The organism is Amycolatopsis acidiphila (genome assembly GCF_021391495.1).
GTDB classification, from domain to species: Bacteria; Actinomycetota; Actinomycetes; order Mycobacteriales; family Pseudonocardiaceae; genus Amycolatopsis_E; species Amycolatopsis_E acidiphila.
Map to the genome: position 1 here is coordinate 278,992 of NZ_CP090063.1, position 57,671 is coordinate 336,662.

Consider the following 57,671-nt stretch of genomic DNA (forward strand, 5'->3'; position numbering starts at 1 on the left):
GCGCGAACTGCTGGACATCGAAGGGGGCAGCGCATGAACGAGATCCAGGCGCCGGAGGGCGCCCATCCAGGGGACGAAGCGTTGCTGGCCGATCTCGACCGCCTGCTGGCGGTCTGTGATCCGCCGCCCGCCGGGCTGGTCGAACGGGTTCAGTTCGCACTGGAGCTGGAGGACCTCGACGTGGAGGTCGCGCGCTGGGAGCGGGCCGACCAGCTGGCCGGCGTCCGCAGCAGCGTCGACCAGGGCACGATCACCTTCACGGTGAGCGATCTGACCGTGATGATCAACCTGACGAAGGTCGGCCGCTGCCACCGCATCGACGGCTGGCTGGTGCCCGCCGGTGAGCACGGGGTCGAGGTGCGGGTCGCCGGGCACGGTTCGTCGGCCACGGTCTCCGACGAGGGCGGGCGGTTCGTGCTGGACAGCGTGCCGCGCGGGACCACGCAGATCGTCATCTCGGTCGGGGGTGCGGCCAGCCGGCGCACCGTGGTGACTCCCGCCGTCGTGCTCTGACCTCACCAGCTGTATGCGTTCGGACACAGGTGTGCTCAGATAGTTCGCGTGGCCGGACCTCGCGAACTGAAACGAGTTCTCGCGCGCAGCGGCCAGCTGCACGCGAAGGCCGCCGACGCGTCGGGGAACCTGCACAACGTCGACGCCGTCCGCCTGCTCAACCGCGCTTTGAAGCTCCTGGACTCCTTCGGTCCGTGCGGTGAACCGGACTGGGTGCAGCTGCGGGCGCGCGTGCTCATCAGCCTTGCCATCGCCGAAGCCGAGGTCGGCTCGACGGCCACCGGCCTCGCCCGCCTCGATGACGCCGCAACGCTTCCCCGGCTGCTTCCCGAAAGTTCCGCGCCACACCTGCTCAGTGCGGTCATCGACGCCCAGCGAGCGCTCGTGCTCTGTCGCGTAGGCCGGTTCACCGAAGCACTCGACCTGTTCGACGCGATCATCCCGGTGCTCGGTCGCGACGCCGAGGACAACGCGCTTCCCCTGTCGCGCAACCTGATGAACCGCGCGCTGGTCCACATGAGCCTCAACAAGCCGGACGCCGCGCTTTCCGATCTGCGCCGCTGCATAGATCTGGCCGAGCGACACGGTCTGGTCCGGATCGAGGGAAAGGCGCGGCACAACTTCGGCGACCAGTCCCAGCTCGTCGGCGACATCCCCGAGGCACTGCGGTACTACGAGCAGGCCGCCCGGATCTACGAGGCGGAGATCCCCGGCTGGTTGCCGCGGCTGCGGCTGGACCAGGGGCGCGCGCTGCTGACCGCCGGTCTCGGCGAGGAGGCGGCCCGGCATCTCGACGAAGCCTTGCCGGAGCTGCGGCGCAACCGCGCGATTCAGGACGTCGCCGAGGCGGAGGTCGCCCGCGCCGCCGCCGCGATCCTCGACGGCGACTTCGCGCTTGCCCGGCGGCTGGCCGCCGACGCACGACGCCGGTTTCTCCGGCGCGGCAACGAAAGATGGGCCGAAGTCGCGGCGCTCGCACGGCTGCGCGCGAACGCGAACGAGGCGCTCGAAAATGAGCGACGGCCGCCCGTCCGGCTGTCCGCCGAGCTCGCGGAGCACGCGACCCGGCTGGCGGAGCTGGGCCTGCGCGACGAGGCGGCGGTGGCCCGGCTGCTCGCGGTCCGCCTGCACCTGCGCCGCGGCGCGGTCGACGCGGCCGAGGAGCTGCTCGCCCAGATCCCCAAGCCGCGTCAGACCACCCCTGTCGACCACGTGATGCTGCTGCGCCTGTGCCGCGCGGAGCTGGCGGTGGCGCGGGGAAGTTCGCGTGCGGCGCTCGCCCAGGCACGCGCCGGGTTCGTCGAGCTGAGCCGGGTCCGCGACCGGATGGGCGGGCTGGACCTGGTGTGCGGCACGGCCGTGCACGGGCAGGCGCTCGGGCGGCTGGCGGTCGGGCTTGTCCTCGGCCGCGCACGCGGGAATGCCGGTGCCCGAAGGGTTTTCGCCTGGCAGGAGCGCACCAGGGCGCAGGTGTACCGCTACGAGCCGCTGCCCGAGATCGCCGATCCCGTGCTGGCGCGGCTGATCACCCAGATGCGGCACGTGCAGCGCATCGCGCAGCAGAACCGGCTCGATGGCAAGCCGGTCGGCGGGCTGGAGCAGCGGTACGTGCGGCTGCAGCGCGAGGCGAGCCGGCTCGGCTGGTACACGAGCCAGTGGGGGAAGCCGCGACCGGTGTGTACCCCGGAGCAGGTCGCGGCAGACCTCGGCGAGCGGGCGCTGGTGAGCATCACCGGCCACGGCGACCGGCTCTCGGCCGTGGTCGTGCGCGACGGGCGGTTCCGGCTGGTGGGGCTCGGCGCGTTGGCGGAGACCGTCGAGATCACCAAGCAGCTGCACGCCGACCTGAACGTGCTCGCGCCCGATCACCTGCCCGCGCCGCTGGTCGAAGCGGTGACCCACTCGGCGCAGAAGCGGGCCCGGCTGCTCGACCGGCTGCTGGCGGAGCCGCTGGCCGACGCGATCGGCGACCGCGAGCTGGTGATCGTCCCGTTCGGCCCGCTGTACGCGTTGCCGTGGGCCGCTTTGCCTTCGCTGCGTGGACGTCCGCTGTCGATCGCCCCGTCCGCGACGGCGTGGCGCACCGCGGCCGTGCACGCCGAGCCGGAGCCGGTGGTGCTCGTCGGCGGGCCCGGTGTGCCCGGCGCGATCGGCGAGGTACGGGAGCTACGTTCGGTGTACCCGGGGGCCACGCTGGTCGACGGACCGAACGCGACGAGCCAGGCGGTGCTCGCCGCGCTGGACGGCTCGGGTCTGGCGCACCTGGTCGCACACGGCGCACACGAGCCGGCGAACGCGTTGTTCTCGCGCCTGGATCTGGTCGACGGCCCGCTGTTCGCACACGAGACCGCGCGGCTGCGGCATCCCCCGGAGCGCGTCGTGCTGGCGGCGTGCGAGCTGGCGATGAGCCACATCCGGCCGGGCGAGGAGGCGCTGGGTTTCGCGGGGGCGCTGCTGGCCGGTGGTTCACGTACGGTCGTCGGAGCGGTCGCGCGGGTCGGCGACACCGCGGCCGCCGAGGCGATGACCGATCTGCACCGCCTGCTGGCGAAGGGCACGTCGCCCGCATTGGCCCTGGCGGAAGCCACGGCGGCCGACCCGCTGCGGCGGCCGTTCCTGTGCCTGGGGGCGGGTTAGCCGAGGAAGTCGGGCAACGGCACGGGAGTCAGACCATCCCTTGTGGACTGGTCGACGAACGCGGCGAAGTCCTCCGTGAAGGTCTTGCGGAAGTGCATCAACACGATGTCGCCTGGTTGTAAGCGCTTTCCCTCCTGGAAGTCGACGCGCCCGTCGTTCACGGACGCCGTCCACAGCACGCTCGCGCGCATCCCGCAGTTCGCCGCGGCCTTGAGCGTGTTGTCGTCCCAGTTGCCGAACGGCGGCCGGAACAGCACGGGCCGGACGCCGAGCGCGCGCTGCAGGTCGTCGGCGTCCTCGCAGATCTCCTCCTGCTGGTACGCCAGGGACTTGCCCTTCAGGTCAGGGTGGTTCACGGTGTGGTCGCCGAGCGTCGCGCCCGCCGCGAGCACCTGTTTGAAGTAGTCCTCGTGCCCGCGGACGTAGATTTCGTTGAGGAACAGCACCGGATGCGTGCCCGACTCGCGGATCAGCCGCGGTGCGTCCGGGTCCGGCACCGCGCCGTCGTCGATGGTGAGGAACACGAGCGGCCTGTCGACGGCTATCCGGCGCACCTGCGGGACCTTCCCGTCGACGATCGGCCCGGCCTGCTGCTGGACCTCGCCGGCGGGGTAGGGCGCGTTCAGGTGCAGCGACGGTGGTGTGTAGCTCGGTACGGCGGCCTCGGTCCGCGTGCAGGCGGTCGTCAACGCCACCAGCGCGAGCGCTGCCGCGAAGGCGCGTTTCATCCGGCGTTCCCCTTTCTCGAACCACAAATAAGTCGTGGTGGGGAACGTTGTTGTTGCACTTCCCGGACGTGATCTCAGTCGCGTTCGGCCGCGCGCACCAGTTGTGCGGAGACGAACGTGATCACTCCACGCAGCAGCTGTCGCACGACCGGGCCGCTTCCCGGGATCTTCTCGGTGAACGAACCCCGCCAGCGCAGGTCGGTGCCACCCGCGGCGTTGGGGGTGAAGGTCACCTCGGCGCGGTAGTCGTTCACCGGTGCCGAGCGGGCGAGGGTGTAGACGTGGCGCCGGTCCTGTTCGTACTCGAGGGTCTCCTCGTACACGAGCACGGGGAACAGCCCGACGCGGCGGATCGCGCCGATGCCGCCGACGGGATCGGCCCACCGCTCCCAGCTGGACTGCACGATCAGCGGCTTGGCCCAGTCGGACCAGTGCGCCCCGTCGGTCTCGAGCCGGAAGAGCGTGGCGGGCGAGGCGCTGCTCGTGCGGTTGACCTCGAAGGAGAACGTCTTCGGTGGCATGGCGTGGGTCCTTCCGGTCGGCGATGCTGGGATGGATCTTGCCGCATCATCGACCAGGTGACATCGCGGTGCGCGGGAGGCCGGATCGGTGTTCGATGGCTTCATGGGCATCAACTTCGATGAGATCAAGAAGAAGGCTCAGGACGCGCTGGGCCAGAACGCCGAGAAGATCGAGCAGGGCATCGACAAGGCGAGCGGTTTCGCCAAGTCGAGGCTCGGGCAGCATGCGGACAAGATCGACAACGTGAGCAGCAAGGCGAAGGACTTCCTGCACAAGAACCAGGGCGGCGCGGGTCCCGACACGCCCGGCCCCGGTCCGGCGCAGCAGTAGGTCCCGCGGAACGTCCCCCGCCCCCGGCGGTTTCGGTCGAGGGCGGGGTTTGGTGTGTCCTTTTGCGGTGGCTTTGGGGGCCGGCAGGTCGGCTTCGCGGCTGCCGCTGGCAGGTGCTTTGCGGCTGAGCTGCTGTCGTTCAGGCCACCTCGCGCCGGGCCGTGCTGCCGCCACCGGCCGCGCTGCTTGCGCCGCTCGGCCGCCTCCGCCGCTCGGCCGCGTCTTACCCGAGACGCCGTCCGGCCCCTCGCGCCGCACCGCGCGCTACCGCCGCCCGCCGCACCGCGCGCTACCGCCGCGCCGCGCCGCCGGCCGCGCTGCTCGGCCACCGCCGCCACCCGCCACAACGGCCGCGTCTCGCCCGAGCCGCCGCCCGCCAGCCTCCGCCCGGCTGCCTCGCGCCACACCCCCACCAGCCACACCGCGCGGCCGCCACCACACCCGGCGCCACCGCCGACCACCGCCGCCGCTTGGCCACCTCGCGCTACCGCCGCCCGCCAGCCGCGGCCCGGCCACCTCGCGCCAACACCGCTCGCCGTCACGGCCGCGCCGTGTGCCGCCGCCGTGCCCGTGCGCTGCCGCCGCCCGGCCGCGTCCCGCCCGAGCCGTCGCCCGGCCGCCTCGCGCGCTAACGCCGCCCGCCACTCGGCCACCCAGCCGCACCGGGCGCCGCCGCACCGGGCGCCGCTACCGGCCGCGCCACCTCGCGGCCGCCGCTGGCCGCGCCGTCACACCGCGCGCCGCCGCCGGTCGCCGCCGTCACACCGCGCGCCGCCACCGTCACAGCCGCGCCACACCGCGCGCCACTGGCCGCCGCCACCGCCCGCCGCGCGCCGCCACCGACCGCGCCGCACGTCCGCCGCCGCCACCGACGGCCGTGCGCCGCGACCGCCCCCAGCCGAACCGCCGCTCAGGCCACCTCGCCGATGGCCGTCTCGTCCGTGATGGCGGTGACCCGCCCGCCACGCTCGCCGAGCGCGCGCAACCCGGCGCGCGCTTCCGGCGCCGCCAGGTTCACCCGCACCCCCGCCGGCGTCGCTTCGCGGGCTTGCGCAAACGCTTGCGCCCCCTCGTAACCCGCCTTGATCGTCGCCGCCAGGCCGCCTGTCGACGCCAGCGAGCCGCGCATCGCACCGAGCCGGCCCAGGGCCTCGTCCAGCACCGGCAGCAGCGCCTCCCGGTTGCCCTCGGTCATCGCCCGCACCAGCTCCGGGCGCGTGCCCGCCACCCGCGTCCCGTCCGTGTAAGACCCCGCTGCCAGCGCCATCGGCACCGGGCCGCCCTGCGCGCCGACCGTCGCGAGCACCGCCGCCAGCAGGTGCGGCAGGTGGGAGATCCGCGCGGCCGCTTCGTCGTGCGCGGCCGCGGTCAGCGGGACCACGTGCGCCCCGACGTCGAGCGCCAGCCGCGCCACCTCGGCCCATGCGGCCAGATCGGTGTCGTCCTCGACGCACGCGACCCACGCCGCACCGCCGAACAGTGCCGAGTTGCCCGCACGCCAGCCCGACTCGGCCGTCCCCGCCATCGGGTGCCCGCCGACGAACCTGGTCTCCGGCGCGAACGAGCGTGCGGCCCGCAGCACGGGCGACTTCACGCTCGCCACGTCCGTCAGCAGGCAGCGCGGCGCGCACGCCCCCACCGTGCGCAGCACCTCGTCGACCACCGTCAACGGCACGGCGAGCACGACGAGGGCGTCCTGGTCAGCGGCCCGGCGCAGCGCCGCGTCGACGTCCGTCGAGACGTCGAAACCGTCCGCCGCGGCCGCCTGGGCGTCGGCTTCCGAGGCCGTCGCGCCCCACGCCTCACGCCCGACCGCGGAGGCCGCGCGCAGCAGCGAGCCGCCGATCAACCCCAGTCCGATCACGCATACGTCTCGCACGGGGCGTCATCCTGCCAGTGATTGCTGTGGCGCACGCAACGCGTCCAGCGCGACCGCCGCATACATCGCGACGCCGGACGGGAAAGCGCTTTCGTCATGCAGCACGCGGTTGGAGTGGTTGGCCGCGGCCTCACTCGGGTCGGTGCCCGGCGGGCAGGTGCCGAGGAACGCGAACGCGCCCGGAACCCGCTGCAGCACGTAGGAGAAGTCCTCGCCGCCCATCATCGGCGCGGGCATCGGGACCGACTGCTCCGCACCCAGCACCTCGCGGCCCAGCGCGAGCACCCGGCCGGCCTCCACCGGGTCGTTCGCGGTCACCGGGTAGCCGGGCTCGACGTCGACCTGGACCCGGCAGCCGTGCGCCGCGCCGACCGCCTCGCACACCTTCGGCAGCTCCTCGCGCACCAGCGCCCGGCTGCTCTCCGACAGCGTCCGGAAGGTGCCTTCGAGTTCGGCGGTCTCCGGGATGATGTTCGTCGTCGTGCCGCTCGCGATCCGGGTCACCGACAGCACGGCCGGGTCGAACACGCTGACCCGCCGGGTGATCATCGTCTGCAGCGCGCCGACCATCGCCGCCGCGGCCGGCACCGGGTCGATCGCGTGGTGCGGGGCTGAGCCGTGCCCGCCCTTGCCGATCACGCGCACGAAGAAGTTGTCCGTCGAGGCCATCATCGGCCCGGGCCGGGTCTGCAGCTGGCCGGAGACGATGTTCGCCGACACGTGCAGCCCGAACGCGCGCTCGACCCGCTCGCCCGCCGCGTCCAGCACCCCTTCGTGGATCATGTGCCGCGCCCCGTGGAAGCCCTCCTCACCGGGCTGGAACATGAACACGACCGAGCCGGCGAGCTCCTCCACGTGCGCCGCGAGCAGCCGCGCGGCCGACGCGAGCATCGCCACGTGCGTGTCGTGCCCGCAGGCGTGCATCGTCCCCGGTTCGAGTGAAGCGAACTCGAGGCCGGCGTCCTCCTGCAACGGCAGCGCGTCCATGTCGCCGCGCAGCAGCACCGACGGCCCGGGCCGCGCGCCGCGCAGCACGGCGGTGAGCGCGGTGGTGGACCTGCCGGGCCGCACCTCCAGCGGCAGATCGTCGAGGGCCCGCTGGATCGCCGCCTGGGTGCGCGGCAGGTCGAGGCCGCGTTCGGGATGCCGGTGGATCTCGCGCCGCAGCTCGACGGTGGTCGCCTGCAACGTGCGCGCCTCGGCCAGCAGCCCGGCGAACCGGGCGTCGGGCAACGAGGGCAGCTCGGTGGGTCCGCTCATGTATCGATAGTGGCCCATGGTCCTCCACCGCAGGTATACGGTGTGCGCATGTCGGTGAAGGAGCCGGTCGCGGGGTTCGCCGTGGCTGTCGTCCGGGAGGACGGCAAGTGGCGATGCAGCGCGTTGGACGTGGACGCGCTGACCAACCTGGACGCGGCGATCACGGCACTGGGGAAGCTGCGCTCGACGGGGGCGGTCTTCGCGCTGCTCGCCGTCGACGACGAGTTCTTCGTGATCGTCCGGCCGAGCCCGCGTGGCCCGTCGCTGCTGTTGTCGGACGCGGCGGCGGCGCTGGACTACGACATCGCCGCGGACGTGCTCGACGTACTGCGGGTCGAGGCGCCGGACGAGGACGACGACTCGATCTGGCCCGAGGGCGACCTGGAGATCCTCGCGGACGTCGGCCTGCCCGCGCCCGAGCTCGAGGTCATCGCTGGCGAGGTCGACCTGTACCCGGACGAGCAGCTCCAGATGATCGCGCAGCGTTGCGGGTTCGGCGACGAGTTCGCCGCGCTGCTCGACGAGATCTGATGGACCACGCGGCTCTGGTGCGGGCCGCGCTCGCCGCCGCCCGCGAGTCCGGGCCGGACGTGCCCATCGGTGCGGCGGTCTTCGGCCCCGACGGGGTTTTGCTGGCGTCCGCCCACAACGCCCGCGAGGAGCTCGGCGACCCCACGGCCCACGCAGAAGTGCTCGCGCTGCGCGAAGCGGCCCGCGTGCACGGCGACGGGTGGCGGCTCGAAGGCTGCACGCTCGCGGTGACCGTCGAGCCGTGCACGATGTGCGCCGGCGCGCTCGTCCTCGCGCGGGTGGCACGGGTGGTGTTCGGGGCGTGGGAGCCGCGGACGGGTGCGGTCGGCTCGCTGTGGGACGTGGTGCGGGACCGGCGGCTCAACCACCGGCCCGAGGTCATCGGTGGAGTGCTCGAGGACGAGTGCGCCGCCCTGCTCGAAGCCTTCTTCACGGATCACCGGGAAGTGTGACGACGCAGTCCCCGGGGTAACCGACAGCAGGTCGGAAGGAGGACTCATGAGTGTGTTCAAACGTGCGCAGAGTAGGTCGCAGCAGCTGGTCGGCACGGCGAAGGAGCGAATCGGTCTGAACACCGGCAACCGCAGGCTCGCCGCGTCGGGGCGGCGGGACCGGATGGTCGGCAGTGTCCGGGAGACCACGAACGAGGTCCGCGACTGGCCCGGCGCCGGTTCGGCACCCGCTCGACGCGCCCTCGGTGAAGCTCGCGGACGCGGTGCAGTACCCTAGTCGGCGGTAGCGTGTCCGAGCGGCCGAAGGAGCACGACTCGAAATCGTGTGACGGTTGATCCCGTCCGTGGGTTCAAATCCCACCGCTACCGCCACGAACGCCGGTTTCCCGCCAAGGGGAGCCGGCGTTTCTGTCGTTGTGGCGCAGGATTCGACGTCGGTGACGAACCGCGGCCGGGTAGCACCGCCGTCGATGTGCTGGGTGAGGACGAAGCTCGGCACTCGTCGCCGAACAGCCCTTGGTGTAGCCGATGTCCGTTGACGCCAGGGGTTGTCACACTCGTCGCGCGTGAGCTGGGAGTCACGCGTCAGGCGATCCAGAAGATGCTTGCCTGCTAGCGACGATGGACCCGACGGGCAGCTGGAAGCTCGTCCGAAGGACGAGTACGACCTCGCGCTGGCGCTGCCCGTACTCACCTCGGCGCAGCGGGTGCGATCAGCCCCTGACGGGCACCGGGCATCCATGGCTGGAACTGCTCGTGCCGCCCGGCACAACCGACCAAAGTCGGGCATCTGCACTGCCCTGACCTGGGCGAACCCAACCGTTACCAGTTGTTACGTTCAGGTCTTCCCCTGTCTCACCGGTTGGAGGGAGGATGCCTCGATCGATCGAGACTGAGGGGAACTGAGGGTGATCTCTCGTAGAACGGGCGTGCTAGCTGTCGTGGCCGTCGCCGGGCTGGTCGTCTGCGCTCCAGCCGCACCCGCCGCGCTCGCCGCACCCAGCGCGGACGCGCTCATCGGCGAGGTCTACGGCGGCGGCGGTAACTCGGGCGCGACGCTGACCAGCGACTTCATCGAGCTGACCAACGCGGGCACCGCCGCGGTGAGCCTCGACGGATGGAGCGTCCAGTACCTGCCCGCCGCCCCGAGCGCGTCGAGCAAGTGGCAGGTCACGCCGCTCACCGGCAGCGTCGCCGCCGGCGCGCGGTACCTCGTGGCCGAGTCCACCGGATCGGGTGGCACCGTCGCCCTGCCGACGCCCGACGCGAGCGGCGGCATCGCGATGGCCGCCGGGGCCGGCACGGTCGCGCTCGTGCACGCCACGACCGCCCTGACCTGCCTCACCGCGGCCGACTGCGCCGCCGACGTGGCCGTCCACGACCTCGTGGGCTACGGCGCCGCGACCGTGCGCGAGACGAACCCCGCCCCCGCCGCGAGCAACACCACCTCGATCGCCCGCACGAGCGGCGACACCGACGACAACGCCGCCGACTTCGCCACCGGCACCCCCACGCCGACCAACGGCAAGGGCGAGACCGCGGGCGGCGGCATCCCGCCGGTCGCCGCGAAGATCCACGACATCCAGGGCACCACGCGGATTTCGCCGCTGAAGGGTCAAAAGGTCGCCGGCGTCACGGGCGTCGTCACCGCGATCCGCGCCTTCGGGTCCTCCCGCGGCTTCTGGTTCACCGACACCCACCCCGACAGCGACCCGCGCACCAGCGAGGGCCTGTTCGTGTTCACCGGGTCCAGCACTCCGGCCGTCGCCGCGGGTGACGCCGTGACGGTGAGCGGCACCGTCAGCGAGTACTACCCGGACAGCCCGACCGACTCGACCTACCAGTCCACCACCGAGCTCACCGGTCCACAGTGGACCATCGAGTCGAGCGGAAACGCTCTGCCCGCGCCGACGGTGCTCACCCCCACCACCGTGCCGGATGCACTGGCGCCACAGCCGGGCGGCAACATCGAAAGTCTCCCGCTGGAGCCCGCCAAGTACTCCCTCGACTTCTGGGAGGCCCACGAAGGCGAGATCGTCAGCGTCAGCAACGCGCGTGTCGTCGGCCCGACCACGGCGTACGACGAGCTGTACGTGACGACGAAGCCGAAGCAGAACCCGACCCCTCGCGGCGGCACGATCTACACGGGATACGACCAGTCCAACACGGGCGTGTTGAAGGTCGAGTCGCTGGTCCCGTTCGCGGAGCGGCCGTTCCCGGTGGTCAACACCGGCGACACGCTCACCGGCGTCACCGCGGGCCCGGTCGAGTACGACTCCTTCGGCGGCTACACGCTCGAGGCGAGTGTCCTCGGCGGCGTCCGCAGTGGCGGCATCACCAAGGAGGTCACCCGCAAGCAGCGTCCGGACGAGCTCGCGGTGGCCACCTACAACGTCGAAAACCTCTCCGCTGTGGACACCGAGGACAAGTTCGACCAGTTGGCCCGCGGGATCGTCGACAACCTGTCCTCGCCGGACATCGTGACCCTGGAGGAGATCCAGGACAACAACGGCGCCGACGGCAACGGTGACGGCGTTGTCGCGGCCGACCAGACGCTGCAGAAGTTCACCGACGCCATCGTCGCGGCGGGCGGTCCGCGCTACCAGTGGCGCGAGATCGATCCGCAGGAGGGAACCGACGGCGGCGAGCCGGGCGGCAACATTCGCGTCGGCTTCCTGTTCAACCCGAATCGGGTGTCCTTTGTAGATCGTCCAGGCGGGGACGAGACCACCGCGGTGTCCGTGGTGAAGGACCACAACAAGGCGCACCTGTCCGTCTCGCCGGGCCGCGTCGACCCGACGAACGAGGCGTGGCAGGACAGCCGCAAGCCGCTGGCGGGCGAGTTCGTGTTCCGCGGCCGCACGGTGTTCGTGATCGCGAACCACTTCAACTCCAAGGGCGGCGACCAGCCGACGCACGGCCGCTACCAGCCGCCGACGCGCAGTTCCGAGGTGCAGCGCGGAAAGCAGGCGCAGGTGCTGCGCGGGTTCGTCGACCAGCTGCTCGCCGCGGACCGCAAGGCGAACGTGATCGTGGCCGGTGACCTGAACGACTACCAGTTCTCGCCGGCGCTGCGGACGCTCACCGCGGGCGGCAAGCTGACCGACCTGATCAACACGCTGCCGGCCCGCGAGCGCTACAGCTACGTCTACGAGGGCAACTCCCAGGTGCTCGACCACATCCTGACCGCGCAGGACCCGCGCGGCATGGACTACGACGTCGTGCACATCAACGCCGAGTTCGCCACGCAGGCTTCCGACCACGACCCGCAGATCGTCCGGTTCCGCCCCCGCGGTTAAACCGAGTGCAGGTAGGTGGCCCGGTGCTGGGCAGCCCGGGCCGCCTGCAGCATCGCCTCCGCGAGGTCGGCGGGCTCGACCTTGTCCACCAGCGCTGTGTTGATCGCCACCTCGACGATCTCGCCGGTTCTGGTCACCCCGACCTCGACCAGACCCCAGTCGTCCTGTGCCACCGTGATGCGCTGCTCGCGTTGCCGGCGCCGCGCCAGTGGTTTCGGCTCGCACTCCATCGCGTCCCCCTTTCACTCCGGTCCCTACGACGGTGGGAAACCTTCCGCGGTTCCGGGAACCGCGGCGCTCCTTCACCCGTCCCACGATGATGAGCTGGACACGCGCGCGAGCCGAGCACCTGTCCCGCCGCCGGATCGCACCCGCGGTGCCGGCTGCGATCCGCGCCGAATCCGGCTGGGTTCGCGCGTATGTCGCGATGCCGGTCGAGCAGGAGAAGGACACGCTCGAACCGGACAGCTGGCTGCGTCCAGCAGGTGGGACGGTGTAACAAGTCTGCGCCACCGCCGATCCTTGAGCGACTGCACCTGCGCTTGAGGAGACGGCACCGTGACTGCAAACCGGCGATTGTTCACCAGCGAGTCGGTGACCGAGGGACACCCTGACAAGATGTGCGACGCGATCAGCGACACCATCCTGGACGCGCTGCTCGCGGCCGATCCCCGCAGTCGGGTCGCGGTCGAGTCGCTGATCACCACGGGGCAGGTGCACGTCGCCGGCGAGGTGACGACCGAGGCCTATGTGGACGTTCCGGCCCTGGTGCGGCACAAGATCCTCGACATCGGCTACGACTCCTCGGCGAAGGGGTTCGATGGCGCTTCCTGCGGGGTGAACGTCGCGATCGGCTCCCAGTCGCCGGACATCGCGCAGGGTGTGGACGCCGCATACGAGTCGCGAGTCGGCACGCGGCCTGGGGACGACACGGACGAGATCGACCGGCAGGGCGCCGGCGACCAGGGGCTCATGTTCGGCTACGCCTGCTCCGACACGCCCGAGCTGATGCCGCTGCCGATCGCGCTGGCGCACCGGCTCGCGCGGCGGCTGACCGAGGTCCGCAAGAACGGCACCGTGCCGTACCTGCGGCCCGACGGCAAGACCCAGGTGACCATCGAGTACGCCGGTGACCGGCCGGTCCGGCTGGACACCGTGGTCATCTCCAGCCAGCACGCCGAGGGCATCGACCTGGACACGATGCTGGCCCACGACCTGCGTGAGCACGTCATCACGCCGGAGACCGCCTCGCTCGGCCTGGCCGCCGAGGACCCGAGGGTGCTCGTCAACCCGACCGGGCGGTTCGTGATCGGCGGCCCGATGGGCGATGCCGGCCTGACCGGGCGCAAGATCATCGTCGACACCTACGGCGGTATGGCGCGGCACGGTGGCGGTGCCTTTTCGGGCAAGGATCCGTCCAAGGTGGACCGTTCCGCCGCCTACGCGATGCGCTGGGTCGCGAAGAACGTGGTCGCCGCGGGGCTCGCGGACCGCGCCGAGATCCAGGTGGCGTACGCCATCGGCAAGGCCGCTCCGGTGGGCCTGTTCGTGGAGACGTTCGGCACCGAGCACCTGGACCCGCTGAAGATCCAGGCCGCCATCACCGAGGTGTTCGACCTGCGTCCGGCGGCGATCATCCGCGACCTCGACCTGCTGCGCCCGATCTACGCGCAGACGGCGTCGTACGGACATTTCGGCCGCGCGGACCTGGACCTGCCATGGGAGCGGACGGACCGGGCCGGCGCGCTGAAGAACCTGGCGTAGGCCATGCGGATCGCCGTGACGGGATCGATCGCGACCGACCACCTGATGGTGTTCCCCGGCCGGTTCACCGAACAGCTCGTGGCGGACCGGCTGGACAAGGTGTCACTGTCCTTCCTGGTCGACCAGCTCGACGTCCGTCGCGGCGGGGTGGCGGCGAACATCTCGTTCGGCCTCGGTGTTCTCGGCCTGTCCCCGATCCTGGTGGGCGCGGTCGGCGCGGACTTCGCCGACTACCGCTCGTGGCTGGAGCGGCACGGGGTCGACACGAAGTCCGTGCGGGTCTCGGAAACCCGCCACACGTCACGGTTCCTGTGCACCACCGACGAGGACCAGAACCAGATCGCGTCGTTCTACGCCGGGGCGATGGAGGAGGCGCGGGAGATCCGGCTGGCTCCGGTCGCGGACCGGGCAGGCGGACTCGACCTCGTGCTGATCGCGCCGAACGACCCCGTCGCGATGGTCCGGCACACCGAGGAGTGCCGGCAGCGTGGGTTCGCCTTCGCCGCGGACCCGTCGCAGCAGCTGGCCCGGATGGGCGGGCCCGAGGTCCGCAAGCTCGTCGACGGCGCGTCCTACCTGTTCACCAACGAGTACGAGACCGCGTTGCTGCTGAAGAGCACCGGTTGGTCGGCCGAGGACGTGCGGGATCGCGTCCGCTGGTGGGTGCAGACCCAGGGCGCCGACGGTGTGCGGATCGAGGGCTGTGGTGTTTCCCTTACGGTGCCCGCGGTTCCGGTCAAGCAGGAGGCGGACCCGACGGGTATCGGGGACGCGTTCCGCGCGGGTTTCCTGTGGGGGAGGCACGCGCGGTTGTCGCTGGAGCGCTCGGCGCAGGCGGGCTGCACGCTGGCGGCGATCGCGCTGGAAACCGTCGGCACACAGGAGTACCGGCTGACTCGACAGTCCTTTTCGGACCGGGTGGCGCGGGCCTACGGCTCGGCCGCCGCCGCTGACATCGAAGCGAAGTTGCGGATATGAACCTGCTGGACGCGCTCGCGGACCGGGTACTGGTCGCCGACGGTGCGATGGGCACGATGCTGCAGTCGGTCCCGTTGTCCCTCGACGATTTCGCCGGTCTCGAAGGCTGCAACGAGATCCTGAACGTCACCCGGCCGGACGTCGTCCGCCAGGTGCACCGCGGCTACCTCGAAGCCGGGGCGGACGCGATCGAGACGAACACGTTCGGCGCGAACTGGGCGAACCTGGCCGAATACGACATCGCCGACCGGATCTTCGAACTCGCCGAGACCGGCGCGCGGCTGGCACGCGAGACCGCGGACGAGTTCGGCGACCGGTTCGTGCTGGGCTCGGTCGGCCCGGGCACGAAGCTGCCGACCCTGGGGCACGCGCCGTTCGCGAAGCTCCGCGACGCCTACGCCGAACAAGTTCGCGGCCTGCTCGCGGGCGGCGCGGACGCCGTGATCATCGAGACCTGCCAGGACCTCCTGCAGACCAAGGCGGCGGTGCTCGCGGCGCACCGCGCGATGGCACTCGAAGGCCGCATGGTTCCGGTCATCGCGCAGGTGACCGTCCAGACGACGGGCACGATGCTGCTCGGCAGCGAGATCGGCGCCGCCCTGTCCGCGCTGGAACCGCTGGGTATCGACCTGATCGGGATGAACTGTGCGACCGGGCCTGCGGAGATGGGCGAGCACCTGCGGACCCTGTCGCAGCGGTCGCGGATCCCGCTGTCGGTGATGCCGAACGCGGGCCTGCCGGAGCTGGGGGCGAACGGGGCGGAGTACCGGTTGAGCCCGGAGGAGCTGGCCGGGGCGCTGGCGGAGTTCGTGTCCCGCTACGGCGCACGCCTGGTCGGCGGCTGCTGCGGTACGACCGCCGAGCACATCCGGCAGGTCGTCGCCGCGGTGCGCGAAGTGCCTTGCGGCGCACCGGTTCCGGTGCCGCAGCCCGGCCTGTCCTCGACGTACCAGCCGGTGCCGTTCGCGCAGGATGCGTCCGTGCTGATGATCGGCGAGCGCACCAACGCCAACGGCTCGAAGAAGTTCCGCGAGGCGATGGTCGCTTCGCGCTACGACGACTGCGTCGAGATCGCGAAGGCGCAGATCCGCGACGGCGCGCACATGCTGGACCTGTGCGTGGACTACGTGGGCCGCGACGGCGCCGCGGACATGGCCGAGCTGGCCGGCCGGTTCGGACGGCCTCGACGTTGCCGGTCATGCTGGACTCGACCGACCCCGGGGTACTGCGCACCGGCCTCGAGCACCTCGGCGGCCGGTGTGCGATCAACTCGGTCAACTACGAGGACGGCGACGGGCCGGACTCACGGTTCGTGCAGGTCATGCGACTGGCGCGGGAGCACGGCGCAGCGGTGGTCGCGCTGTGCATCGACGAGGACGGGCAGGCCCGCACCGCGGCGTGGAAGCTGCGGGTCGCCACCCGGCTGATCGAGGACCTGACGACCAACTGGGGCATGCTGGTCGACGACATCATCGTCGACTGCCTGACGTTCCCGATCTCCACCGGTCAGGAGGAGGTCCGCCGCGACGCGGCCGAGACGATCGAGGCGATCCGTGCGCTGAAGGAACGCTGTCCGCGGGTGCAGACGACGCTAGGCGTGTCCAACGTGTCGTTCGGGCTGAACCCGGCCGCGCGGCAGGTGCTGAACTCGGTGTTCCTGCACGAATGCGTCCAGGCGGGGCTCGACACGGCGATCGTGCACGCGTCGAAGATCCTGCCGATGGCGCAGATCCCCGAGGAGCACCAGCGGGTCGCGCTCGACCTCGTCTACGACCGGCGCCGCGAAGGGTACGACCCATTGCAGCGGCTGATGGAGCTGTTCGACGGGGTCTCGACGGCCTCGTCGAGGGCGACCCGAGCGGAGGAACTGGCGTGGCTGCCGCTGTTCGAGCGGCTGGCGCGGCGCATCGTCGACGGCGAACGCAACGGCCTGGAGGCGGACCTCGACGCGGCGATGGCCGAGCGACCGCCGCTGGAAATCATCAACGGCACCCTGTTGTCGGGCATGAAGACGGTCGGCGAGCTGTTCGGCTCGGGGCAGATGCAGCTGCCGTTCGTGCTGCAGTCGGCCGAGACGATGAAGGCCGCGGTGGCGTACCTGGAGCCGCACATGGCGGGCGACGGGTCCGGCGGCAAGGGCCGGATCGTGCTCGCCACGGTGAAGGGCGACGTGCACGACATCGGCAAGAACCTGGTCGACATCATCCTGTCCAACAACGGCTACGAGGTGGTCAACCTCGGGATCAAGCAGCCGATCTCGGCGATCCTGGCGGCCGCGGAGGACAAGCAGGCCGACGCGATCGGCATGTCCGGGCTGCTCGTCAAGTCCACGGTGATCATGAAGGAGAACCTGGAGGAGATGAACTCGCGCGGGGTCGCCTCGCGGTGGCCGGTGCTGCTGGGTGGCGCGGCGCTGACGCGGTCCTACGTGGAGAACGACCTGGCCGACGTGTACCAGGGCCAGGTGCGCTACGCGCGCGACGCGTTCGAGGGCCTGCGGTGGATGGATCACATCATGGCGGGCGAGGGGCCTTCGCCGGCGGAGGAGGCGAAGGCCGCGGAGCGCAAGGCCCGGCGTTCCCGGATCGCGCGTCCGGTGGAGGCGGGGTCGGGCCGTTCGGATGTCGCGACGGACGTGCCGTTGCCGTCGCCGCCGTTCTGGGGCAGCCGGGTCGTGAAGGGGGTGCCGCTGGGGGAGTACACGCCGTTCCTGGACGAGCGGGCGTTGTTCCTCGGGCAGTGGGGGCTGAAGGCCGGGCGCACGGGCCCGTCGTACGAGGAGCTGGTGGCGGCGGAAGGCCGGCCGCGGCTGCGGTACTGGATGAACGAGCTGACCACGCGCGGCATCCTCGCGCACGCGGCCGTCGTGTACGGCTACTTCCGGTGTGTCGCGTCCGGAGACGACCTGGTGGTGCTCGGCTCCGAGGGCGACGAGCGCTGCCGGTTCACGTTCCCGCGGCAGGCCCGCAACCGGCGGTTGTGTCTGGCGGACTTCTTCCGCCCGCAGTCCTCCGGCGAGGTCGATGTGGTGCCGCTGCAGATCGTCACCATGGGCCGGCCGATCGCGGACTTCGCGGCGACGCTGTTCGAGCGCGACGCGTACCGGGACTACCTGGAGATCCACGGGTTGGGTGTGCAGTTGACGGAAGCCCTGGCGGAGTACTGGCACCGGCGGGTGCGCCAGGAGCTGCGGATCGCGGATCAGGACCCGGCGACGGTGGAGGAGTACTTCAAGCTGGGCTACCGGGGCGCGAGGTTCTCCCTGGGCTACGGCGCGTGCCCCGACCTGGAGGACCGGGCGAAGATCGTGGCCCTACTGGAGCCGGAGCGCATCGGCGTCACCCTGTCGGAGGAGTTCCAGCTGCATCCCGAGCAGTCCACCGACGCCATCGTGACCCACCACCCGGAGGCGAAGTACTTCAACACCTGAGTTGCGGCTCGAACCGGCGGCACGCACGGCGACCGGCACCGGCCGCCAACCCGTCACCTGGCTCGAAACCTCAACGCCGCGCCCGCCACCCCAGCGACAGTACCGAGTCCACCAGCTCCTGGTACATCGGCTTCAGCTCGTTCAGGTACCGGTCCAGCCACGCGGCCCGGGCGTTGGCCGCCGGTGTGGGGCCCTCCGCGAGCTCCAGCCACGTCAGCCGCGAGACGTTGTCCGCCGCCATGCGCCACCAGTTGTGCGCCACCTGCGCCGTCCGCTGCTCGCGCTGGGCCGCCTCCGCCACCGCCTGCTCCGCGGCCAGGATCTCGCTCTCCAGCTCCTGCACCCGCCGCAGCTCCCAGGCCCGCAGCTCGTCGGCCGCACTGGCGGCCAGCCCGACGATCTCCTTGTAGCGCATCGCGGCGGATTCCATCAGAACTCCGGACGGTCGAAGGGAATCATCACTTCCGGTGAGACGTGCGTGCTGCGGTCGAAGAACAGTGCCCGCCCCGGCCGCGGCGACCAGTGCACGACCTGTCCCGCCGCGAACTGGCTCAGCTCGCTGCCCTGCACGTCGAGCGCGGCCCACGCGCCGATGTCGTCGGTGCCGCCGAAGCCCAGCGTGTCCTTCAGCCGCGCGGTGCTGCGCCACCAGCCGAGCGTGTGCACGTTCCTCGTCGGCCCCTGCTTGAGCACGGCCCGGAAATGGTCCAGCCCGCTCTTCAGCTCACCCGGTTTCTTCGCCTCGAGCAGCGGCAACACCGCGTCGACGCCGTAGAGCAGCAGTATCCGCGCCCGATCCGACGGCTCCTCGACGAGCTTGAGCATGCGCGCCCCGAGCTCCTCCTCGTGCAGCATCTCGACCAGGTGCCCCTCGGCCTTCAGCGTCTGCACCAGGTGATCCACTGCCGGGGCGCAGCGGTCGACCAGGCAGCACACCAGGAACTCGACCTCGTGCGGCTGGTACTGCCGGGCGAGCGACTTCCCCCCGGCGTCCATGATGGACAGTGCTTCGGCGGCCGCGGTGCCCAGCACCGCCAGGTTCCGGCCCGGCGCGTTGAACAGGTCCGCCGCGCACGCCGTGTCCTCGACGTCGATCGACTGGCCCAGCAGCGCCCGCGGGCGGCCGCCGGGGGTGAGCGCGGCGAACGCCGGGATGTGCTCGAGGATCGGCGAGTGCGCGCCGTCGAACAGCCGCGGGCGCTGGTGCTCGTCGGCGTAGAGCTCCCACAGTTTCCGTTGCAGCGACGAGAAGATGTCCCGGCTGCTGGCGTCGGGCACATGCGCGAGCTGGTTGCCGTGCGCGACGCCCGAGTCGTGGTTGACGACCGCGTGCCACTTCGGTGCCGCCACCGCCGCGTTGTTCGTCTCGGCCAGCACCCGTCGCGCCTTCGGCATCGCGATCCGCAGCGTGCACTGCTCGAACACCGCGGGCTTGCCCCAGAACGCGTCGATCCCGGCGATGTCCTGGCTCGCCAGGATCAGGTGGATGCCCTGGGCGCGGCCGCGGCGGGCGATGTCCTCCAGCAGCGCGGTCGCCTGGTTGGTCACCGTGTCGCGCCCGGCGAAGAGGTACTGGAACTCGTCGATCACCGCGACGATCCGCGGCCAGTGTCCCGCCGGGTCCTGCCGACGCAGCTCGGCCAGGTCGGTGACCTCGTGTTCCTTCGCCGCAGCCGACCTGCGCCGCAGCTCGTCGGCGAGGAACCGCAGCAGGGCCAGCCCGAACTCGCGGTCGGTGTTGACGTTGACCCCGATGAGCCGGGCGTGCGGCAGCCAGCTCGCGTCGCGGCGGCCGGGTGCGAGGCCCGCGAAGGACACGCCCTCCTTGAAGTCCAGCAGGTACAGCGCCAGCTCGTCCGGCGGATACCGGGCGGCGAGGCTCCCGAGCAGCGCGTACAGGAAGTTCGTCTTGCCCGAGCCGCTGGGCCCGCCGATCAACGCGTGCGGGGTGCCGTCCCCGATGACCACCTCGACCGGGTCGCCCTCGAAGAACCCGACGGGCGCCCGCAGTTCCTTCGCGGAGCTCTCCTGACCCAGCTCGGCCGGCAGCAGGTCGTTGAACGAGCGCGGCCCGCCCTGTTTGGCGATGAGCGCCTCGGCGAGCCTGCTCGCCGCGCCGCTGACCTCGCCGGCCGGGATCGGCGGGTCGAGGTCCACGAGGATGTCCGGCCCGGTCATGCTGGTCACCGCGTGCTGCTCGTCGAGCAGCCGGATGTTCTCGACCCCGCCGCCGAACATCGTCGGCAGGTCGATCCCGATCAGCGAGATCCCGGCCGCGAGCGCACCGCCGGCGATGCGCTTGAGCTCACGCAGCTGCTCGCGGGTCCAGTCCTCGCCATTGCCGAAGAACACGACGATGCGCCACGGTTCGGTGCGCTGCCCGAGCGCTTCGCGCATGCTGCGCAAGGAGTGGTGCCCGGCCTGCATGGTCTGCGCGTGCGTGCGGCGGACGTACCCGGCGAGCTCCTCGAGCAGGTCGTCGAGGCGGGCGGGGTCGTAGACGGTCACCGCGCTGGTGCGGCTGAGCGGATACAGGTTGGGCAGGACGGCCGTGAGCTGGCCGACGTCCCACAGGTGCACCCGGACGGCGCCGGGCTCCATGCTGCTGAGCACGCGCAGGAGCAGGGCTTCGACCAGGGCTTCGGCCGCCGCGCGCGTCTTCGGCGCGGTGGTGACGGCCAGGTGCGACTCGTCCAGCAGCGGCACCGCGACCGGGAACGGACCTGTGGAGTCCACTGTGGACGAGCCGATGCGCCACAGCGGCGGCACCTTCAGCGTGCCGGTCCCGACGCGGCCGAGCCAGTCGCTCGGCGGACGGCTCGCGGCGCCCGGTGCGGTGTCGGCGACCAGCTGGCGCAGGCGGCCGGGAACCGTGGCGGCCTCGGCGTAGAACGCGGCCTGCACGGCGTTCAGCTGCTCGCGAACGCTCGCCAGCGCGGGGTGGCGGAGGTCCTCGGGATCCGCCTTGCCGATGCCGGCGTGGACGATCCGCTGCTCCAGCCGCAACCGGTCCAGCTCGGCCTCGGCCGCGGCCCGGGCGGACTGGGCCGCGCCGAGCACGAGGCCGAGCTGCTGGCGCATGTTGCCGAGCGCGGTCAGGACCCGGCCGCGCTGGTCACTGGACTTCGCGAACTTCATTACAGGCTTGCCTGGTAGCCGCTCACCAGTTCGTCGGCCGCCGCGAGCCGCCCGGCGTCCTGGCGCAGCCGGTCCTCGGCGAGGGCGAGTTGGGGCGGTAGCCACGGCTCCGCCTGTTCGAAGGCCGTGACGATCGTTTCGCGTGCCTCATCCAGCAGCTCCACCGCACGGTTGGTGTGACCGGTTGCTTCAGCCAGTTTCGCACGGAAAGCGCCGAGCTGCGCGTGGAGCTCGCCCAGGGAGTACATCTACAGCCGGGCGGAGTAGGACTCGGCCGACGACACGGCGGCCTGGATGGTGCTCTGCTGGCCGGTGATGCCCTGGACGGCTTCGGCGAGCAGACCGTGGGCCTGGGTCACCTCCGGCTGGGTGCTGCCGGACGTGACCTGGCCGAGGATCTGCTGGGCCTCCTCGAGTGCCTGGGCGGCCTGTTGCAGGGCGGCGACGCTGGCGTTGCACTTCTCGTTCGCCATCGCGATCCCAGCACGGATCTCTTCCACTCCGGCCATCGGCGCGGGTTCTCCTCGGTCTGTCGAGCTTGCGTGGTCGCCGTTGGTGACGACCCTCGTAAAACTATCGGTAGGTGCCGAGGCTGATCGCACTAGGCCGATCAGGTGACAGGTTGCGAATTAGCCCGCTGTTCGGGTGAAGAACTACCGGGGCCGCCGACCCGCCAACGACAGAACGCCGGGCGCGTCGAGCCACCCGGCGTTCTGTCTGCAAGAGAGCGGAGGATACGGGATTCGAACCCGTGAGGGCTGTTACACCCAACACGATTTCCAATCGTGCGCCTTAGGCCGCTCGGCCAATCCTCCGCCGAAGAGCCTACACGGGCCTCAGGCGCGGTCGAGACGGGGGAAGGTCACCTCGCGCAGGATGAGCAGCACGGCCGCGGCCAGCGGAATCGCGACCAGCGCGCCGACGACCCCGAGCAGCACCCCGCCGAGCAGGACCGCCAGCACGGTGACCAACGCGGGCACCCGCACGACCCGTCCGATGATCTTGGGCACCAGCACGTAGTCCTCGAGCACGCGGTAGACGACGGCGAACCCGGCGGTCGCGAGGCAGGCGGGGACGGACACGGTCAGCGCCATCAGGCACAGGACGAGGCTGCCGACCGTCGAGCCGATGACGGGGACGAGGTCGAGCACGCCGAACAGCAGCGCGAGCAGCACCGGGTAGGGCACGTCGAAGACCAGCAGCCAGACGAACGCGGTGGCCGAGGCGATCGCGGAGACGGCGATGTTGCCCAGCACGTACCAGCCGACCTTCGCGATGATCTCGTCGCCGATCAGGATGACGCGCGGCCGCCTGCTGTGCGGCACGAACCGGTACACCGCGGCGCGGATCTTGGGGAAGTTCGCGAGGAAGTAGACCGTGAGCACGAAGACGACGACGACATCGGTGAGGGTGCCGAGCAGCGCCTTGCCGCCGCCGACGAGCCCGGTGAGCAGGTCGGGGTTCTTCAGCGCGGCCGTGGCGCGTTGCTGCAGCTGGAAGCGGTCGTCGAGGCGGCCGAGGGTCGAGCTGTGGTCGCCGAGCTGACGCAGGTATTCGGGCGCCTTGTCGACGAACCGCGTGGTCTGCTCGATCAGCGGCGGGATGAGCGCGGCGAGCAGGCCGGCCACCGCGGCGAGCGACGCGACCATCACGAGCGCGACGGCGACCGCTCGGGGAAAGCAATGGTCCGCGAGCCACCCGACGACCGGCTCCAGCCCGACGGCGATGAACAGCGCGACCCCGATGAGCACGAGCGTCCCACCGGTGAGGAACAGCAGCCACACCCCGCCTGCCGTGACAGCCATCCCCGCGGCGATCGCCATGCCCACGAAGAACGGCGACCGCCGATCGAACGGCACCCCCAGCGGGCCGAGCGGCTGCTCGCGATCGCGGAGCTGCCCGGCCTTGGTGTCCGCGTCCTCGACGGGATCCCTGAGCTGCCTGAACGCCCCCATGGAACACGGGTTCCCGCTGGCCACCCCGAGAAACTGAGCGACCCTCACCCGAGCGGGTGCTGTCCTCAGGTGCTCAGTGACAATGTGGTGCCGGTGGTCGCCACCGCCAGCGAGTTGTCGTAGAAGCGGCGTGCTTGCTCGATCGTGGCGAGGCTGTTCGCGGGATTCGTCATGTGCGCCAGCAGCAGCGTTTCGGCGCCGGCCCGTTCCGCGAGCCGGCCGGCCTGCCCGGCGCTGAGATGACCCTGCTCGTCCCGCGCCGGGGGCTTGTCCGGGTAAGTCGCTTCGCAGACGAAGACCGTCGAGTCGGTCGCCGCGGCGACCACCGCGTCGGTGGGACCGGTGTCGGAGGAGAAGGCGACCGCCGCGTCGGGCAGCTGGAACCGCAGTGCCGCCGAGGGAACGGCATGCCGAGCCGGATACGAGAACACCGGGACCCCCGGCAGCAGGGCGATTCCGGTCGTGCCGTCCATGGGAAGCGCTTTCGCCTCGAAGGCGTGCGCGATCGGACTGGTCAGGCTTTCGATCGAGGGAACGCGGTACAACCGGTCGAGCTCGTCGAACAGGTCGAGCGTGTGTGCCGGTGCCAGCAGCGTCGGCCGGCTGTACTGAGGAGTGGGATACTGTGCGGCGTAAGCAAAAGCTGTCACGTCGAGGCTGTGGTCGGCGTGCGCGTGGGTGATGACGACGGCGCGGATGTCCGGCAGCTGCCCGGCGCGGTCGAGCGCGCTGACGACGCCGGGACCACAGTCGATCAGCACTAGCCCGGACGGGGCGTGCAGCAGGTATCCGGAGCTGCGCCCGGCGGTTGAGAAGAGCACCGACAGCTGCGGCGCGTGCCGCTTGACGTAGTCGGGCGCGGCGAGAAGCGTTGCCAGCGCGTCGAAATCGTCGATCGTCGCGGCAGGACCGGCGCAGAGCAGCGCCGATGCGGGACGGTACCCGGCGGTGTAGGCGATGGCCGTCGCGCATGCCCGCGTGGCCGCGGCGATGTCGTACTCCGTATCGCCCACGTAGGTCACCGGCCCGGTCTCGGCCAGCTCGCGAAGTGTCACGGACTTGTCCGCGACGTCGCTGTGGATCGTGTCGATCAAGCTGGTCCAGCCGAGGTACTGCAGGTCACGATCGAGGGATCGGGCGCCCGCGGCGGTGACGACAGCCGTGCGCCAGCCCGCCGAGCGCGCTTGCCGCAGCAGTTGCGCGGCGCCCGGCGAAGGGACTGGGGCGGACCGGGCCATTTCGGCGTTCCGCAGCTCGATCGTTTCGTCGATCAGTTCGGGCGGCACGGCCATGTCCGTGAAGAAGTCGGCCAGTGGCAGGCGGAACGCGGCGCGGAAGGACGCGATGTCGAGGCCGGCGTGCCCGTGTTTCGCGAGGACGGCCGCCGTCGCTCCGGCGGCACGATGGACGTCTGCGACGAGAGTGCCGTGCCAGTCGAACGCGAGTACGGGCTTCACCGCAGGACCGCCACCTCTATCTCGGCGAGGACGCCGTAGTGGTCGCTCACGGGCGGAGCGGTCAGCACGACTTGGCTGCGCAGGATCTTCGCGCTCACGTCCGGGTGGTGGTGACGGGAGCCGACGAGGACGTAGTCGATGCGCCGCGCGTGCGGAAGCTGCCCGACGGCCTCCTCGACGACGGGTAGCGCGAGTGGGTTCTCACTGGTCCACGTGTAGCCGGGGCCGCCGTCACCGGCCACGGTCCAGCTGTCGTGGTAGTGCACGCTGGTGCCCTCGCTCACCGCCCGGCCTGCGAGGTAGCGCATGCTGTCGGCGTCCGGGGTGGCGTCGAAGTCACCGGCGATGATCGTCGGCACCGCCCGGCGCAGTTTCGCGTCGAGCTCCGCGATGGCCTTCACCTGGGCGAGCCGGGCGGCCTCGGCGTCCAACCGCCAGGTGGGTTTCGCCGCCACGAACACCAGGTCCTGGCCGTTCGGCAGGCGAATGGTCGCGGCGATCGCGCATTCGGCGCCGAGGGCCCGTGGTAGGGCGATGGCCTCGACTTCCGTTGGTTTCCAACGGGAAGCCAGCGCGGTGCCGGCACGCGCTGCGGCCGGATGCGCGTCGAGCACCTCGAGTTGATGGATGCCGTGCAGCCCCGTGCCGTCGAGCAGGCCGGCCAGCTGGTCGCGTTCGGAGGTGCGCGCGACCTCCTGCAGGGACAACAGGTCCGGCCGCAGATCGTGGATCGCGTCCCGCAGGAGGGATTGGCGACCCGGCTCACCTTCGAGGTTCCAGAGGTTGAGAGTCAGGACTCGTAGCGTCAGGCTCACGGTGGCGCCAACTCCTCGCAGGTCTGTCGTCTCACCGGCCTGTCGAGGCTAGCATTTTTCGTAACTACGATTCCATCTAGTGAATTAAGCGGCTTCCAGTGGCTCGACCGTCAGCGCGCTATGCCCGGCCGGGGTGAGCCGGACGGGGACCCGTTGCCCGATGGCGCCGGGGCGCGCGGGGCAGATCAGGTTCGCGTGCGCGAGGAACCGGGCCGTGACCTGGTCGCAACAGGCGAGCCCGTCGATGAACAGGTCCGGCTCGCAGCTGCAGGTCATCTCGGCGCGACCATTCGCGGCCGCTCGGAGCATCGCCAGGGCCCGCTGTGGCAGGTCCGAAGGAACTGGGCTCATCGCCGACCACCTCCGTTACTCGCAGTGGCCAGAACGAGCGTTGGTCGGGTCACTGACGCGTCGACTTGTGTTTCATTTGCCGGTACGCCGAGTTCATATATCGAAAAGATTAGGTCTCACCGGATCGTGGTGTCAATCAGGCCGACCGCTGAGCCGGTATGTCTTCGACGTTATCCCGCGGCCGGAACAGCGCACAGATCTCGCTGATGACCTGGTGATGCACCGCGAGCGCGAGATGTCCGGCGCCCGGCACGACGACGTTGCGCACGTCCAGTTCCGGATGGTCGATCAGGCCGTTGCGGCTGGGCAGGACCACCTGGTCGGTGTCGCCGGCGTAGGCGACGAACCTGGTCGTGCAGCCGGGCGCGGGCCCGGCCAGTTCGGTGAGCAGGTCGCTGCCCGGTCGCAGCTGCCGGACCAACGGCAACGGCGAGGGCAGCCGGGCCGCGATCGTGCCGCCGTGTGGCGTCCCGATCGTCACCGCCGTCTCGACGCGCGTATGCCCGCCGAGTCGCTGTACGTAGTAACGAGCGATCAGACCACCGAGGCTGTGCCCCACCAGGTCGACCTGCTGCTCGCCGCTGATCACGCACAGTTGCTCGATCTGGTCCGCGAGCCGGGCGGCCGCCGTCTGCACCTTGCCCACGAGGGGGCTGTAGCTGAACGACACGACCGGCCCGGCTCCGCAGGCTTCCAGGGCGATTTTGAGCTCGGTGAAGACGGAGGTGTTGTCCGCGAGGCCGGGGAGCACCACCAGCGGGCGCCGCGCCTGCTGTGTCATCGCCCAGTGATGGCCGATGCCCGAGGGGTAGCGCATCAGGTGGTTCACCATGCTCGCGAGTTCCACGGCCATGTTGCGCAGCATCTCCACTTCACCTCAGGTCAGCTGAACAGTCCGAGCTTGGGCATGACCTCCGTGGCCGCGGCCAGCAGCGACCGCACGGTGCCGAGGTAGGTCTTCGCCTCCGCGGGGATGACGTGGCTGTCGCGGCTGGTCGGCGCCTGGAGCTCCCGTGCGCGCTGGCGGAGCGCCTCGACCTGCGAGAACTGGTGGCCGAACTGCGCGGTCACCGCGGTGCCGAGGACGTGGTCGGGCGCCGACGCCGACGTGCGCAGTCCCTGGTGGGCCAGCATCGCCGAGCCGATGAGCTGCGCCGCCTGGGAGAGCAGGACGAACGCCGAGTCCGGCGAGGTGTCGGTGAGATGCTCGGCGGAGGCGATGTGCTTGCTCGCGAGCTGCAGGAACGGCTGGCTGTTGGCGGCCGGGCCGCCGGTCATCTCGAGCTGGCCCGTGCGCAGCAGCTGGGTGACGACCTCGTTGCCGTCCAGCGCGACGCCGGCGATCTGCGGCACGACGCGCGGGCGGATCGGCGCGATCTCGACGACGGGGTGGCCGGGGCGCTGCCGGGGAATCTGCAGCGTGTCGAGGTCGGGTACCACGGGGGCGACCGCGAAGTGCACGGGCCGCTTGAGCCGTTCCTCGGTGCGCTTGGCCGCGGTGGCGAGCGCGCGGGCGTCCAGCGTGCGGCCGGCCGGCGCCGCGACCAGCAGCTCGATGCTCTCCGGCGCCGGTCCGGCGATGCCCGCGAACCGGTCGGCCCACACTCCGCCGAGCACGATCCGCACGACGCCGGGCACGCAGCCGAACTCCTCGCCGACGACCTGCGGGACGCCGTAGGTCATGCGCATCAGCTCGGTCAGCGGGCCGACCAGCGGGCCGCCGTCGGCGTTCGCGCGCATCAGCCGGATGGTCCCCTCGCGGCGGCTGGTGAGGATGCCGGCCTTCTCGAGGAGCTTGTTCTCCTTGTCGACGCTCGCCAGCGAGCTGCCCGCGTGCTCGGCGAGCTCGGTGAGGCTGAAGGAGCGGTCGGGGTTCATCAGCGTGGCGGCGAGGATGCCGGCCTGGACGCGCGAGCGGAAGACCGGAAGCAGCGCGGGCGTGCCCTGAGCCCGACGGGCCGGTCCCGGTCCGGCGGGCGCGTTCTCGGTCACGACGGCGTGGCCCAGCCGGCTACGCCGGCGCGCCGCGGCCGCGGCGATGTCCAGCCGCTCCTGCGGCACCTGCAGCACGACGGAGAGCCACTGGCGGGTGCCCAGCCGGGGAATCTGGTGCCCGCGCTCCCAGCGTGCGACGAGGTCGCGGGTGATCGTCGGCCGGCCGGAGATGGTGGCGAGCTCCCTGGCCAGCGAGTACTGGCTGAGCTGGCGCTGACGCCGGGCAGCACGGATGACGTGCGAAATCGGCTGGTTGAAGTCAACTTCCATGATCGCTCGTAGCTCCTCTGGTCGCCTGAAGGTCAATCTGTTCGCCCTGGAAGGTCATCGACGCTAACCCCGGCCGGGGGTGCTCGGCTGTACGGTTTGCGCACACCTTTGGCGCATTCGCGCACGCCTCCCGCCCCAGGCTGGACGGTCGCCGGGCCGGATGAAACTCGTCCCCTGGAGGCACCGGTCGCCCCCGGCGAGTCTGGATCGCAGGCTCAGGACTGTTGGGAGCGAATGGTGGAAAACCAGGACCGTGACCTCACCGTATGTTTGCTTACCCGGAAGAATCCTATCCGAACGGCGTTGTCGATAATCGACGAGCGGCGCACCGGAAGTGTTTTGGTAATTGACGAGGACGGGCGGCTCGAAGGTTGTGTGACCGAGCAGGAGATACGAAGGTCATTGCTAGCCGGCGCTACTCTGGATATCCCGGTTGAACAGTTGATGACAAAGCCGATGGCCACTGTGGCTCCTTCTGTCGGGCGCCCCGAGGTCCTCGATCTCATGCAAGCTCTTCATCTGCGGGAAGTGCCGATCGTCGATTCCTCCGGGCGAGTGTGCGGGATCCACTTTGAGGACGAGATCATCGGTACGCCACAGCTCGAAAGCTGGGCAGTGATCATGGCTGGTGGTCGGGGAACTCGCTTGGCTCCCCTTACCGACAACATTCCAAAGCCAATGCTGCCGATTGCCGGGCGTCCAATTCTCGAACGCTTGGTCCTGCATCTGGTCGGAAGTGGCGTAAGAAAGATATTCCTATCTGTGAACTACCTGGCGGAAGTAATCGAAAAACACTTCGGGGATGGAAGCAAGTTTGGGTGCGATATCGAATATCTCCGGGAAGAAATTGACCGGCCGTTGGGCACAGGGGGGCCACTTCGACTGCTTGAGGACCTCGGGTACGAAGCCACGGCTCCTCTGATCGTTCTGAACGGCGATCTGGTCACGGCGTTCTCCGTTCAGGACCTGTTGGACGCTCACCGCGCGCGAGGCGCGGTGGCGACGATCTCCGTGAGCGAGTACCAGCATCACGTTCCGTTTGGCGTACTAGAGCCGCGCGATGGGTATCTTCAGCGAATCGTCGAGAAACCCACGCACTCGTGGTTCGTGAACGGGGGGATCTATGTGGTGGAGCCTCAGCTCATCGAGCGGGTCCCTCCTGGCCGCATGTTCCCGATAACAGCCCTATTCGATGATTGCCTGAAACGAGGCGAACTCGTCGGATTGTGGGACATCCGCGACGACTGGCAGGACATCGGACGGCCCGCGGAACTGGCACGGGCCCAGGGACATACGTAAGCAAGCCGGACCACTGGCTTCCCTGGCATTGGCTGCGGTATCGCTTACGCGCTTAGCCGGCGTAGATCGGGCCCTCCCGCCCGGGTCAGGTATCTGTTTGAGTTGCCGTCACGACAAGCCGAGACAGCAAGGTTTCCATACCAGATTCGGATATTAGAAGCAGGTGTGAATGTGGCCGGATTGGCCGGTATGCGCGCTTTGGTTACCGGGGCGGACGGTTTCATCGGAAGCCACTTGGTCGAGCGACTAGTGGAGGAGGGGGTTCATGTAAAGGCACTGTGCCTGTACAACTCCAACGGTTCGTACGGGTGGCTGAACGACTACACGCAAAACCACGAGAACAAGGTGGATTTCCATCTCGGTGACGTCCGGGACCCAGGTTACGTCCAAAACCTCGCCGACGGGGTCGACGCCATCTTCCATCTCGCGGCGCTGATCTCGATACCGTACAGCTACCAGGCGCCGGCATCGTTCGTGGCGACGAATGTGCAGGGTACTCTGAACGTTCTGGAAGCAGCACGCCAGGCGGGCGCCGTCAGGGTGATCAACACTTCGACCAGCGAGGTCTACGGCACGCCGGAGACGACGCCGATCCGTGAACAACATCCGCTCCAAGCTCAGTCGCCATATGCTGCTACAAAGGTGGCCGCTGACCAACTTTGCTATTCGTATGCGTGTTCGTTTGGGGTCGACGTCGTCACTCTACGTCCGTTCAACACTTTCGGGCCTCGCCAATCGACGCGCGCAGTGATACCTGCGATATTGACTCAACTGCTTGCGGGGCGCAACGAGGTTCACCTGGGCAGCCTGACGCCGCGCCGCGACTTCACTTATGTTTCAGACACAGTCGACGGTTTCGTGCGGATGGCCTCATCGCAGGTGCCGGCGGGGTCGGTTATCCAGTTAGGAACGGGGCAAGCCGTAACCATCCAAGAAATTTTCGATAAATGTTGCGAGGTGACTGGCGTTCATGCACGAGTGACCGTTGAGGAATCACGAATAAGGCCAGCCAAAGGTGAGGTGCAAGTGCTCGAGTCCGATCCTTCCCGCGCTTACCGGAACCTGCAGTGGAAACCGACCATGAGTTTGATCGACGGTCTCAAGAGAACTGCCGATTGGCTGGAGTCGAAACAACTACCGTACGTCGAAAGGTATCATCGATGACTTTGAGGCGGGAAATACCACTCGCCGAGCCATCGCTGGCAGGAAACGAGGAACGATATGTTCTCGAGTGCCTGTCAAGTGGGTACATTTCGTCAGCGGGCCCTCTGGTGCGGCGATTTGAGCAAGAGTTCGCCGAAGCAGTCGGCGCATCACATGCCGTCGCCTGCGTCAACGGAACCGCCGCACTGCACGTAGCTCTCCGGCTCGCCGGAGCCGGACCGGAACGAGTGGTCGCGGTCTCGACCTTCAGCTTCATTGCCTCCGCGAACGCGGCTCACTATACCGGAGCCAACCTGTGGTTGATCGACAGCGAGACTACTACTTGGAACATGAACACCCAGATGTTGCGGGACGAAGTAATACTCCGGGCGAAATTGGGCAAAAAAATTCCTGATGTGGTCGAAGTAGTGCACATCCTCGGCCATCCAGCGGAAATGGAACCGTTGCTGGAGCTCCGGGATAAATTTGGAATAGCCATCGTAGAAGATGCCGCGGAAGCGTTGGGTGCCTCATGGCGTACAGGGGCGCCGTCGGGACATCAGGTCGGAACCGTCGGCGACTTCGGATGCTTTTCCTTCAACGGGAACAAGATAATTACGTCAGGTGGTGGTGGCATGATCGTTACCAACGATCGTCAATCGGCTGACTCCGCCAAACATCTCACCACGCAGGCGAAACGCGCAACCGGCGAGTACATCCACGACGCAGTTGGATACAACTACAGACTAACCAACCTCGCGGCCGCGGTTGGCCTGGCGCAACTGGAACAACTCCCCCGCCATCTCCAGAGCAAGAGAACCCAGGCAGGTAGGTACAACGAGCTGTTGAAAGACATCGATCTGGAACGTCCACCCGCGGCGCGGTGGGCGAGACCGTCTTTCTGGCTCTATTCGGTACTGACCAGGAAGGTTAAGGATGTCTCTCGGTTGACACATTCGATGCGATTAGCGGGGGTTGAAGCGAGACGATTGTGGCCACCGATCCACACACAATTCCCGTACCGTTCATGCGAGAAACTGGGCGGCGAAGTGGCTGAACGAATTTACCGGCGAGGACTGTCCTTGCCGAGCTCGGTGGGGCTTCATGTTGATGACCAGACGGCAGTCGCCGTCGCTCTTCGAACGGCGATTTCCGAACAGCGCGAGGCCTTGCCGACAAATGGCTGACTTGGACAGATCCCAAAAGATTCGTGTATGTGTCTTCACCGGAACGCGAGCTGACTATGGACCGATGCTGCCGGTTATTGAGAGGCTGCACAGCGATCCAGGCATCGATCTTAGTATCGTTGCTTCAGGTGGCCACCTCGTTCCTGACCAGGGCCTGACAGTGCGCTCGATCGAAGACGACGGATTCACCGTGACGGACACCATTGATATGGTGCTCGCAAGCGACTCGCCAACTGGTGTTGCGAAATCACTTGGCCTTGCAGTTATCGGAATGGCGGAGTCGCTAAGACGAATCAAACCGGACATCCTGTTCGTGACCGGAGACAGATACGAGGCCCTGGCTGCCGCTGTCGCCGCGGTGACGGCGCCGATCACCATAGCCCATTTCGGTGGCGGGCAGCTGACATACGGGTCGATGGACGAGCGCTGCCGACATGCCCTGACCAAGCTTTCACACCTACATTTCGTCTTCACGCCGGACGACAGGAGCCGCGTGCTGCGTATGGGAGAAAGCCCTGAGGACGTCCAGGTGGTAGGCGCCGTGGGAATCACCAGGGCCACAGTCGACAGGCTGTTGGACCGCCCGTCCTTGGAGTCCGCCCTCGGCATGCACCTGGCTCGGAACCTGTTCTTGATTACGTACCACGCGGCCACCGTCGACTCCGCCCAGTCCGTGGCGGTGCTGGGCGACCTGCTTGCGGCACTCGATAACTTTCCTGATGTGCAACTGGTCTTCACGGCGCCAAACGTCGACCACGGCAGCGGCGCGATATTGCATTTGATTCGGGAATATACTGAGAAGAACGCGTGTCGCGCGACCTTGATTCCTTCCCTTGGCCAGCGTCGGTATCTCAGTATGTTGACGCACAGTCAGGTGGTCATCGGGAATTCGTCCAGTGGCATTGTGGAAGCGCCCGAACTCGGCACCCCAACGGTCAACATCGGCCCTCGGCAGGACGGGCGACCGCGTGGCCCGTCGATCATAGACTGCAGGGGCGGAGTCGTAGACATAACTGCCGCCATCGCGCGAGCGCAATCGATGGTGATAGACCGAGCGGCCAGTGATGAGGTGCTAGCGGCGCGTGAGCGTGAAATTGACGAGTGTGTCATCAGGAAGTTGAAGACCGCGTATCTGCGTGGGTCGGATGCAAAGATCTTTTATGCCGGTGAATCCCAAACCCAAGCAGTACAGGGGTAAAACAATGGTGTCAATATTCATCACAGGAGGCGCGGGTCGTATTGGATCGACACTCGCGCGCAAATTGGTGAAGGACGGATTTCAAGTTAAATGCATGGTCCGGCCGGGTGATACGAGAAGTATCACTCCCGGAATCACTCGCGTCGAGGCAGCGTTGACCGACTCGCGAGCGCTGGCGCGGGCGATCGAAGGTTCGGATGTCGTGGTTCATCTGGCTGCGCAGATGCCGGTAGGCGAAACGCCGATCGACCAGTACTACGACATCAACGTCCTTGGCACATTAAGGGTGCTCGAAGCTGCCGTGAATCAGTCGTACCCAGTCAAGCAGTTCGTCTACGCCAGCACTGACAACACCTACGGGCCGGCGATGCCGGAAGAGGATCCGATCACCGAGTCTCATCCGCAGGTGCCCGGCGATTACTACGGCACATCAAAAGTGTTGTGCGAGCACCTCGTTCGCAACTACTACAAGATCCACGGGTTGCGGTACACCATACTTCGGTATGGATCGGTGATCGCGCCGAACGAAGCCTCTTCGTTATTTCGGCTACGCTGGTTCCGGGCATTTCTGAAATCCCACATGGATGCCGGTAAGAAAAGCAACCTGTATCAGTTGTTCGGTGGAAGCCCGGATTTCATCCACGCGCTGGAGTCCCAGGTTCAAAACCTTGATGATGACGACGATGACCCCCCCGTCCGCGTCACTGGTGCAGACGGAAGGCCCTGGGCGATTCACCTTTCAGATGTTCGTGATTCGGTCTCGGGTACCGTGAATTGTCTGGATAATCCCAATGCGTGGAACGAGACATTTAACATCTTGGGGCCCGCGACGACAACATTCGCCGAGGGAGCCGAAATAATTTCGCAATCCACTGGCGTCGAGACGATCGAACTCACCATGCCGCGTACCCTCGCTTTTGAATTGTCGAACGAAAAGGCCCGGAGGCTTATAGGGTACGAGCCGGTTCACGACTTCTACAGCACGTTGTCGTCCTGCGGTGAGAAGGCCGGCCGTCTCGATTACGTTCCGGTCGGGGCCGGCTGGACTGCATCCTAGGTGTACCTCGCCGTTCTGCCAGGATGATGAATTTCTGCCGGATGCCGTGCTGGGCGCAGTTCTGGCGGAGTGACCAGCGGTAGGCACAGGCGTTGCCGGTCATCAACCGCTCGATCCGGGTGATGCCGTGGCCCGGCCGCACTCGCAGCAAGTCCGACCCGATCGACGCGCTGGCCGTGGCCCGGGCAGCACTGCGGGAGCCCGGCCTGCCCCAAGCTCACCTCGACGAACAGGCACTGGAAGTCAAACTCCTGCCGAGCGCACGAGGATGATCAACCGGCTGCACTGGCACCTGCACGACCTGGACATCCCTATCCCACAGGGGCAGGTTCTCAACCGGATCACTACCCTGACCGCGCTCCGGGAACGGGTCGGCACACAGCCACACGGTGTCCGCGCCGAAATCGCCAGTGACCTCATCGACCGTGTCCTCGAACCGACCCGGCGCATCAATCATCTTCGACGGCGAATCGAGAAGCAGATCGAGACGATCGCTCCGCAACTACTCCAGGTCCCCGGATGCGCCGGCTTAACAGCGGCCAAGATCCTCGCCGAGACCGCCGGAGCTACCCGCTTCCACTCCTCGGCAGCATTCGCCATGCACGCCGGCACCGCGCCGATCCCGGTCTGGACCGGCAACCTAACCCGCTTCCGCCTCAACCGCGGCGGCAACCGGCAACTCAACGCCGCCCTTCACCGGATCGGCGTCACCCAAATCCGGATCCACCCACCTGCACAAACCTTGATCCAACGCCGAGTCAGCAAAGGCAACACCAAACCCCGAAGCCATTCGCATCCTCCGCCCCCACCCCGCCGACGTCGTCTACCACGAACTCCGACACACACCCCCCAACACTTGCCAGCCTGCCACCAGATGAGACAGGAGATTCACCAGAGCCTCCGGTCGAGCGTGGTCCTAGACACACCACACCCCAACCAGGGGCTTTCCCCATGTCAAGACCACCCCACCGCTACCAACGCCCCGGCCGAGTACACCTAGCGCGGTTGTTCGCAGTGAAGGTGAGAGAGGAGGGCGACCAGCGGCCCTGCAAGGGTTCAGCATGCAGATGTTGTCTGGTCCGACCGAGTATCCGGGCTGGGTGCACACTACCGGATTCTGGCGGATGAGAACCGAGGTTGACTGGGTACCTCCGGCATAGGCGTTGGCACTATCGTCGGAGCAAAGAACGCCGGTCCTTCGAGACGCTGTTCATGAAGCTGGCATCCGTGGAAGGTTTCTTCCCAAGACAGCCGCAATCGTCCATTGCTGTGGGTGGAACGACCGGGTCGGTTCTCTACGCAGGTGTACCGCAGGTGGTATGTCCTTCCGGTTACGAGTAGATGTTCAATCCTCGCCGAATGAATGCAATTGGCTCCGCGCGCGAGTCGTTGGCGGAGGGTAACTCGACGGCCGCGGTCTGGCCGTTGCGAGTAGAAGGGCCCGTGATTTGGAGGGACACGAAGGTACGCTTCGATCAATCGAACAAGATCATCCCTCGAACATCATGGCCGCTGACGAGGTTACGTGACGCCTCGTTCACTTGATCGAGCTCATATCGGTGGCTGATCAGGTTATCGAGCTTGATCTTTCCGGATAGGTAAAGGTCAACGAGCCGCGGGAAGGCGATCTGTGGGTTGTACGACCCGTAACGCGACCCGACCAGCCTGCGCTCGCCGGCCAGAAGGTGGAGAGGGTCTACCTTTGCCAACTGTCCCTGGGCGGGAGCCCCGACCAGGACACACGTCCCCGCGACACGCAGCGCAGCCAGTGCCTGCTCGAGAACCGATATGATGCCAACGGTGAGAACCGCGTAGTCGACGCCTCCAGACGTGTTGCCCCGCACCGCGTCCACTGCGTCGACGTTAGCGCTGTTGATCGTGATAGTCGCGCCCATCTCGCGCGCGACTTCCAGTTTCGAGTCTTCGATGTCGACGGCGATGACCGGATGTGCGCCTGCTAGCGCTGCACCTTGAATCGCGTTCAGCCCGACGCCACCGCAGCCGAAGACCGCCACGCTTTCGCCGACGCCGACCTTTGCGGTGTTCAGGACCGCCCCTATGCCAGTGGTTACAGCGCATCCGATCAAGGCAGCCCGGTCGAGCGGCATCTTTGTGGTTACCTTGATCGCTGCGGTCTCGGTCACAACCACGTACGGGCTGTATGTTGACGGCCCGAAGTGCGATACCGGTTCATCGCTGACGTAGAAGCGCGACGAGTTGTCTGGCATCCCGAAGGGCGAGGCGTTCTCACACAAGGCAGGACGACCGGACGCGCATAGCCGACATCGACCGCAGCCAGGCGCCCAGGACAAGATGACGTGGTCGCCCTCGCGAAGAGACGTGCATCCAGGGCCGACCTTTTCGACGACTCCAGCGCCTTCGTCCCCGAGGATGATGGGCAAGGGGATGTCAGGTTGTTCTCCGAGTTCCACGCTGACGCAGCTATGGCAAACACCGCTGGCCGCCATGCGAACTCGCACTTCGTTTTCTCGCGGGTTTTCGAGAAAGACGTCCTCCAGCATCTGGTATTCATTGAAGCGTCGCAAAACTGGGGCCTTGAATTCCATCGACTCTCCTGGCGATGCGCCTGCGGCGCCAAAGTGACAAGTAGCACGCACGACGGCAGCTACTGAACGACGAGATGTCACATAACGATTACGGGTAACCTCAATCTTTCACTATGAAAGCAGCTGACGCGGTGGAATTCAAGTGGAGCCGTCTGGAAGCGCCGGCTGATCGAGCCCGGCCCGTCGGCGATGCCCAGCCCGTGACGCGTTACCAGCTGGCCAGTGGCCTTGTGTGCGAGCCGCACGCTGGGGTAGCTTCTCCGGAACGGCTGTCTCACCTAGTAGAACTTCGCGACTGTGCGCGGTGCGAGAGCGCAACTGATCATACCCTTGGAGCGAGCACTATGGGCCCTGAGTCGCACAACCGATGGACGGCTGCCGATCGAGTTCAATGGCGCCTTGACCGGCGGAGTTTGTTACGTGTCGGCGCTATGGCCGGTGCTGGTTTGGCACTTGGCGCAACAGGCCTCACCGCCTGCGGCACGGGTGCTGGTCCGAGCGGCGGCGCGGCGGCGCGGCCACCCGCGAAGCCGACAGGCGTCCTGCGTGTTGCAGCCCTGGAGCCGGACAACCTGGACCCTGCGCTGTCTTCGGGATCGGGCATCGTGCTCATCGGAAATAATGTCTACGAGGCTCTCTTGCGATTCCGCGGTGACAGCGCCGACGTGGAGGGAGCGCTTGCGGAGAGCGTCCAGTCGTCAGCAGACGCTCGTGAATGGACTTTCCGGTTAAAAAAGGGCATAACATTCCATGACGGGTCGCCACTTACTTCCTCGGCCGTGAGGTCTTCGTACGAATATTTCGCGCGTCAAAAAGGTCCCTTTACTGCGTTGATTCCCACTGGCGCGGTCTATGACGACTCGGATCCGGACGTATTCCGCGTAGTGCTCAAGAACCCATTTCCGGACATGCAGCGGAACGCGACGTTTATTTCGATCATTTCACCGAAGCTGTTAGCGGCGGGCCCGGGGGCGGTGGCGAAGACGCCAGTTGGTACGGGTCCATTCAAGTTCGTCAGTTACACGGCCGCGCAATCCCTCTTGTTCGAGGCTAATACCAATTATCGAGGACCCGGTCCTTATCTGGAGCGGATCGAGATGCCTATTATTCCCGACCCTGTCGCGCGGGTTGCCGCGTTGAGATCGGGCGGTGTGGATCTCATAACAAAAGTAGCGCCGACCGATGCTGCGAGTTTACGTGGTAACCGGAGCCTGTCAGTGCAGGATTCGGCGCTGTGGAGCGCTGTGCAATTGATTTTCTTCCTTGGGTCAGCTCCCGCTAATAATCTACAGATACGGCAGGCGATCGCTCACTCCATTGACAAAGATGCCATAGTGCGGTCCATCTTAGGCGGAAGTGGACAGCCTGCAAACAGCTTCGTGCCGCCCGGAGTTTACGGCTATGCGACTCCCCGTACGCAGTATGCGTACGATGTTCAGAAAGCCAAGGACTTGGTCGCGGAAAGTGGCTTGTCGGGTCCGGTCGAGCTCGGTGTTATCTGGGCCCCAGAACTTGGGCCGAATATCGACCGTGTGGCACAAGCAGTGAGTGCAATGGCGCAAAAGGTTGGAATTGATCTGCGGGTGCAGCAGAAGTCGGTGAGCGCGATCGCCAAAGAGATTAATAGCTCGACCAAGGAGGACCAGGCGGTTTGTGGTAGTTTGCAATGGTTGAATGGCGGGCCGTTTCATTTCACCACAAACTACCTGAAGACGGTATCAGGCTTTTCTGCGCTGGATGACCTCAACGGTCAACTGGTGACGACGCCAGACGGCCCGAGACGGCTCGAAATACTCGCAACTATGCAGGAATTGGTGGCAGAGCAGGTGCCGGCCGTGCCACTCTATGTGCAATCAAATATCATTGCATTGAAGAATTCCGTTCGTGGATTTGTTTCACCGAAGTCCGGCTATCTTCGTCTCGGTGAGGTTTACAACGCAGCTTAGTGCAACCTCCCGTTCGGCCTTGCGGAGTGTTCGATGCGCAGATACATGTTCAGCCGACTGGCTCAGGGATTACTGGTTATATTCGGCGCAATTGTCATCAGTTTTATCTTGACGAATGTTATAGGAAAGCCCGCGGATGTGATTGGCGGACCTTTTCTTCCACCCGATCAGCGGGCGGCCTTGAATGCCAGTCTGGGTTATGACGAACCATTGGTCTCGCGTTTCTGGCATTATCTCAAAGGCTTGCCGACCGGAGACTTCGGAGTCTCCTATCGCACGAACGACGGTGCGATCCATGGCGTGCTGGCAGCGTTGCCTAATACGCTGATACTGGTGATAACAGCGATGGCAATCAGCTGTGTAGCTGGATTGGCACTTGCACTTTTCAGTATTCGGTGGCGCGAGCGGCTCGGTGACCGTATTATCAGGCGTACGATTGGGATCTTGCAAGGCACACCTGAGTTCTGGCTCGGCCTGATGTTGATTCTTGTCTTTTCGGTTGGTCTGCAATGGCTGCCGAGTTACGGTTTCTTTGGCGGCCCATCCCTGGTGCTGCCGGCCGTAGCGCTTGCGTCGCCAATAGTTCCGGTGTTCTTCCGTTTGTTCAGAGGGCAGCTTCTGGACGTGCTCAGAGGCGACTTCGTCGAAGGCATGCGCGCCCGGGGTCTTTCGGAGCCCGTTATCGTCTATAACCACGGGTTGCGCAACATCGTGGGCAGGGGGGCAACGCTGATGGCGTTGCAGCTGGGCAATCTCATCGCAGGCGACCTAATCATCGAAGTGATTTTCTCTTGGCCCGGCATCGGAAATCTCGCCTTCTCGGCGGTGCAAGCTCGAGATTTCGCAGTAGTTCAGGCGATCATCGTGGTTGTGGCCGCAATATATGTGCTGCTCAACATTGCCGCCGACCTGGTTCTCGTAGTCAGCGATCCGCGGGTTAGGAGTGTCGCATCGTGATCTCCCTTGCCGGTGTGGCGCGGTTGCGCCCGAGGAGCATTGGGCGCAAGGCGGGCTCGGCCTCGCTTCGCGCTGGCACGGCCTTGCTCGCGACAATGGTTGGCGTCTCACTTCTGGGGCGGATACTCCTGGTTGATCCGAATAGCCAGGACTTGTCGCAGGGCAACCTGCCACCGTTGTCGGCGGGTCATCTTCTCGGCACTGATGTATTGGGCAGGGATATCTTGTCGTGGTGTGCCCGTGGAGTGACGACGTCGCTCGGAATCGGCGTGGTGGTGGCAGGGCTTGGTGCGCTCTTAGGCGTACTGGTAGGGGCCTCGGCGGGCTATGCCGGAGGTTGGGTAGACGCGTTGCTGATGCGTGTGGTCGATCTCAACCTTGCCGTACCGCCGATGCTGGTATTCCTGGCGGCCATGATGTTGCTGCCGCGAGGTATCGTGACGATGGTGATCCTTCTGGCGGCAGTCGGTTGGGTGCCATATGCGCGGCTCGTCAGAGCGGAAGTACTTGTGCATCGCGAGCGTGGGTACATCGCGGCGGCCAGGCTTGCCGGGACCAGGCGGACAGGCATCATTTTCGGTCACCTGGTGCCGGCGTCCGCGACCCCCATAGTCGTACTGGCCTCGTTGCACACAGGCTTCGTCATGCTGGCCGAAGGAGGACTGTCGTTCCTGGGCTTGGGGCTCGAACCTCCTACGGTAAGCCTCGGGTACCTGATTTCGCAGGGGCGGGACCAACTGGCTACGGCGTGGTGGATCGCGACTTTCCCGGGCGTCTTCATGGTGTTGCTCATCTTGGCCGTCAACCTCATTGGCGACGGTATGCGCGATCGTTTCCATGTTGACGACGGGAGTGCATTGTGATCGACTACAAACGCCGCCGCGGCGTTGACGAGGTCGCATTGGAAGCCGAGGACGTCCGCGTGGCGACGACGGCTGGCGCCGAAATCGTGGGTGGCGTCCAGGTGGCTGTTCGGAGTGGCCATATCCTGGGGCTACTTGGGGAGACAGGGGCCGGCAAGACAGTTACAGCGCGCGCAATCCTGGGTTTGCTGCCTCGTGGTCTCTGCGCGAGTGGTCGAGTGCGGTTGGCGGGCGACCATTGGATCGAGCTGGATCGTCCTGGCGAGCTGCGGGCCAAGCTCGGACGCAGTACGGGTCTAATGCTTCAGAATCCCATGAGTGCTTTGGATCCGGTCAGGAGAATTGGCGGCCAGCTCATCGAGGCGGTTGTCAGGAATGGCCTTTTGAAGAAGGCTGATGCGGTGAATCGGGCAACTGAGCTTTGCGAAAGGCTCGGGTTAGGGTCGGCGAAAGAGGTTTTCCGGCTTTACCCGCACGAGTTGTCAGGTGGCATGAGCCAACGGGTTTCTCTGGCGATGACCTTGATGCCAGGACCAAAGCTGTTGGTCGTAGACGAACCGACGTCTGCTCTGGATGCCAACCTTCGGGTAGAGATCTTGACTCTCCTGCAATCGATCGCACGAGACAGCGGCACGGCGATGGTGCTGATCTCGCACGACCTGGGTCTTGTCAGTCGTTTTTGCGACGATGCCGCTGTTCTTTATTCAGGTCATCTAGCTGAGACCGGGCCTACGACGGACCTGTTGCGTCGTCCGTCTCATCCGTACACCCGTACCTTGGTGTCTTGTTCCCTTCGTCTCAGCCAACCGAAACGGACCGAACTGCCGACGGTCCCGGGTGACTCTCCGGTCCCGGGGCACTGGCCGTCCGGTTGCTACTTTCACCCTCGATGTTCTCAAGCGCAGGACGAATGCCGAACTTACCGGCCAGCTTTCGTGAAGGTTGCGGACCGTGGCGTGGCTTGTCATTTCGCCGACGTGAAGGAGTAGCTGTGTTAGTCAGCGGTGAGGGCTCGACATACCCAGTCATCGAGGTAGACCGAGTTGCGAAAACGTTCGTCCGGCGGCGCCGCTCTCGAAAAGCTCTCGACGAGGTCTCATTCGCTGTTTCCGCGGGCCGGTCAGTTGCGGTGGTGGGCGAGAGTGGTGCGGGAAAATCGACGTTGGTTCGTTGCGTGGCCGGTCTCGAGAAGCCGTCCTCTGGACGTGTACGGATCCAGGGGCGCCCGCTCGATCTGCGGCCAGGCCACACCAGTCCGGTTCAGGTCGTGTTCCAGAACCCCACCGACGCGCTGGATCCGATGCGCAGCATCGGATCCAGCATCGCAGAGCCACTACGGGGACGATCTCGTTCCGAAAAAAGGGCACGTGTCTCCGAACTCGTCGGCATGGTGGGTCTCAGCCCCGACCGTTCCGCTGATCGGCCGCGGTCCTTTTCCGGTGGTCAGCTTCAGCGCATCGTTATCGCGCGAGCCCTCGCGTCCTCGCCGGCGGTTCTGTTGTGCGATGAGCCCACGTCCGCGCTTGACGTGTCGGTTCAGGCGCAGATCGTAAATCTTTTGCTGAGGCTGCAGAAAGAACATAAGTTCGCCATGGTGGTTGTCACGCACGACCTGGCTGTGGCGAAGGTGCTTGCCGACGATGTCATCGTGCTCAGGGGTGGAATGGTTCTGTTCCAGGGTTCGATGGAGGACCTCCTTGAACCAGTCGAGCCATTGCATCCCTATGTGGAAAACTTGGTGCAGGTGTCCCGTGACAACGAGCTGCACATACCGGGCGCTGAGGAACCGATCAGCGCTATTGCCTAGCGTTGCCTGTGCAGGCCGGTGACGTGTGCCGTCGAAACATGCTTCCTTCAGACCGGCGGTGGCAGCAGCTACGAAGGGATCGTGCCTCTTGGTGAGAACCTTGGTTCGTTTCCTGTCCTGATCCCGCAGCCTCGCAAATTTTCTTCCCATGGGATCGAGGTCCCGGTGGGAAGGCTGGTGCTGGAACCCGCTTCAGAGTTACCCGATGGTATCCAGGATTACTTGACCAAGCTGGTAGGCCTGGTGAGAGGGCCAGATGCTGGTGCACCTATCGCGCTTCGGTTGTCGGTCGTGCCGATCGGGCGTGAGTCTTACAAGTTGACAGTTGCCGAGAGCAGCGTCCTTATCGAGGCCGAGACGTCGCTGGGTGCCCTGCATGCCGTCCGCACGCTGCTCGACCTGTGGAACGCAGGAGACGGCGGGACCCTTCCGGTCGTCGAGATCGAAGATTGCCCTACTTTCGAGACCCGGGGTGTCTTCGTCGAGTCCTTCGCCGGTACCGATCGGATGGGGCTGAAGGACTGGGCGGAGTTCCTCGACCGGATGGGGCAGCTCAAGTTGAACACCGTTGGCATGTCGATCTACGGGTGTTGGGACCTTCACCACGAAGGCGAGCGGAGTGAGTATCTCTTCACGCCGCTCGCCGACTACCCCGGACTTGAGTCCCCACGCACGGTGGTGACTTGGGACCCGGGAACCGAGCGTGAGATCAACTTGCGCTACCTGCCGACGATGTTCGAGGAGGATTTGTTCGGGAAGGTGGCGCGGCTCGCCGCGGAGCGAGGGATCGAGCTGCTTCCGCAGCTCGGCGGGCCTGGCCACTCGACGCTCATTCCCCGTGTCATTCCGGAACTGTCCGCCGTGGACGAGGACGGTGAGCCGACCGGGTATGGCTACTGTGTGTCGCGGCCAGGAGCACGTGACGCCCTGGCCAAGCTGATCGACAACCTCACCCGGCAGCACTTGGCGCCGAATGGGATTAACCGATTGCATGTCGCCGGGGACGAGTACTACCCGATTCGGAACATGGACCCGGACGACCGTAAACGCGTTGTCAGCCCGTACTGCCGCTGCGAGCAGTGCCGCGAGCTCACGCCCGGCCAGATACTCATGGAGTATCTGCTCCAGGTCGGGATCGTGCTGCGGCGGCACGGGATCGGCATGGTCCACTGGCACGACACCCTGGTGCGGGAAGGCGTGCTGGACACCTACCTCGAGCGTGCTGAGGCGCTCGGCTTGGACAAGCCGACCATCGCCTGGTGGAAATACAATGACCCGGTGCCCGAACCGGAGACGGCTCGCACTGAGACATGGAGCTGCCCGACCACGGGTTTCGCGCCGTTCCTCTTCTACCAGGACTTCTCCCCGAACATCGAGACCGCCCTGCGCCGTGGACATTCCGCTGGCGCGAGCGGAGCGTTCGCCTATGGGCAGCCCGAACCCTGCTACCAGATGAACTACGCATTCTTGGCCGACCTCGCCTGGAACCTGGAGGGGTCCGGCGGCGTGGCCGGCTTCCAACAGCGGTGGGCTCGGCTGACCTGCCCCGACGACCCGACGGCGGCACAACACGCGTTGACTTCGGCCTACACCATCACGGGGTGCTACCCACTGATGATGTACCTTGTGGAACACCTGCTGCCCTTCTTCTCGACGGCGGCTGCCGGCGTCACCACCTTTCCGGACGACCTGATCCGCGCCTTCGCGGTCGCGCAGCCACCATTGGCCGACGTGCTCCGACAGGTGGCCGACACCCTCCGGGACGCCGTCGCACACATGCCGTCCGGCCGAGACCTCCGATACTGGCCGAACCCGGTGGAGACCTGGAAGCAGGAGAACACCCGAACGGCCGACTCGCTGGAGTTGTTCCTCGACGTCTTGGCGGCAGCCCGGCGACCGGATCTCGCCGATCCGGCCGAGTTGCACCGCAAGGCCCGCACGCTCCTGAAGTTCGTTGCGAGCATAAAACCAGCGTATGCGGTGCCGGCCGCGCTGCGCGAGCACTGGGGATTCACCCGGTCCATTGGTCCGGCCCTGGAGCGCTTGCGGCAGTCGAACGGAGTCGCTCCCGCGGAAGGCTGGTATGCCTGGATCGTTTGATCTTCCCGGCAGCGTTGCCCACTGGTCTCGCCGGCATCCCCGGTTGGGTGCCGTCCCATGAGCGGTGGGAGCCGGGCCGCGTGGCGATGCTCACTCCGCCACCGGTGGAGCCGGACCGGCATGGCTGCGGTCGCACAGTTGAGGGCTGCTCGGGCGCCGACTGCCATCCTGGCGATGGACACCGCTGTCAAGAACCGGGATCTTGCTGACTACGACCAGTTGGGCGGTGCCGACTTGGGATGGGGTTCGTGATGCCGCGAAACCAGTAGCAGCAACACAACCCGCCGCAACGCTGCATCGGGATCGCGCATCTGATGAGGGTGCTACCGGCACCCGTCGTTGTGGTCGCATGAGGAGTTCCTGGCGGCGCGCCTGCAGCGTGCGGTTGGCTGGTGCGGGGGCGAGCCCAGCGCGCCCGCTCGGAAGGGTTGCTGCGGGAGCCGTTGGAGGGGAGTTTAATCCGGCCGGGTACGAGGAAGACGCATCTGTCAATCGGGATCGGGTCCGCGCTTGCCAGGCTGGTTATCGGTCGCGTTCGCCACAGCTGTCCAGTGGGTCGCTCGTCTGGTCGGCGTTCATCATGCCGGGCGACTGTAGGAGGAGCTGGTGAAACCGGGTCGGATGCCGCTGCTCATCGTTGACGAGGTCGTTGCATCCCCTTCCAGTAAATCCCCTGCGAGCCCGAAGCGGTGAACCTGTTCGTCCAGCTCGTCTCGTCGCGCTACGAGCGGGCGTCGCAGATTCACTCCCCCGTTGACACCGTGTTGTACGCTGAGCGAAATTATCTCCTAGTGACGTCCCGCCTGATCACTAGAGGATCGCCAATCCGTTGAATGAGTCGTGGAAAGACACTGCCCAGGTCCCGCGCTCGTGGGAGGCTCGGGAGAGTCTCGTCGCGAACGGTTCCGCAACGGGCTGCCGCCAGCTCGAGGTCCGGGTCGAAGACGGTGTTGACCTGCGGATCCTGCCCGATCGTGGGTTCGACATCGGCCAGGCATGGTGGCGAGGCCGTCCGCTGGGCTGGGTCGACGCCAGCCGTGAACGTCCTCCAGATCCGGACCTCAGCGGAACCGAGTGGATCGGCTCGTTCAGCGGCGGGTTGCTGACGACGTGCGGACTTCGGCACATCGGCCAACCACGCGATGGTCACGGTCTGCACGGCAAGTTCTCCCACCAGCGAGCCAGGATGTCGGGAGCTGCTTCACGTGTCGTCGAGGGCGAGACGGTGGTGACTGCTTCCGCCGTGGTTGAAGAGCCCGGCGGTTTCGATGCCCTGTTCACGGTCGAGCGGGAAATCACCACCCGCACCGGGGTAGGGCAGGTCGAGATCTCCGACTTCGTGACGAATCAGGGAGCTTCACCGGAACTGTTAAAGCTCTTGTACCACCTCAACCTTCCACATCCCAAAGTCGGCGACGCCCTTAACCTCGATGGCCGTCCACTCGATGCCGATGTACTGCGGCTGGCGTTGGACACCGTCGAACTTCCGGCTTCCGAAGAAAGTCGGCTCGAAATCGTGACGGCCGAAAGGTCGTTGTCAATCTCATGGCGGAGGTTCTCGAGGCTGTATCTATGGGCAGCGCCCGCCGCGGTGGGCCCTGTGCTGGCTGTCGAACTGGCTACCGCGTCCCTCGTGCCGTCCGGTGAATCCGGACTTGTCCTGGAACCGGGGGAGAAAACCGAATTTGGCTTATCCGTGTGCGTCCGCGAATCGCAGCAACCGAGGGGGCATAGCAATGGTTGAAACTGAGTTGTGGTTGCGCGGAGCGCTAGTCGTTGACGGCACCGGCGAGGAGCCCTTTCTCAGTGATGTCGGAATTGCCGGAGACAAGATCAGCGAGGTGGTGAGGGCGGGCGCTGGCCATACCGGAAGCGGTCCCGAGACCGACTGCGCAGGCCTCCTGCTCGCGCCCGGGTTCATCGACCTGCACACTCACTCGGATCTGAGTTTTCTGCTCAACGACGATCCTGCTAGCAAGATCATGCAAGGCGTGACAACCGACGTGATCGGCAACTGTGGTTTCTCCGCCTTCCCGATCCATGAGCCACGTCGGGACGCCTTGGTCGAGCTCGTCCGCGGGCTCGGGGTTCCCGCCTTCGAGGCGCCTTGGTCGGACTTCGACGGCTACGCGCGCGCTCTGGCCGAGCACGAGCCGCTGATGAATCTCGCGCCCCTGGTCGGGCACGGTGCGTTGCGGATCGCTGCTGTCGGGACGGGGCGCGAGGCCGTCACCCAAGACCTGCTCGGCAGCCTCTGCGGACTGCTCGAGGAAAGCCTGGAGCAGGGCGCCTTCGGGATGTCGACTGGACTCACCTACGTGCCGTCGGGATTCGCGGAAGTACCTGAAATTCATGTCCTCGGTGCCGTCTTGCGGAAGTATGACGCTCTTTATGCCACGCATGCTCGCGCCGCCCCCGGTTTCGATTCCGTCGGCGAGGCGCTCGAGGTAGGACGGCAAACCGGCGTCAGGGTGCAGTACTCCCATGTGGCCATCAACGACCCGCGGATCTGGGGAACCGCCGAACAGGTCCTTCGCCAATTCGAGAACGCTGTGGAATCGGGAGTCGACGTCCGTTACGACATTTATCCCTACGACGGATCCGCGTCCTCGCTCACGCAGTATCTGCCCGCGTGGGTCCAGGAACACGGCGAGGAGGGCATTCGCGAGCAATTGGCCGACGGCCGCCGGTTCGAGCAGGCGAGACGGGAGCTGTCCGAGGGGCTGTTCGGGGACATTCCGTGGGACTGGGAGCGTGTGATGGTGTCGCTCGCCGGCCCAGGCGACGAGGAACTGGAGGGCATGTCAATCGCCTCGGCCGCCCGTGGTCACGGTATGTCGCCCGAAGCTTTGTGCCTCGACTTGTGCGCACGCCACGGGAACCGGGTTCAAGTGGTGCTCTTCTACCGTGCCGAGGCCGACGTGGAGGAGTTCCTCGCGCATCCGCTGTCCATCATCGGCAGCGACGGGAATGCAATGCCTGTGACCGCGCCCGGACGACCACATCCGCGCAGTTTCGGCACTCATGCGCGACTGCTCGAACGTTACGTTCAGAACCGCAAGCTGCTCAGCCTGTCCGAGGCTGTTCACAAGTCGACCGCAGCCGCAGCGGACAGGCTGGGAATGCGCGACCGCGGCCGCATCCGGCCCGGTGCCTTCGCTGACCTCGTGGCGTTGGACCTGGCCGACGTTCGGGAGACGGCGACCTGGACCCGGCCCTGCAGCTTGGCGACCGGGGTTCGCCATGTCTGGGTCAATGGCGAACGCGTCGTCGCGGATGGAGCGCTTACGACGGCACGGCCCGGCCGCGTACTGCGGCGTTGTTGAGACTTCAGCGCGCGCTGGCGGTCACCGGATTCGTCGCGATGCCCGATGCCACGTCGATCAGCGTCTTCGCTGCCTTCTTCGCGTCCGCGAGGGAGAAGCGCGACGACGGGCCGCTGATGCTGATCGCCACCGGGAGGTGGGTGCCCAGCAGCGGCGCGGCCACGCACCGGCCGTCGTCCTCGTTTTCGCGGTCGTCGAGGGCGTAGCCCTGCTTGCGGACCTTCGCCAGCTCCTCGAAATACGAGTCCATGTCGGTGATGGTGTTGCCGGTGCGGGACGACAGGCCCGTCTGCTTCAGCAGGTCGCGGACCCGCTCGTCCGGCAGTTGCGCGGCGATCGCCTTTCCCAGGGCTGTGCAGTGGATCGGGTCGCGATCGCCCCTCGACGCCGCCAGGCGCACACCCCGCCGGCTCTCCACGATGTCGATGTAAATGACATGGTCGCCGTCCAGCAGGCCGAGGTTCGCGGTCTCGCCGAATTCGTCGCGCAGGTGCTCCAGCGACGGCCGCGCGCGCTCGCGCAGGATCTCCAGGTGACGCGACTGCATGCCGACGAACCCGAGGCCCAGCCGGAACAGTCCACCCTCTTCGTCGCGCTCGACGTACCGGTGGTTCTCCAGCGTCCACAAATAACGGAACGCGGACGACTTCGGCAGTCCGGTGGTCTGGGCCACCTCGTTCAGGGTGATCCCGTCCACCGATTCCTGTAGCAGGTTCAAGATCAGGCATACACGTTCCACCGCACGTACCGAATAGTCGCGCTCCTCCTCGGACCCCTCGGCGTCCTGCGGACTCATGTCCTCGGGATCCTGCTTCCTGCGCCTGCCCACGACCTACCTCATTTCGAGAGTTAACGTTTGCGTTTCAGATGCTACCGCTGCCGGAACCCGCATGTCAGGGGGCCAGAACCGGATCCGTGACACTTTCGCGGCGAGTGTCAGCCATTCGCGCAATATTGCGGCAGCTAGTGGCCCCCTTGACGTCCTGCTCCCCGCCATCGTAGCTTGAACCTATCTGGCAGATTTGCCGTTTCACTAGATGAAACATGCGGGAACTTACAGGCGTTGAAGGGACCTTCGATGGACAACGCAGGGCCGCAGCTACTCACACAGTCCGACGAGCTCAGGAAACGAGCGCTCAGGCGGACACCGGGTGGCGTCCATTCCAACGTCCGGCTCAGCGGTTCACAGGACTTCATCAAATGCGCGCGCGGCGCCTGGCTGTACAGCGTCGACGGCCAGGACTACGTCGACTACCTGCTCGGCCAGGGCCCGAACTTCCTCGGTCACGCCCCCAAGCACATCGTCGACGCGGTGTTCACCGCTTGCCGGGACGGCGTCATCTTCGGCGGTCAGCATGAACTCGAAGTCCGTGCGGCCGAGCTCGTGTGCGACGCCGTCGGCTGGGCGGACATGATCCGCTTCAGCATGACCGGCACCGAGGCGGTCCAGGCCGCGTTGCGGCTCGCCCGTGCCGCCACCGGCCGTACCAAGATCATCCGCTTCGAGGGGCACTACCACGGCTGGCTGGACAACGTCCTGATGAGTCAGCGCGACGGGAAGTGGGGCACGGCCAGTTCCGGTCAGCTCGCGCGGCACCTCGAAGACTCCATCCTGTTGCCCTGGAACGACGCCGCCCGCCTCGCCGACGCCCTCGACGAGCACGGGGACGAGGTCGCCGCGGTCATCATGGAACCGATCATGATCAACGCCGGGGTGATCGAGCCGCTGCCGGGCTATCTCGAGGCCGCGCGCAGGCTCGCCTCCGAATACGGCGCCGTGCTCATCTTCGATGAGGTCATCTCCGGTTTCCGGCTGGGACTCGGCGGTGGTGCCGGCCGTTACGGCGTCACCCCGGACCTCGCGACCTACGGCAAGGCGATCGCCGGCGGCTTCCCCGTCGCGGCGCTCGTCGGCCGTGCGGACCTGATGGACCGGTTCGGCACGGGCGAGGTCAACCACTCGGGAACGTTCAACAGTTCGGTGATGGCCACGGCCGCGGTCACCGCCACGCTCACCAGTCTCGTCGAAGATCCGCCGTACGACCGGATTGCCGAGCACGGCAACGCGCTGATGGCCGGGTTGCGGGAGATCGGCGCCGCCCACGAGGTCCCCCTGCGTGTTTCGGGTCTGCCACAGGCTTTCCACGTGTCCTTCGGCGACGCCAAGGTCACCGACTACCGATCACTGCAGCAACTCGACCTCGCACGGTACGAGACGCTGGCGAGCTCGCTCGTCGAGCACGGGATCTGGGTCACCGGCCGTGGGGTCTGGTACGTGTCGGCCAGCCACGGGCAGCGCGAGCTGGAAACGGCGCTGACCCGCTTCGACAAGGCGCTCACCGAGTGGGTGGCCCAGTGACGAGTCACGTCCGGGTCCAGCAGAACGGCAACACCGCGAGCTTCTCGTCCTACGTCTGTGCCGGCGACTTCGTCTTCGTCTCAGGGCAGGCATCGGTCGAGGACGGGGTGATCGTGCCGGGCACCTTCGAGGAGGAGCTGCGCCGGTCGATCGAGAACGTCCGCAAGGTGCTGGGGGAGACCGGGCTGCGACTGTCCGATGTGGTCAAAGTGGGGGCTTACGTGGACGACCCGGCGGACGTGCCGGAGTTCAACCGGCTCTACCGCGAGTACTTCCGCGAACCGCTGCCGGCGCGGACGACGCTGACCGGTTGCCTGGGCGGCATCATCAAGTTCGAGATCGACGTCGTGGCCTACGCGGGGGAGTGAGCAGGTGCGGTTCGCGACGTTGGGCCTGTTCCACGAGGCGAATACTTTCTCGCCGCTGAAGGCGGACCAGCAGCTCTTCGCGGGCGGAGGCGTGTTCCGCGGGGACGAGATAGTGGCGGAATACGCCAGTTCGTCGACGATTCTCGGCGGCTACCTCGAGGAATGCCGGCGTTCTGGGGTCGACCTCGTGCCGCTGGTCTCGGCGTTCGTCACCCCCGTCGGCCCGGTGACCGAGGAGGCCTTCGAGGCGCTGCTCGGCGAAATGGTGGAAGGCCTGTGGGAAAACGGGCCGTGGGACGGGGTCCTGCTGCACATCCACGGTGCCGCGGTAGCCGAGCACCGCCCGGACGCCGACGGGGAGATCGCCGCGCGAGTGCGCCAGGCTGTCGGGCCGGGTGTGCCGGTCGGCGCCGTGCTCGACATGCACGCCAACGTGTCGCAGCAGTTGATCGACGCGCTGACCGTCACGCTCGCGTACCAGACGAACCCGCATATCGACGCCAGGGAGAAGGCCGTTGCCTGCGCGAAGCTCGTGATCGACGCGGTGGACGGGCGCATCCGGCCCGAGCAAGCCCTCGTACAGCTTCCCCTGGTCGTCAACATCGCCCGGCAGGACACGAACGAGCCACCGATGTCGGACCTCGTGGACAGGGCGCGGGCGCTCGCGGACCGGCCCGGGATGTTGTCGGTGAGCGTGCTGGAAGGTTTCCCGTACGCGGACGTGCCGCAGATGGGCATGTCGTGCCTGGCGATCTCCGACGGCGACGCCGTCCAGGCCGAAGCCGCTGCGCGGGAGCTCGCCGACGAGGTCTGGCGGCGGCGCGTGGAGCTCCAGGCGCAGGGCACGACGGTCGACGACGCCCTCGACATCGCCGCGCGCGAGCAAGGCCCGGTGGTGCTGCTCGACGTCGGGGACAACATCGGCGGCGGGGCGCCCGGGGACTCCACGGTCATTCTGCAGGCAGCGGTCGCGCGAGGGGGGCGGTCGCTGGTGCAGACGCTGTGGGATCCCGAAGCGGTCCGCCGCTGCATCGACGCCGGCGTGGGCGCCAGGGTCAGCCTCGAAGTCGGCGCGAAGAACCCGCACTCGGCGGGGAAACCCGTGCCGGTGACCGGCGTCGTGCGCACCATCTCGGATGGTCGGTTCGAGGAGCCCAAGCCGACGCACGGCGGTTACCGGTTCTTCGACATGGGCCCGACGGTGGTGCTGGACACCGATTCGGGGCACACGCTCGTCCTGAGCACCAAGGCGATTCTCAACTCCAGCCTCCAGCAGCTGCTGAGCGTCGGCGTCGATCCGACCACGTACCAAATCGTGGTGGCGAAGGGCGTCAACTCGCCGCGGGCCGCGTATGCGCCCATCGCCAAGCGGATGGTCGTCGTCGACACCGACGGGGTCACCGCGATGGGACTGGAGCGGTTCACCTACGAGCACCGCCGCAAGCCCTTGTTTCCCTTCGAGACACCAGAAGGACGATGAGATGAAGTTCCTGAGGGTCGGGCCGCCAGGGGCGGAGCGACCGGTGCTGCTGGAGGACGGCAGGCACTACGACCTGACACCGCTGACCGCCGAGATCGACGGCCGGTTCCTCGCCGGCGACGGGCCACGGCAGGCGCGCGTCGCACTCGACGCGGGGGAGCTGCCGGAGGTCGACATCGTCGGCGTGCGGATCGGGGCGCCGATCGCGCGGCCCGGCGCGGTGTTGTGCATCGGCCAGAACTACGCCGCCCACGCCGCCGAATCGGGCGACGAGCCGCCGTCCGAGCCGATCCTGTTCCACAAGTCGCCGAACACCGTCGTCGGGCCGTACGACGACATCCTCATCCCGCGCTCGTCCACGAAGACCGACTGGGAGGTCGAGCTCGGCGTCGTCATCGGCAAGCGCGCGCGGTACCTGGAGAGCCTGAACGAGGCGCGGGCGTGCGTCGCGGGGTACGTCACCTCGAACGACGTGTCCGAGCGCGCGTTCCAGCTCGGCCGGCCCGGCGGGCAGTGGTCCAAGGGCAAGTCGTGCGAGGCGTTCAACCCCGTCGGGCCGTGGTTCGTGCCGGCGTACGAGATGCCGGACCCGCAGGTTCTCGGGCTGCGGTCGTGGGTGAACGGCGAACCGCGGCAGGACTCGAAGACCGCCGACATGATCTTCACCGTCGACGAGATCATCTGGCACCTCTCCCAGTTCCTGGTGCTCGAACCCGGCGATCTGGTCAACACCGGGACGCCGGAGGGGGTCGCGCTGTCCGGACGGTTCGAGTACCTGCGCGAAGGCGACGTGGTCGAGGTCGAGATCGCCGGGCTCGGGCGGCAGCGGACAGTCTGCGGTCAGGCCTGATGGGCCTCCCGGCCGGTGTGGTCGACGCGCTGAAGCAGATCGTGGGCGTCGACGGTGTCCGGCTCGCGCCTGGCGAGCTGGCCGCGTACGCGCGCGACGCGACGCCGTTGTTCCACGCGGAGCCTGACGTCGTGGTGTTCCCCAGGACCACCGAACAGGTCGCCGCCGTGCTGCGGCTGGCCACCGAGCACGAGGTGCCGGTGGTCCCGCGGGGTGCCGGGTCGAACTTGTGCGCCGCCACGGTTCCGCTGTCCGGGGGCATCGTCCTGGCCCTGACCAGGATGACGCAGATCCTGGAGGTCGACGGCGACGAGTTGCTGGCGCGCGTGCAGCCCGGCGTGACGACCGCGAGGCTTGCCGACGCGGCGGCCGCGCGCGACCTGCTGTACGTGCCGGATCCGGGCAGCCGGACGACGTCGACGGTCGGCGGCAACGTCGCCACCTGTGCGGGCGGCCTGCGCGGGCTGAAGTACGGCGTGACCCGGAACTACGTCCTGGGGCTGGAGGCGGTCCTGCCGACGGGGGAGGTCATCCGGACCGGTGGGCGGCTGTGGAAGGACGTGGCCGGCTACGACCTGACACGCCTGCTCACCGGCTCGGAGGGCACGCTTGCCGTGCTCACCGAGGTCACCGTGGCCCTGCTGCCGAAACCGGCCGAGGTCGGCACCGGCATCGCGTACTTCGACTCGCTCGCCGACGCGTGCCGGGCGGTCGCGGCGATCATCTCGGCCGGGATCGTGCCCGCGACGCTCGAGTTCCTGGACCAGAAGTGCATCGCGGCCGTCGAGGACTACGCGCAGCTCGGCCTGCGTGGTGACGCGGGCGCGCTGCTGTTGTTCGGTGACGACGGGCCGATAGAGGTCGTCGCGGGCAACCTGGTGCGGCTGCGGAAGATCTGCACCGAGGCCGGGGCGCTCGAGGTGACGCTCGCCGAGGACGTCGCACGCTCCGACGCGCTGCTCGCCGCGCGGCGTTGCTCGTTGCCCGCACTGTCACGGCTGGGATCGCTGACGATCCTCGAAGACGTGACGGTGCCGCGCCCGCGGCTGGCCGCGATGGTGGACCAGATCGACGAGATCGCCGCCCGGTTCGGGCTGCTGATCGCGACGTTCGGGCACGCCGGCGACGGGAACCTGCATCCGACCTGCGTGCTCGATCCCGAGGACGACGAGGCCATCGACCGCGCGCACAAGGCGTTCGCGGAGATCTTCGCGGCGGCCATCCGGTTCGAGGGCACGATCACGGGCGAACACGGCGTGGGCGCGGCGAAGCTGCCGTTCCTCGCCGACCGGCTGGGCGCCGACCAGATGCGGTTGCTGCGCCGGATCAAGACCGCGTTCGACCCGGCCGGCATCCTCAACCCGGGGAAGGTCGGCTCGTGATCTTCGACGACGACCTGCTGGAACGCTGTATCTCGTGCGGGTTCTGCCTGCCCGCGTGCCCCACGTACAGCCTGACCGCGGACGAGTCGTCGTCGCCGCGCGGGCGGATCACGTTGATGCGCGCGCTGGAGACCGGACAGCTGGAGCCGGACGATCCGACGCTGGTCGAGCAGTCGTCGTTCTGTCTCGGTTGTCGTGCGTGTGAGCCGGTGTGCCCCGCGGGCGTGCAGTACGGAGACCTGCTGGAGCAGTGGCGGGATCACCAGTGGCAGGGCCGGAACCGGCCGGTGCTCGCACGCCTGCTGATGGCGGTCGTCGCGCGGCCCTGGTTGTTGCGGCTACAGGGTCTCGTGCGGCGTCACGCGCGGACGAAGGTGCGCGGTCGTACGTATTCGCTGATGCTCGGATGTGTCGAGCGCGGGCTGTATCCCCGCGTGAGCCGGGCCGCGCTGAGGCTCGCGCCGGGGATGCAGGCGCCGCGTGCGCAGGGGTGTTGCGGTGCCTTGCATGCGCACAACGGCTCGTCCGTCCAGGGCGCGGAAATGGCCGAGGCGCTGGGAAAGCGGCTGCCCGGCACAATCGTGACGACGGCAGGCGGCTGTGCGGCGCACCTTTCCGCGCACCTCGGGCGGGACCGGGTCAAGGAGTTCAGCGAGTGGCTCGTCGAGATGGGCGCGTGGCCTCAGGGCGAGGTACGCGTCGATGGGCGGCGGGCGCGGGTCGCGCTGCAGGATTCCTGTCACCTGCGCAACGGGATGGGCGTCACACGCCAGCCGCGCGAACTCATCAAGGCGGTGGCGGAGTACGTCGAGCTACCGGGCGCGGGCGGCTGCTGCGGCGCCGCGGGCACGTATTCGCTGCTGCGCGGCGCGGACAGCCGGAAGGTGCTGGCGCCGAAGCTGGCGGAGATCGAGGCCGCACGGGTGGATTTCGTGGTCGTCGTGAACCCCGGTTGCCTGCGGCAACTTGAGCAGGGTCTGCGGCGGAGCGGCTCCCGCGTCAAGGCGGTGCATTTAGCCGAGCTGCTCACGTGGGCCGAGGAATGAGCGCCTGAACTGAACCCCTGGCTCGCCATTTCCCCGCCCGACAGGGTGGGAGAATGGCGCAACGGATCAGGGTGGCTGTTTCCGGTGCCGGCGGTGGAGTCGGCCAGAGCATTCTCAAAGCCTTGCAGGACAGCGAGTACGACGTGGTCGCGCTGGACGGCGACAGGCTGGCGGCTGGGCTCTACACGACCAACCGGTCCTATCTGGTGCCCCGCCCCGCCGATCCCGATTTCCTCGACAGGATGCTGGAAATCTGCCGCGCCGAGAAATGCCGCCTGCTTTTCCCCGGCCTGGACACCGAACTGCGGCCGCTCGCGGAGAACACCGACCGGTTCGCCGAACACGGCATCACGGTGGTCGTCAGCTCGCCGGAGGTCGTGGACATCGGGGACAACAAGTTCCGCACCTACTCGATCCTGCGCGAGCACGACATCTCCGTGCCCGAGACGGTCGACATGGCGGTTCCGGGCGCACAGCCGCCCGCGTTCCCGTTCATCCTCAAGCGTCGGGAGGGCGGCTCGCGGTCGAAGGACGTCTTCCTCGTCCGCGACGCGGGCGATCTCGCCGAGCTGACCGTCGATCCGGCGGAGTTCGTGGCACAGGAGTACATCGAGGGCGACGAGTACACCTGCGGCTCGGTCAGCTTCGACGGTGACTGCAAGGGCGTCATCGCGATGCGCCGGACGCTGCGCGACGGCGACACCTACAAGGCCTTCGCGGTGCGCGACCAGGTCGTCGAAGACGAGGTGCGGAAGGTCATCGCCGCGATCAAGCCGTTCGGCGCGTGCAACGTGCAGCTGCGGGTGCGGGACGGGAAGCCGTACATCTTCGAGATCAACGCACGCTGCTCCGGCACCACGGCGGCCCGGGCGCTGTGCGGGTTCAACGAGCCACGGATGATCGCCGACTACCTCTGTCACCAGCGCGAACCGGACTTCCAGGTGCGGGAGCAGGCCGTGTTGCGGTACTGGAAGGAGCTGGTCGTGCCGAACGAGCTCATCGACGAGCTGGGCAGGCACGGCAGTCTGTACCGGTCGGGCACGGACCAGCTCTAGCCATGCTGCTCGCGGTGTTCAGCGATGTGCACGGCAACCTGCCCGCGCTGGAGCGGATGCTGGCGGACGCCGGCGCTGTGGACGGGTACGTGTGCCTCGGCGACACCGTGAACTACGGGCCGTGGAGCAACGAGTGCGTCGATCTCGTCGATTCTCTGCCGAACCTGGTGTCCCTGCGCGGGAACCACGAGGACTACTTCCTGCGCGGGGAATACGGCGGAAGCAACGAACTGGCGCGAATGTTCTTCGCATTTTGTTCCGGCACGTTCGACCGGCTGGAATCGCTCAGAAGGCTCGATGTCGAATATCGGGTGAACGACATCGTCTTCTCGCACACGATCGGCGATCGGTACATCTTTCCGGACACTCCGGTGGAACTCGACTCCGACCGGATCATCGGGCACACGCACCGGCAGTTCCTCGTCCGGCGACCGCCCTTCTTCTTGTGCAACAGCGGAAGCGTCGGGCAGAATAGAGCGTCCATCGACGTCATCGACTACCTGCTGGTCGAGACCGGGACCAGGGATGTGCGGCTGCGGCAGCTGAGTTACGACTGCCGACTGATCATCAACGAGATGAAGGCCCGGCACTATCCGGCCGAGTGCGTCGCATACTACGAAAACAAACCGCGTCGCCGGTAGGTTTTTTCTACTTTCGGTAATCGAAACGGCTTGTTTCCTGCCCGGAACGGCGTAACATGTGATGCTTCTCCCACCCTAACTGTTACCCGACTCTGCTCTCGGGCCGAACACCCCGACACGGCCGCCCCCGAGGAGGTGCAGGGATCAGATGTCCTTACCGCTGCACGGACACGAGCTGTTCCGCTCGACGAACCTCGACGAGATCCGCACGCACATGAGCGGCGTCCTCTGCCCGCACGAGGTCGGCATCCGCGACCGTGACGTCGTGCTCGACGCCCAGATGAACTCGCTGCACCTCGGCGACATCGGACTGAACTACGTGCACTACGGCGCTTCGGTGTGGGTCGATCCCGGGTGCACGAAGGACTTCATCGCGCTGCAGATCCCGATGAGCGGATTGAGCAAGATCCGTTGCGGCACGGAGGAGATCGAGTCGACCCCTGACGTGATGCTGGTGAGCCGCCAGGACGAGCCGCTGCGGATGGAGCTGTCCGCCGGCGCTCAGCTGCTGGTCACGAGAATGTCCTGGCCCTTCCTGGTGGACACCCTCAGCGCACTCCTTGGCGTCAGCGCGCCGTGGCCGCTGCGTTTCGAACTCGGCATGAACGTTCGCGCCGAGCCGCAGCAGGCGTGGTTCCAGCTGCTCGTGCAATGCTACCGCCGCGCGAGCCAGCCGACCTGGATCCCCAGTCGCCGCCTGTGGGGTCCGCACTTCAAGGAGCAGCTCGCCCTCGGC

At 67.2% G+C, this 57,671-nt stretch carries 52 protein-coding genes, 2 tRNA genes and 1 pseudogene (2 of these 55 only partly in view); 37 read left to right on the forward strand and 18 right to left on the reverse strand.

Translation table 11 applies throughout. The features are described from left to right. The 3 genes in view from LWP59_RS01425 to LWP59_RS01435 are tightly spaced (at most 48 nt apart) and all read left to right on the forward strand, a layout consistent with a single transcriptional unit that may run on beyond the window. Positions 1-37: the final stretch of an RNA polymerase sigma factor gene (locus LWP59_RS01425; protein ID WP_144632800.1), read on the forward strand. It extends 569 nt beyond the left edge of the window; the window shows 37 of its 606 coding nt (coding positions 570-606); the start codon falls outside the window, past its left edge; it ends in the stop codon at positions 35-37. After that, complete coding sequence (locus tag LWP59_RS01430; protein WP_144632803.1) at positions 34-513, forward strand: carboxypeptidase regulatory-like domain-containing protein; 480 nt, start codon at positions 34-36, stop codon at positions 511-513. The genes LWP59_RS01425 and LWP59_RS01430 overlap by 4 nt, the downstream gene beginning before the upstream one ends. 48 nt (positions 514-561) lie before the next feature. Then, entirely contained in the window at positions 562-3,150 is a 2,589-nt protein-coding gene (locus LWP59_RS01435; protein WP_144632806.1) for a CHAT domain-containing protein, read from the forward strand. Here LWP59_RS01435 and LWP59_RS01440 read toward each other — a convergent pair. Together LWP59_RS01440 and LWP59_RS01445 are read right to left on the reverse strand one after the other, a co-directional pair. Then, positions 3,147-3,878 (reverse strand): polysaccharide deacetylase family protein, encoded by a 732-nt coding sequence (locus LWP59_RS01440; protein WP_144632809.1) that lies wholly within the window; start codon positions 3,876-3,878, stop codon positions 3,147-3,149. The genes LWP59_RS01435 and LWP59_RS01440 overlap by 4 nt on opposite strands. A 74-nt stretch (positions 3,879-3,952) precedes the next feature. Continuing rightward, entirely contained in the window at positions 3,953-4,399 is a 447-nt protein-coding gene (locus tag LWP59_RS01445; RefSeq protein ID WP_144632812.1) for an SRPBCC family protein, read from the reverse strand. A 103-nt stretch (positions 4,400-4,502) separates the two neighbouring features. Between LWP59_RS01445 and LWP59_RS01450 the strand changes: the two genes are divergently transcribed. Then, complete coding sequence (locus LWP59_RS01450; protein WP_144632815.1) at positions 4,503-4,730, forward strand: antitoxin; 228 nt, start codon at positions 4,503-4,505, stop codon at positions 4,728-4,730. A 910-nt stretch (positions 4,731-5,640) separates the two neighbouring features. Here the strand turns inward: LWP59_RS01450 and LWP59_RS01455 are convergent. Next, positions 5,641-6,594: a prephenate dehydrogenase gene (locus tag LWP59_RS01455; protein ID WP_144633051.1), complete on the reverse strand. Its 954-nt coding sequence runs from the start codon at positions 6,592-6,594 to the stop codon at positions 5,641-5,643. 21 nt (positions 6,595-6,615) lie between these two features. Continuing rightward, positions 6,616-7,869: a M20 metallopeptidase family protein gene (locus LWP59_RS01460; protein WP_144632819.1), complete on the reverse strand. Its 1,254-nt coding sequence runs from the start codon at positions 7,867-7,869 to the stop codon at positions 6,616-6,618. 48 nt (positions 7,870-7,917) lie between these two features. Here LWP59_RS01460 and LWP59_RS01465 point away from each other — a divergent pair, with 48 nt between their 5' ends. From LWP59_RS01465 to LWP59_RS01485, 5 genes are all read left to right on the forward strand, one after another. After that, entirely contained in the window at positions 7,918-8,400 is a 483-nt protein-coding gene (locus LWP59_RS01465; protein ID WP_144632822.1) for a tRNA adenosine deaminase-associated protein, read from the forward strand. After that, complete coding sequence (locus LWP59_RS01470; protein ID WP_144632825.1) at positions 8,400-8,852, forward strand: nucleoside deaminase; 453 nt, start codon at positions 8,400-8,402, stop codon at positions 8,850-8,852. Before LWP59_RS01465 ends, LWP59_RS01470 begins: the two co-directional genes overlap by 1 nt. 46 nt (positions 8,853-8,898) lie before the next feature. Then, positions 8,899-9,129, forward strand: coding sequence for a CsbD family protein (locus LWP59_RS01475; RefSeq protein ID WP_186383012.1), 231 nt, complete (start codon positions 8,899-8,901; stop codon positions 9,127-9,129). A 5-nt stretch (positions 9,130-9,134) separates the two neighbouring features. Further along, positions 9,135-9,224: transfer RNA gene (locus LWP59_RS01480), tRNA-Ser, on the forward strand. Between the two features lie 536 nt (positions 9,225-9,760). Beyond that, positions 9,761-12,151: an endonuclease/exonuclease/phosphatase family protein gene (locus LWP59_RS01485; RefSeq protein ID WP_308431775.1), complete on the forward strand. Its 2,391-nt coding sequence runs from the start codon at positions 9,761-9,763 to the stop codon at positions 12,149-12,151. Here LWP59_RS01485 and LWP59_RS01490 read toward each other — a convergent pair. Beyond that, positions 12,148-12,381, reverse strand: coding sequence for a YbaB/EbfC family nucleoid-associated protein (locus LWP59_RS01490; protein WP_144632828.1), 234 nt, complete (start codon positions 12,379-12,381; stop codon positions 12,148-12,150). The two genes, LWP59_RS01485 and LWP59_RS01490, sit on opposite strands and share 4 nt — an antisense overlap. 86 nt (positions 12,382-12,467) lie before the next feature. Here LWP59_RS01490 and LWP59_RS01495 point away from each other — a divergent pair, with 86 nt between their 5' ends. From LWP59_RS01495 to metH, 4 genes and pseudogenes are all read left to right on the forward strand, one after another. Then, positions 12,468-12,650, forward strand: a complete 183-nt coding sequence (locus LWP59_RS01495) for a hypothetical protein (RefSeq protein ID WP_229858252.1) — start codon at positions 12,468-12,470, stop codon at positions 12,648-12,650. Positions 12,651-12,709: 59 nt separating this feature from the next. Continuing rightward, the gene (gene metK / locus LWP59_RS01500) at positions 12,710-13,915 is read left to right on the forward strand and encodes a methionine adenosyltransferase (protein WP_144632830.1); all 1,206 of its coding nucleotides are present in this window, start codon (positions 12,710-12,712) and stop codon (positions 13,913-13,915) included. A 3-nt stretch (positions 13,916-13,918) separates the two neighbouring features. Next, entirely contained in the window at positions 13,919-14,893 is a 975-nt protein-coding gene (locus LWP59_RS01505) for a carbohydrate kinase family protein (protein ID WP_144632833.1), read from the forward strand. Next, a pseudogene (gene metH, locus LWP59_RS01510) lies at positions 14,890-18,323 on the forward strand (methionine synthase). Before LWP59_RS01505 ends, metH begins: the two are co-directional and overlap by 4 nt. Before the next feature lie 70 nt (positions 18,324-18,393). Here the strand turns inward: metH and LWP59_RS01515 are convergent. From LWP59_RS01515 to LWP59_RS01565, 11 genes are all read right to left on the reverse strand, one after another. Next, positions 18,394-18,753, reverse strand: coding sequence for a hypothetical protein (locus LWP59_RS01515; protein ID WP_144632836.1), 360 nt, complete (start codon positions 18,751-18,753; stop codon positions 18,394-18,396). Next, on the reverse strand, positions 18,753-21,461 hold the full coding sequence (locus LWP59_RS01520; RefSeq protein ID WP_144632839.1) for an FtsK/SpoIIIE domain-containing protein: 2,709 nt from the start codon (positions 21,459-21,461) through the stop codon (positions 18,753-18,755). The genes LWP59_RS01515 and LWP59_RS01520 overlap by 1 nt, the downstream gene beginning before the upstream one ends. Further along, entirely contained in the window at positions 21,461-21,709 is a 249-nt protein-coding gene (locus LWP59_RS01525; RefSeq protein ID WP_144632841.1) for a hypothetical protein, read from the reverse strand. Before LWP59_RS01525 ends, LWP59_RS01520 begins: the two co-directional genes overlap by 1 nt. After that, on the reverse strand, positions 21,710-21,970 hold the full coding sequence (locus LWP59_RS01530) for a hypothetical protein (protein WP_144632844.1): 261 nt from the start codon (positions 21,968-21,970) through the stop codon (positions 21,710-21,712). Positions 21,971-22,189: 219 nt separating this feature from the next. Then, positions 22,190-22,276, reverse strand: a tRNA-Ser gene (locus tag LWP59_RS01535). 21 nt (positions 22,277-22,297) lie between these two features. Beyond that, on the reverse strand, positions 22,298-23,416 hold the full coding sequence (locus LWP59_RS01540) for an AI-2E family transporter (protein WP_144632847.1): 1,119 nt from the start codon (positions 23,414-23,416) through the stop codon (positions 22,298-22,300). Between the two features lie 65 nt (positions 23,417-23,481). Next, positions 23,482-24,873: an MBL fold metallo-hydrolase gene (locus LWP59_RS01545; RefSeq protein WP_144632850.1), complete on the reverse strand. Its 1,392-nt coding sequence runs from the start codon at positions 24,871-24,873 to the stop codon at positions 23,482-23,484. Then, positions 24,870-25,688 carry an endonuclease/exonuclease/phosphatase family protein gene (locus tag LWP59_RS01550; RefSeq protein ID WP_186383013.1) on the reverse strand — a complete coding sequence of 273 codons (819 nt, stop codon included), beginning with the start codon at positions 25,686-25,688 and terminating at the stop codon, positions 24,870-24,872. Before LWP59_RS01550 ends, LWP59_RS01545 begins: the two co-directional genes overlap by 4 nt. Before the next feature lie 84 nt (positions 25,689-25,772). Then, positions 25,773-26,039, reverse strand: a complete 267-nt coding sequence (locus tag LWP59_RS01555) for a hypothetical protein (RefSeq protein ID WP_186383014.1) — start codon at positions 26,037-26,039, stop codon at positions 25,773-25,775. 136 nt (positions 26,040-26,175) lie between these two features. Continuing rightward, positions 26,176-26,904: an esterase/lipase family protein gene (locus LWP59_RS01560; protein ID WP_229858249.1), complete on the reverse strand. Its 729-nt coding sequence runs from the start codon at positions 26,902-26,904 to the stop codon at positions 26,176-26,178. Between the two features lie 17 nt (positions 26,905-26,921). Next, entirely contained in the window at positions 26,922-28,304 is a 1,383-nt protein-coding gene (locus LWP59_RS01565; RefSeq protein WP_144632859.1) for a helix-turn-helix domain-containing protein, read from the reverse strand. A 237-nt stretch (positions 28,305-28,541) separates the two neighbouring features. Between LWP59_RS01565 and LWP59_RS01570 the strand changes: the two genes are divergently transcribed. The 7 genes from LWP59_RS01570 (at position 28,542) to LWP59_RS01605 (ending at position 35,188) form a co-directional block, all read left to right on the forward strand. Further along, positions 28,542-29,603, forward strand: a complete 1,062-nt coding sequence (locus tag LWP59_RS01570; RefSeq protein WP_186383015.1) for a nucleotidyltransferase family protein — start codon at positions 28,542-28,544, stop codon at positions 29,601-29,603. Positions 29,604-29,774: 171 nt separating this feature from the next. Then, entirely contained in the window at positions 29,775-30,767 is a 993-nt protein-coding gene (locus tag LWP59_RS01575) for an SDR family NAD(P)-dependent oxidoreductase (protein ID WP_229858246.1), read from the forward strand. Next, the gene (locus tag LWP59_RS01580) at positions 30,764-31,933 is read left to right on the forward strand and encodes a DegT/DnrJ/EryC1/StrS family aminotransferase (protein ID WP_144632865.1); all 1,170 of its coding nucleotides are present in this window, start codon (positions 30,764-30,766) and stop codon (positions 31,931-31,933) included. Before LWP59_RS01575 ends, LWP59_RS01580 begins: the two co-directional genes overlap by 4 nt. After that, a complete protein-coding gene (gene neuC, locus LWP59_RS01585; protein WP_186383016.1) occupies positions 31,926-33,131 on the forward strand; it encodes a UDP-N-acetylglucosamine 2-epimerase in 1,206 nt (401 codons plus the stop codon). The genes LWP59_RS01580 and neuC overlap by 8 nt, the downstream gene beginning before the upstream one ends. A 4-nt stretch (positions 33,132-33,135) precedes the next feature. Next, positions 33,136-34,188: an NAD-dependent epimerase/dehydratase family protein gene (locus tag LWP59_RS01590; RefSeq protein WP_229858278.1), complete on the forward strand. Its 1,053-nt coding sequence runs from the start codon at positions 33,136-33,138 to the stop codon at positions 34,186-34,188. 92 nt (positions 34,189-34,280) lie between these two features. Beyond that, positions 34,281-34,460, forward strand: coding sequence for a hypothetical protein (locus tag LWP59_RS01600; RefSeq protein ID WP_186383018.1), 180 nt, complete (start codon positions 34,281-34,283; stop codon positions 34,458-34,460). Beyond that, a complete protein-coding gene (locus tag LWP59_RS01605; protein ID WP_144632873.1) occupies positions 34,457-35,188 on the forward strand; it encodes a transposase in 732 nt (243 codons plus the stop codon). The genes LWP59_RS01600 and LWP59_RS01605 overlap by 4 nt, the downstream gene beginning before the upstream one ends. A gap of 475 nt (positions 35,189-35,663) precedes the next feature. Here the strand turns inward: LWP59_RS01605 and LWP59_RS01610 are convergent, their stop codons facing one another. Then, positions 35,664-36,755: a zinc-binding dehydrogenase gene (locus LWP59_RS01610; protein ID WP_144632876.1), complete on the reverse strand. Its 1,092-nt coding sequence runs from the start codon at positions 36,753-36,755 to the stop codon at positions 35,664-35,666. A 344-nt stretch (positions 36,756-37,099) separates the two neighbouring features. Here LWP59_RS01610 and LWP59_RS01615 point away from each other — a divergent pair, with 344 nt between their 5' ends. The 8 genes from LWP59_RS01615 to LWP59_RS01655 all read left to right on the forward strand — a co-directional run bounded on the left by LWP59_RS01615 (position 37,100) and on the right by LWP59_RS01655 (position 47,754). Beyond that, entirely contained in the window at positions 37,100-38,701 is a 1,602-nt protein-coding gene (locus LWP59_RS01615) for an ABC transporter substrate-binding protein (RefSeq protein ID WP_186383019.1), read from the forward strand. A 33-nt stretch (positions 38,702-38,734) separates the two neighbouring features. Continuing rightward, entirely contained in the window at positions 38,735-39,658 is a 924-nt protein-coding gene (locus LWP59_RS01620; protein WP_144632882.1) for an ABC transporter permease, read from the forward strand. Further along, positions 39,655-40,521 carry an ABC transporter permease gene (locus tag LWP59_RS01625; RefSeq protein ID WP_144632885.1) on the forward strand — a complete coding sequence of 289 codons (867 nt, stop codon included), beginning with the start codon at positions 39,655-39,657 and terminating at the stop codon, positions 40,519-40,521. Before LWP59_RS01620 ends, LWP59_RS01625 begins: the two co-directional genes overlap by 4 nt. Continuing rightward, the gene (locus LWP59_RS01630) at positions 40,518-41,510 is read left to right on the forward strand and encodes an ABC transporter ATP-binding protein (RefSeq protein WP_144632888.1); all 993 of its coding nucleotides are present in this window, start codon (positions 40,518-40,520) and stop codon (positions 41,508-41,510) included. The genes LWP59_RS01625 and LWP59_RS01630 overlap by 4 nt, the downstream gene beginning before the upstream one ends. Continuing rightward, positions 41,432-42,328 (forward strand): ABC transporter ATP-binding protein, encoded by an 897-nt coding sequence (locus LWP59_RS01635; RefSeq protein WP_229858238.1) that lies wholly within the window; start codon positions 41,432-41,434, stop codon positions 42,326-42,328. Before LWP59_RS01630 ends, LWP59_RS01635 begins: the two co-directional genes overlap by 79 nt. Positions 42,329-42,409: 81 nt before the next feature. Then, the gene (locus tag LWP59_RS01640) at positions 42,410-44,428 is read left to right on the forward strand and encodes a glycoside hydrolase family 20 zincin-like fold domain-containing protein (RefSeq protein WP_186383021.1); all 2,019 of its coding nucleotides are present in this window, start codon (positions 42,410-42,412) and stop codon (positions 44,426-44,428) included. 829 nt (positions 44,429-45,257) lie between these two features. Then, the gene (locus tag LWP59_RS01650) at positions 45,258-46,172 is read left to right on the forward strand and encodes a DUF4432 family protein (protein WP_186383022.1); all 915 of its coding nucleotides are present in this window, start codon (positions 45,258-45,260) and stop codon (positions 46,170-46,172) included. Then, positions 46,165-47,754, forward strand: coding sequence for an N-acyl-D-amino-acid deacylase family protein (locus tag LWP59_RS01655; RefSeq protein ID WP_144632896.1), 1,590 nt, complete (start codon positions 46,165-46,167; stop codon positions 47,752-47,754). The genes LWP59_RS01650 and LWP59_RS01655 overlap by 8 nt, the downstream gene beginning before the upstream one ends. Before the next feature lie 4 nt (positions 47,755-47,758). Here the strand turns inward: LWP59_RS01655 and LWP59_RS01660 are convergent, their stop codons facing one another. Next, the gene (locus tag LWP59_RS01660) at positions 47,759-48,583 is read right to left on the reverse strand and encodes an IclR family transcriptional regulator (protein ID WP_373299868.1); all 825 of its coding nucleotides are present in this window, start codon (positions 48,581-48,583) and stop codon (positions 47,759-47,761) included. Positions 48,584-48,832: 249 nt separating this feature from the next. On the opposite strand from LWP59_RS01660, the gene LWP59_RS01665 reads away from it, so the two are divergent. The 9 genes from LWP59_RS01665 to LWP59_RS01705 form a co-directional block, all read left to right on the forward strand. Then, complete coding sequence (locus LWP59_RS01665) at positions 48,833-50,113, forward strand: aspartate aminotransferase family protein (RefSeq protein ID WP_144632898.1); 1,281 nt, start codon at positions 48,833-48,835, stop codon at positions 50,111-50,113. Beyond that, positions 50,110-50,481 (forward strand): RidA family protein, encoded by a 372-nt coding sequence (locus LWP59_RS01670; RefSeq protein ID WP_144632900.1) that lies wholly within the window; start codon positions 50,110-50,112, stop codon positions 50,479-50,481. The genes LWP59_RS01665 and LWP59_RS01670 overlap by 4 nt, the downstream gene beginning before the upstream one ends. 4 nt (positions 50,482-50,485) lie before the next feature. After that, entirely contained in the window at positions 50,486-51,961 is a 1,476-nt protein-coding gene (locus LWP59_RS01675; RefSeq protein ID WP_144632902.1) for a M81 family metallopeptidase, read from the forward strand. 1 nt (position 51,962) lies between these two features. Then, positions 51,963-52,811 carry a fumarylacetoacetate hydrolase family protein gene (locus tag LWP59_RS01680; RefSeq protein ID WP_144632904.1) on the forward strand — a complete coding sequence of 283 codons (849 nt, stop codon included), beginning with the start codon at positions 51,963-51,965 and terminating at the stop codon, positions 52,809-52,811. Further along, positions 52,811-54,193 carry an FAD-binding oxidoreductase gene (locus LWP59_RS01685; RefSeq protein WP_144632906.1) on the forward strand — a complete coding sequence of 461 codons (1,383 nt, stop codon included), beginning with the start codon at positions 52,811-52,813 and terminating at the stop codon, positions 54,191-54,193. Before LWP59_RS01680 ends, LWP59_RS01685 begins: the two co-directional genes overlap by 1 nt. Further along, complete coding sequence (locus LWP59_RS01690; RefSeq protein WP_144632908.1) at positions 54,190-55,239, forward strand: (Fe-S)-binding protein; 1,050 nt, start codon at positions 54,190-54,192, stop codon at positions 55,237-55,239. Before LWP59_RS01685 ends, LWP59_RS01690 begins: the two co-directional genes overlap by 4 nt. Before the next feature lie 53 nt (positions 55,240-55,292). Next, complete coding sequence (locus LWP59_RS01695; protein ID WP_144632911.1) at positions 55,293-56,294, forward strand: ATP-grasp domain-containing protein; 1,002 nt, start codon at positions 55,293-55,295, stop codon at positions 56,292-56,294. 2 nt (positions 56,295-56,296) lie between these two features. Then, on the forward strand, positions 56,297-56,935 hold the full coding sequence (locus LWP59_RS01700; protein WP_144632912.1) for a metallophosphoesterase family protein: 639 nt from the start codon (positions 56,297-56,299) through the stop codon (positions 56,933-56,935). A gap of 148 nt (positions 56,936-57,083) precedes the next feature. Further along, a protein-coding gene (locus LWP59_RS01705) for an AraC family transcriptional regulator (protein ID WP_144632914.1) crosses the window boundary here: on the forward strand, positions 57,084-57,671 show its 5' portion. Its footprint extends 381 nt past the window's final position; 588 of the gene's 969 nt are visible here — the first part of the coding sequence; the start codon lies at positions 57,084-57,086; its stop codon lies off the right edge, out of view.

Excerpts from the sequence above, each read along its gene's own strand:
- LWP59_RS01430 (WP_144632803.1), top strand. The coding sequence starts at position 34 with ATGAACGAGATCCAGGCGCCGGAGGGCGCCCATCCAGGGGACGAAGCG.
- LWP59_RS01440 (WP_144632809.1), bottom strand. The coding sequence starts at position 3,878 with ATGAAACGCGCCTTCGCGGCAGCGCTCGCGCTGGTGGCGTTGACGACC.
- LWP59_RS01445 (WP_144632812.1), bottom strand. The coding sequence starts at position 4,399 with ATGCCACCGAAGACGTTCTCCTTCGAGGTCAACCGCACGAGCAGCGCC.
- LWP59_RS01450 (WP_144632815.1), top strand. The coding sequence starts at position 4,503 with ATGGGCATCAACTTCGATGAGATCAAGAAGAAGGCTCAGGACGCGCTG.
- LWP59_RS01460 (WP_144632819.1), bottom strand. The coding sequence starts at position 7,869 with ATGAGCGGACCCACCGAGCTGCCCTCGTTGCCCGACGCCCGGTTCGCC.
- LWP59_RS01465 (WP_144632822.1), top strand. The coding sequence starts at position 7,918 with ATGTCGGTGAAGGAGCCGGTCGCGGGGTTCGCCGTGGCTGTCGTCCGG.
- LWP59_RS01470 (WP_144632825.1), top strand. The coding sequence starts at position 8,400 with ATGGACCACGCGGCTCTGGTGCGGGCCGCGCTCGCCGCCGCCCGCGAG.
- LWP59_RS01475 (WP_186383012.1), top strand. The coding sequence starts at position 8,899 with ATGAGTGTGTTCAAACGTGCGCAGAGTAGGTCGCAGCAGCTGGTCGGC.
- LWP59_RS01490 (WP_144632828.1), bottom strand. The coding sequence starts at position 12,381 with ATGGAGTGCGAGCCGAAACCACTGGCGCGGCGCCGGCAACGCGAGCAG.
- LWP59_RS01495 (WP_229858252.1), top strand. The coding sequence starts at position 12,468 with ATGATGAGCTGGACACGCGCGCGAGCCGAGCACCTGTCCCGCCGCCGG.
- LWP59_RS01505 (WP_144632833.1), top strand. The coding sequence starts at position 13,919 with ATGCGGATCGCCGTGACGGGATCGATCGCGACCGACCACCTGATGGTG.
- LWP59_RS01515 (WP_144632836.1), bottom strand. The coding sequence starts at position 18,753 with ATGGAATCCGCCGCGATGCGCTACAAGGAGATCGTCGGGCTGGCCGCC.
- LWP59_RS01520 (WP_144632839.1), bottom strand. The coding sequence starts at position 21,461 with ATGAAGTTCGCGAAGTCCAGTGACCAGCGCGGCCGGGTCCTGACCGCG.
- LWP59_RS01525 (WP_144632841.1), bottom strand. The coding sequence starts at position 21,709 with ATGTACTCCCTGGGCGAGCTCCACGCGCAGCTCGGCGCTTTCCGTGCG.
- LWP59_RS01530 (WP_144632844.1), bottom strand. The coding sequence starts at position 21,970 with ATGGCCGGAGTGGAAGAGATCCGTGCTGGGATCGCGATGGCGAACGAG.
- LWP59_RS01540 (WP_144632847.1), bottom strand. The coding sequence starts at position 23,416 with ATGGGGGCGTTCAGGCAGCTCAGGGATCCCGTCGAGGACGCGGACACC.
- LWP59_RS01555 (WP_186383014.1), bottom strand. The coding sequence starts at position 26,039 with ATGAGCCCAGTTCCTTCGGACCTGCCACAGCGGGCCCTGGCGATGCTC.
- LWP59_RS01560 (WP_229858249.1), bottom strand. The coding sequence starts at position 26,904 with ATGCTGCGCAACATGGCCGTGGAACTCGCGAGCATGGTGAACCACCTG.
- LWP59_RS01565 (WP_144632859.1), bottom strand. The coding sequence starts at position 28,304 with ATGGAAGTTGACTTCAACCAGCCGATTTCGCACGTCATCCGTGCTGCC.
- LWP59_RS01580 (WP_144632865.1), top strand. The coding sequence starts at position 30,764 with ATGACTTTGAGGCGGGAAATACCACTCGCCGAGCCATCGCTGGCAGGA.
- neuC (WP_186383016.1), top strand. The coding sequence starts at position 31,926 with ATGGCTGACTTGGACAGATCCCAAAAGATTCGTGTATGTGTCTTCACC.
- LWP59_RS01590 (WP_229858278.1), top strand. The coding sequence starts at position 33,136 with ATGGTGTCAATATTCATCACAGGAGGCGCGGGTCGTATTGGATCGACA.
- LWP59_RS01605 (WP_144632873.1), top strand. The coding sequence starts at position 34,457 with ATGATCAACCGGCTGCACTGGCACCTGCACGACCTGGACATCCCTATC.
- LWP59_RS01610 (WP_144632876.1), bottom strand. The coding sequence starts at position 36,755 with ATGGAATTCAAGGCCCCAGTTTTGCGACGCTTCAATGAATACCAGATG.
- LWP59_RS01615 (WP_186383019.1), top strand. The coding sequence starts at position 37,100 with ATGGGCCCTGAGTCGCACAACCGATGGACGGCTGCCGATCGAGTTCAA.
- LWP59_RS01620 (WP_144632882.1), top strand. The coding sequence starts at position 38,735 with ATGCGCAGATACATGTTCAGCCGACTGGCTCAGGGATTACTGGTTATA.
- LWP59_RS01635 (WP_229858238.1), top strand. The coding sequence starts at position 41,432 with ATGCCGAACTTACCGGCCAGCTTTCGTGAAGGTTGCGGACCGTGGCGT.
- LWP59_RS01655 (WP_144632896.1), top strand. The coding sequence starts at position 46,165 with ATGGTTGAAACTGAGTTGTGGTTGCGCGGAGCGCTAGTCGTTGACGGC.
- LWP59_RS01665 (WP_144632898.1), top strand. The coding sequence starts at position 48,833 with ATGGACAACGCAGGGCCGCAGCTACTCACACAGTCCGACGAGCTCAGG.
- LWP59_RS01680 (WP_144632904.1), top strand. The coding sequence starts at position 51,963 with ATGAAGTTCCTGAGGGTCGGGCCGCCAGGGGCGGAGCGACCGGTGCTG.
- LWP59_RS01685 (WP_144632906.1), top strand. The coding sequence starts at position 52,811 with ATGGGCCTCCCGGCCGGTGTGGTCGACGCGCTGAAGCAGATCGTGGGC.
- LWP59_RS01695 (WP_144632911.1), top strand. The coding sequence starts at position 55,293 with ATGGCGCAACGGATCAGGGTGGCTGTTTCCGGTGCCGGCGGTGGAGTC.
- LWP59_RS01700 (WP_144632912.1), top strand. The coding sequence starts at position 56,297 with ATGCTGCTCGCGGTGTTCAGCGATGTGCACGGCAACCTGCCCGCGCTG.